The 57,671-nt window shown below is 70.8% G+C and carries 51 protein-coding genes (2 of these 51 running past the window's edge); 36 read left to right on the forward strand and 15 right to left on the reverse strand.

From position 1 onward, the window contains the following. The 3 genes from FCN18_RS01445 to FCN18_RS01460 all read left to right on the forward strand — a co-directional run. Positions 1-306: the 3' portion of a DUF5318 domain-containing protein gene (locus FCN18_RS01445; RefSeq protein WP_112265786.1), read on the forward strand. It extends 93 nt beyond the left edge of the window; the window shows 306 of its 399 coding nt (coding positions 94-399); its start codon lies beyond the left edge, outside the window; its stop codon occupies positions 304-306. Positions 307-830: 524 nt separating this feature from the next. After that, the gene (locus FCN18_RS01455) at positions 831-3,212 is read left to right on the forward strand and encodes a transglycosylase domain-containing protein (protein WP_137092873.1); all 2,382 of its coding nucleotides are present in this window, start codon (positions 831-833) and stop codon (positions 3,210-3,212) included. 113 nt (positions 3,213-3,325) lie between these two features. Continuing rightward, complete coding sequence (locus FCN18_RS01460) at positions 3,326-4,819, forward strand: glycosyltransferase family 87 protein (protein WP_137093318.1); 1,494 nt, start codon at positions 3,326-3,328, stop codon at positions 4,817-4,819. Here FCN18_RS01460 and FCN18_RS01465 read toward each other — a convergent pair. Both FCN18_RS01465 and FCN18_RS01470 read right to left on the reverse strand, forming a co-directional pair. Continuing rightward, the gene (locus FCN18_RS01465) at positions 4,708-6,084 is read right to left on the reverse strand and encodes a glycosyltransferase family 87 protein (protein ID WP_137092876.1); all 1,377 of its coding nucleotides are present in this window, start codon (positions 6,082-6,084) and stop codon (positions 4,708-4,710) included. The two genes, FCN18_RS01460 and FCN18_RS01465, sit on opposite strands and share 112 nt — an antisense overlap. Next, the gene (locus FCN18_RS01470) at positions 6,077-6,847 is read right to left on the reverse strand and encodes a deoxyribonuclease IV (protein WP_137092878.1); all 771 of its coding nucleotides are present in this window, start codon (positions 6,845-6,847) and stop codon (positions 6,077-6,079) included. The genes FCN18_RS01465 and FCN18_RS01470 overlap by 8 nt, the downstream gene beginning before the upstream one ends. Before the next feature lie 100 nt (positions 6,848-6,947). On the opposite strand from FCN18_RS01470, the gene FCN18_RS01475 reads away from it, so the two are divergent. The 12 genes from FCN18_RS01475 (at position 6,948) to dnaB (ending at position 16,696) form a co-directional block, all read left to right on the forward strand. After that, a complete protein-coding gene (locus tag FCN18_RS01475) occupies positions 6,948-7,814 on the forward strand; it encodes a hypothetical protein (RefSeq protein ID WP_137092880.1) in 867 nt (288 codons plus the stop codon). A gap of 58 nt (positions 7,815-7,872) precedes the next feature. After that, positions 7,873-8,757, forward strand: coding sequence for a hypothetical protein (locus FCN18_RS01480; RefSeq protein WP_228713558.1), 885 nt, complete (start codon positions 7,873-7,875; stop codon positions 8,755-8,757). A gap of 106 nt (positions 8,758-8,863) precedes the next feature. Then, positions 8,864-9,769: a hypothetical protein gene (locus FCN18_RS01485; RefSeq protein WP_228713559.1), complete on the forward strand. Its 906-nt coding sequence runs from the start codon at positions 8,864-8,866 to the stop codon at positions 9,767-9,769. Between the two features lie 80 nt (positions 9,770-9,849). Beyond that, complete coding sequence (rpsF, locus tag FCN18_RS01490; RefSeq protein ID WP_112265796.1) at positions 9,850-10,182, forward strand: 30S ribosomal protein S6; 333 nt, start codon at positions 9,850-9,852, stop codon at positions 10,180-10,182. A gap of 7 nt (positions 10,183-10,189) precedes the next feature. After that, complete coding sequence (locus FCN18_RS01495) at positions 10,190-10,675, forward strand: single-stranded DNA-binding protein (protein ID WP_112265798.1); 486 nt, start codon at positions 10,190-10,192, stop codon at positions 10,673-10,675. Positions 10,676-10,710: 35 nt separating this feature from the next. After that, entirely contained in the window at positions 10,711-10,959 is a 249-nt protein-coding gene (gene rpsR, locus FCN18_RS01500; protein ID WP_110334232.1) for a 30S ribosomal protein S18, read from the forward strand. 14 nt (positions 10,960-10,973) lie between these two features. Beyond that, the gene (gene rplI / locus FCN18_RS01505) at positions 10,974-11,429 is read left to right on the forward strand and encodes a 50S ribosomal protein L9 (protein ID WP_112265800.1); all 456 of its coding nucleotides are present in this window, start codon (positions 10,974-10,976) and stop codon (positions 11,427-11,429) included. A 241-nt stretch (positions 11,430-11,670) separates the two neighbouring features. Continuing rightward, the gene (locus FCN18_RS01510; RefSeq protein ID WP_170200490.1) at positions 11,671-12,030 is read left to right on the forward strand and encodes a hypothetical protein; all 360 of its coding nucleotides are present in this window, start codon (positions 11,671-11,673) and stop codon (positions 12,028-12,030) included. Continuing rightward, positions 12,027-12,626 carry a DUF3558 domain-containing protein gene (locus tag FCN18_RS01515; RefSeq protein WP_137092884.1) on the forward strand — a complete coding sequence of 200 codons (600 nt, stop codon included), beginning with the start codon at positions 12,027-12,029 and terminating at the stop codon, positions 12,624-12,626. The genes FCN18_RS01510 and FCN18_RS01515 overlap by 4 nt, the downstream gene beginning before the upstream one ends. Before the next feature lie 6 nt (positions 12,627-12,632). After that, on the forward strand, positions 12,633-14,030 hold the full coding sequence (locus FCN18_RS01520) for a PPE domain-containing protein (RefSeq protein ID WP_137092886.1): 1,398 nt from the start codon (positions 12,633-12,635) through the stop codon (positions 14,028-14,030). A 36-nt stretch (positions 14,031-14,066) separates the two neighbouring features. Further along, on the forward strand, positions 14,067-14,864 hold the full coding sequence (locus FCN18_RS01525) for an ESX secretion-associated protein EspG (RefSeq protein WP_137092888.1): 798 nt from the start codon (positions 14,067-14,069) through the stop codon (positions 14,862-14,864). Between the two features lie 446 nt (positions 14,865-15,310). Further along, on the forward strand, positions 15,311-16,696 hold the full coding sequence (dnaB, locus tag FCN18_RS01530) for a replicative DNA helicase (RefSeq protein ID WP_112265809.1): 1,386 nt from the start codon (positions 15,311-15,313) through the stop codon (positions 16,694-16,696). A 3-nt stretch (positions 16,697-16,699) separates the two neighbouring features. Here dnaB and FCN18_RS01535 read toward each other — a convergent pair whose 3' ends face one another. Continuing rightward, positions 16,700-17,071, reverse strand: a complete 372-nt coding sequence (locus FCN18_RS01535; protein ID WP_112265811.1) for a hypothetical protein — start codon at positions 17,069-17,071, stop codon at positions 16,700-16,702. A 160-nt stretch (positions 17,072-17,231) separates the two neighbouring features. Between FCN18_RS01535 and FCN18_RS01540 the strand changes: the two genes are divergently transcribed. Further along, the gene (locus FCN18_RS01540) at positions 17,232-18,020 is read left to right on the forward strand and encodes a dioxygenase family protein (protein WP_137092891.1); all 789 of its coding nucleotides are present in this window, start codon (positions 17,232-17,234) and stop codon (positions 18,018-18,020) included. A gap of 73 nt (positions 18,021-18,093) precedes the next feature. On the opposite strand, the gene FCN18_RS01545 is transcribed toward FCN18_RS01540, so the two are convergent. After that, positions 18,094-21,093 carry a hypothetical protein gene (locus tag FCN18_RS01545; RefSeq protein WP_206077785.1) on the reverse strand — a complete coding sequence of 1,000 codons (3,000 nt, stop codon included), beginning with the start codon at positions 21,091-21,093 and terminating at the stop codon, positions 18,094-18,096. A 201-nt stretch (positions 21,094-21,294) separates the two neighbouring features. Continuing rightward, a complete protein-coding gene (locus tag FCN18_RS01550; RefSeq protein ID WP_113641067.1) occupies positions 21,295-22,167 on the reverse strand; it encodes a hypothetical protein in 873 nt (290 codons plus the stop codon). A gap of 323 nt (positions 22,168-22,490) precedes the next feature. Here FCN18_RS01550 and FCN18_RS01555 point away from each other — a divergent pair, with 323 nt between their 5' ends. The 4 genes from FCN18_RS01555 (at position 22,491) to FCN18_RS01570 (ending at position 26,182) form a co-directional block, all read left to right on the forward strand. Then, the gene (locus FCN18_RS01555) at positions 22,491-23,657 is read left to right on the forward strand and encodes an AI-2E family transporter (RefSeq protein WP_112266723.1); all 1,167 of its coding nucleotides are present in this window, start codon (positions 22,491-22,493) and stop codon (positions 23,655-23,657) included. Beyond that, complete coding sequence (gene macS, locus FCN18_RS01560) at positions 23,654-24,802, forward strand: MacS family sensor histidine kinase (protein ID WP_112265815.1); 1,149 nt, start codon at positions 23,654-23,656, stop codon at positions 24,800-24,802. The genes FCN18_RS01555 and macS overlap by 4 nt, the downstream gene beginning before the upstream one ends. Then, positions 24,799-25,452 carry a response regulator gene (locus tag FCN18_RS01565; RefSeq protein WP_112265817.1) on the forward strand — a complete coding sequence of 218 codons (654 nt, stop codon included), beginning with the start codon at positions 24,799-24,801 and terminating at the stop codon, positions 25,450-25,452. The genes macS and FCN18_RS01565 overlap by 4 nt, the downstream gene beginning before the upstream one ends. A 67-nt stretch (positions 25,453-25,519) precedes the next feature. Continuing rightward, the gene (locus tag FCN18_RS01570) at positions 25,520-26,182 is read left to right on the forward strand and encodes a DUF1707 SHOCT-like domain-containing protein (protein WP_369973549.1); all 663 of its coding nucleotides are present in this window, start codon (positions 25,520-25,522) and stop codon (positions 26,180-26,182) included. A gap of 38 nt (positions 26,183-26,220) precedes the next feature. Here the strand turns inward: FCN18_RS01570 and ptsP are convergent, their stop codons facing one another. Both ptsP and FCN18_RS01580 read right to left on the reverse strand, forming a co-directional pair. After that, complete coding sequence (gene ptsP, locus FCN18_RS01575) at positions 26,221-27,855, reverse strand: phosphoenolpyruvate--protein phosphotransferase (protein ID WP_137092893.1); 1,635 nt, start codon at positions 27,853-27,855, stop codon at positions 26,221-26,223. A 48-nt stretch (positions 27,856-27,903) separates the two neighbouring features. Continuing rightward, positions 27,904-28,773 (reverse strand): ribokinase, encoded by an 870-nt coding sequence (locus tag FCN18_RS01580; protein WP_113641064.1) that lies wholly within the window; start codon positions 28,771-28,773, stop codon positions 27,904-27,906. Positions 28,774-29,284: 511 nt separating this feature from the next. Here FCN18_RS01580 and FCN18_RS01585 point away from each other — a divergent pair. Beyond that, a complete protein-coding gene (locus tag FCN18_RS01585) occupies positions 29,285-30,046 on the forward strand; it encodes a TetR/AcrR family transcriptional regulator (RefSeq protein ID WP_112265825.1) in 762 nt (253 codons plus the stop codon). On the opposite strand, the gene leuS is transcribed toward FCN18_RS01585, so the two are convergent. Together leuS and FCN18_RS01595 are read right to left on the reverse strand one after the other, a co-directional pair. Further along, the gene (leuS, locus tag FCN18_RS01590) at positions 30,030-32,879 is read right to left on the reverse strand and encodes a leucine--tRNA ligase (RefSeq protein WP_137092895.1); all 2,850 of its coding nucleotides are present in this window, start codon (positions 32,877-32,879) and stop codon (positions 30,030-30,032) included. The genes FCN18_RS01585 and leuS overlap by 17 nt on opposite strands. 180 nt (positions 32,880-33,059) lie before the next feature. Next, on the reverse strand, positions 33,060-34,160 hold the full coding sequence (locus FCN18_RS01595) for an esterase-like activity of phytase family protein (protein ID WP_137092897.1): 1,101 nt from the start codon (positions 34,158-34,160) through the stop codon (positions 33,060-33,062). A 65-nt stretch (positions 34,161-34,225) separates the two neighbouring features. On the opposite strand from FCN18_RS01595, the gene FCN18_RS01600 reads away from it, so the two are divergent. Then, positions 34,226-34,663: an SdpI family protein gene (locus tag FCN18_RS01600; protein ID WP_112265829.1), complete on the forward strand. Its 438-nt coding sequence runs from the start codon at positions 34,226-34,228 to the stop codon at positions 34,661-34,663. 14 nt (positions 34,664-34,677) lie between these two features. Here the strand turns inward: FCN18_RS01600 and FCN18_RS01605 are convergent, their stop codons facing one another. Further along, on the reverse strand, positions 34,678-35,298 hold the full coding sequence (locus FCN18_RS01605; RefSeq protein WP_255565649.1) for a YqgE/AlgH family protein: 621 nt from the start codon (positions 35,296-35,298) through the stop codon (positions 34,678-34,680). 51 nt (positions 35,299-35,349) lie between these two features. Here FCN18_RS01605 and FCN18_RS01610 point away from each other — a divergent pair, with 51 nt between their 5' ends. The 3 genes from FCN18_RS01610 to FCN18_RS01620 are packed head-to-tail and all read left to right on the forward strand — an operon-like array spanning position 35,350 to position 38,865. After that, positions 35,350-36,630, forward strand: a complete 1,281-nt coding sequence (locus tag FCN18_RS01610) for an MFS transporter (protein ID WP_228713561.1) — start codon at positions 35,350-35,352, stop codon at positions 36,628-36,630. A 15-nt stretch (positions 36,631-36,645) separates the two neighbouring features. Continuing rightward, positions 36,646-36,912 (forward strand): YbaB/EbfC family nucleoid-associated protein, encoded by a 267-nt coding sequence (locus tag FCN18_RS01615; protein ID WP_228713563.1) that lies wholly within the window; start codon positions 36,646-36,648, stop codon positions 36,910-36,912. 30 nt (positions 36,913-36,942) lie between these two features. Beyond that, positions 36,943-38,865, forward strand: a complete 1,923-nt coding sequence (locus FCN18_RS01620) for a TNT domain-containing protein (protein WP_137092899.1) — start codon at positions 36,943-36,945, stop codon at positions 38,863-38,865. A 58-nt stretch (positions 38,866-38,923) separates the two neighbouring features. Here the strand turns inward: FCN18_RS01620 and FCN18_RS01625 are convergent, their stop codons facing one another. Further along, a complete protein-coding gene (locus tag FCN18_RS01625; RefSeq protein WP_228713565.1) occupies positions 38,924-40,219 on the reverse strand; it encodes a sensor histidine kinase in 1,296 nt (431 codons plus the stop codon). Further along, complete coding sequence (locus tag FCN18_RS01630) at positions 40,216-41,661, reverse strand: CCA tRNA nucleotidyltransferase (RefSeq protein ID WP_369973547.1); 1,446 nt, start codon at positions 41,659-41,661, stop codon at positions 40,216-40,218. Before FCN18_RS01630 ends, FCN18_RS01625 begins: the two co-directional genes overlap by 4 nt. A gap of 101 nt (positions 41,662-41,762) precedes the next feature. Between FCN18_RS01630 and FCN18_RS01635 the strand changes: the two genes are divergently transcribed. The 9 genes from FCN18_RS01635 (at position 41,763) to FCN18_RS01675 (ending at position 52,496) form a co-directional block, all read left to right on the forward strand. Beyond that, positions 41,763-42,266, forward strand: a complete 504-nt coding sequence (locus FCN18_RS01635) for an NUDIX hydrolase (protein WP_112265839.1) — start codon at positions 41,763-41,765, stop codon at positions 42,264-42,266. An 18-nt stretch (positions 42,267-42,284) separates the two neighbouring features. Next, positions 42,285-44,369 (forward strand): DUF6049 family protein, encoded by a 2,085-nt coding sequence (locus FCN18_RS01640; RefSeq protein ID WP_137092901.1) that lies wholly within the window; start codon positions 42,285-42,287, stop codon positions 44,367-44,369. Between the two features lie 437 nt (positions 44,370-44,806). Next, complete coding sequence (murJ, locus tag FCN18_RS01645; RefSeq protein ID WP_112265841.1) at positions 44,807-46,660, forward strand: murein biosynthesis integral membrane protein MurJ; 1,854 nt, start codon at positions 44,807-44,809, stop codon at positions 46,658-46,660. 74 nt (positions 46,661-46,734) lie between these two features. After that, complete coding sequence (locus FCN18_RS01650; RefSeq protein ID WP_112265842.1) at positions 46,735-48,279, forward strand: protein kinase family protein; 1,545 nt, start codon at positions 46,735-46,737, stop codon at positions 48,277-48,279. A gap of 31 nt (positions 48,280-48,310) precedes the next feature. Further along, complete coding sequence (sigM, locus tag FCN18_RS01655; RefSeq protein ID WP_112265843.1) at positions 48,311-48,913, forward strand: RNA polymerase sigma factor SigM; 603 nt, start codon at positions 48,311-48,313, stop codon at positions 48,911-48,913. Next, on the forward strand, positions 48,910-49,641 hold the full coding sequence (locus FCN18_RS01660) for a hypothetical protein (protein WP_137092903.1): 732 nt from the start codon (positions 48,910-48,912) through the stop codon (positions 49,639-49,641). Before sigM ends, FCN18_RS01660 begins: the two co-directional genes overlap by 4 nt. Positions 49,642-49,788: 147 nt before the next feature. Then, complete coding sequence (trxB, locus tag FCN18_RS01665) at positions 49,789-50,784, forward strand: thioredoxin-disulfide reductase (protein WP_112265847.1); 996 nt, start codon at positions 49,789-49,791, stop codon at positions 50,782-50,784. Then, positions 50,756-51,136, forward strand: a complete 381-nt coding sequence (gene trxA, locus FCN18_RS01670) for a thioredoxin (protein WP_407675763.1) — start codon at positions 50,756-50,758, stop codon at positions 51,134-51,136. The genes trxB and trxA overlap by 29 nt, the downstream gene beginning before the upstream one ends. Before the next feature lie 214 nt (positions 51,137-51,350). Continuing rightward, positions 51,351-52,496, forward strand: a complete 1,146-nt coding sequence (locus tag FCN18_RS01675; protein ID WP_112265851.1) for an N-acetylmuramoyl-L-alanine amidase — start codon at positions 51,351-51,353, stop codon at positions 52,494-52,496. 208 nt (positions 52,497-52,704) lie between these two features. Here the strand turns inward: FCN18_RS01675 and FCN18_RS01680 are convergent, their stop codons facing one another. Beyond that, positions 52,705-53,343 carry a GNAT family N-acetyltransferase gene (locus FCN18_RS01680; protein ID WP_112265853.1) on the reverse strand — a complete coding sequence of 213 codons (639 nt, stop codon included), beginning with the start codon at positions 53,341-53,343 and terminating at the stop codon, positions 52,705-52,707. 172 nt (positions 53,344-53,515) lie between these two features. Between FCN18_RS01680 and FCN18_RS01685 the strand changes: the two genes are divergently transcribed. Further along, complete coding sequence (locus tag FCN18_RS01685) at positions 53,516-54,847, forward strand: aminotransferase-like domain-containing protein (protein ID WP_112265854.1); 1,332 nt, start codon at positions 53,516-53,518, stop codon at positions 54,845-54,847. Positions 54,848-54,885: 38 nt separating this feature from the next. Then, positions 54,886-55,836 carry a D-alanine--D-alanine ligase family protein gene (locus FCN18_RS01690; protein ID WP_137092905.1) on the forward strand — a complete coding sequence of 317 codons (951 nt, stop codon included), beginning with the start codon at positions 54,886-54,888 and terminating at the stop codon, positions 55,834-55,836. 34 nt (positions 55,837-55,870) lie between these two features. On the opposite strand, the gene FCN18_RS01695 is transcribed toward FCN18_RS01690, so the two are convergent. Further along, positions 55,871-56,875 (reverse strand): ParB/RepB/Spo0J family partition protein, encoded by a 1,005-nt coding sequence (locus FCN18_RS01695; protein ID WP_137092907.1) that lies wholly within the window; start codon positions 56,873-56,875, stop codon positions 55,871-55,873. Then, positions 56,872-57,671, reverse strand: partial view of a ParA family protein gene (locus FCN18_RS01700; RefSeq protein ID WP_112265860.1) — the 3' portion only. 100 nt of this gene lie beyond the right edge of the window; the window shows 800 of its 900 coding nt (coding positions 101-900); the start codon falls outside the window, past its right edge — the gene reads right to left on this strand; it ends in the stop codon at positions 56,872-56,874. The genes FCN18_RS01695 and FCN18_RS01700 overlap by 4 nt, the downstream gene beginning before the upstream one ends.

The following is a 57,671-nucleotide window of genomic DNA, read 5'->3' on the forward strand; positions in this document are numbered from 1 at the left end:
TGCGACGCCACTCCTTACCTGCTCAGGGCTGCCAAGTTCCATGGTCAGCCCAGCAAGTCCTCGTGCCCGGTGTGCCGCAAGGAGGCGCTCACGCTGGTCTCGTGGGTGTACGGCGACGAGCTCAAGCACGTCGCGGGTTCTGCCCGCGCACCTGAGGAACTCGAGCGGATGGCCAACCTTTTCGGCGAGTTCACCGTCTATGTTGTGGAAGTTTGCCGGTCGTGCGGCTGGAACCACCTGGTGCAGTCGTACGTCCTCGGTACTGGAACAACGCACCCACGCTCACGGAGGACCGCAGGTCAGTGACGGCAGACACGGGATCGATGGAAACAGAATCCCGCCGCGCACAGAGGGTCGGTCCGCAGAACGGCGTACCCCGACGCGCCGATCTGGGAGGGTCTTGAGTGAACGACCAGGGAAATCATCGCTGGCCGGGGGAGGAACCCGGCCGCGGTAGACACGGCAGGCACTCGTCCGGCGGCGACGGTAGCCCGCAGTGGCCCACCGGCGACGAGCCGGCGAGGCCCCCTCGGCAACCGAGGCAGCGCCCCCCGCAGCAGCCTCAGCGGCCGCAGCCGCAGTGGCCGGCCGGGGACGAGCAGGGCCAGGCGCCGCGCTGGCCCGGTGAGCCCGGTCGGCAGCCGCCCCGCCCGCAGGGCGGCAGGCCAGGTCCGGCGCAGCCCCCGCCCCCGCCCGGCCGCAGGCAGCCTGGCCCTCCCCCGCCCGGCGCACGCCCTCCCGGCGGTCCGCAGCAGGCAGGCAACCGGCAGCAGCCGCCGCGCCAGCCGCAACGTCCTCCACGACGGCCCCAGCCGGAGCAGCCGACCGGCATGGTCGCGCCCGTCGGCGTGCCCCACGAGGAGCAGCGCGAACCAGAGCTGATCACACACCGCGCGCACAACGGCACGGGCCGCGACGACCACGGCTACGACGATGACGGCTACGACTCCCGCGGCTGGTCCGATGAGGACGAAGCCCGCTTCCGGGAGGCCGGATTCGACGACGACGGCGAGGACGACGTCGACGCGAAGGGCAAGAAGGTACTGACGCCCGCCGAGCGCAAGAAGCGGCGATGGCGACGCATCCGCAGGTCCCTCTACGCCTTCGTCGGCATCTTCTTCGTCCTGCCCGCGATCGCGTTCGCCATCACGTATCTGCTGGTCGACGTGCCCTCTCCCGAGGAGGTCGCCGCGGATCAGGGCAAGGTCGTGACCTTCTTCTACGCCGACGGCAAGGAGATGGGCCGCGACATCCCCGCCGACGGCGGCAACCGCATCCACCTCAAGCCGCACCAGATCACGCCGACCGTCCGGCACGCCGTGTACGCGGCCGAGGACGCGACGTTCGAGACCAACTCGGGCTTCGACATCACCGGTATCGCGAGGGCGGCGTGGAACCAGCTCACCGGCGGCGTCGGCGGTGGGTCGACCATCAGTCAGCAGTACATCAAGATGGCGACCCAGAACGACGAATACTCCTACACGCGCAAATGGACCGAGCTCGTCAAGGCGTTCAAGATGAACAACGAGCAGTCCAAGGACCAGATCATCACGTCCTACCTGAACACCATCTACTTCGGACGTGGTGCGTACGGGATCGAGACCGCGGCGCAGGCCTTCTTCGGCAAGCACGCCGAGGAGCTCAACGCCTCCGAGTCGGCGCTGCTCGCCGGCCTGATCCAGCAGCCGGGGCGCTCCGAGAACCTGGAGGTCGCCCAGCAGCGTTGGAGCTACGTGATGGACCAGATGGTCGCCAACAAGTGGATCACGCAGGCCGAGCGGGACTCGGCGAAGTTCCCGACCCCGATCCCGCTCGAGCAGTCCAAGCCCGACGCGATCACCGGCCCGGACGCCTACATCGAGCAGCGGATCAAGGCCGAGCTCGAGGCCAAGGGCTACCCGGAGGAGAAGGTCCAGGCCGGGGGCTACAAGGTCTACACCACGATCGACAAGCGGGCGCAGGAAGTCGCCAAGCAGACCGTGAACGAGGTGATGGAGGGCCAGCCGGAGGAGCTGCGGCAGGCGCTCGTGGCCGTCGACCCCAAGACCGGCGGGGTGCTCGCGTACTACGGCGGGCCGAACGAACCGGGCGTCGACGAGATGGACTGGGCCAACCAGCAGCGCAACCCAGGGTCTTCGTTCAAGCCGTTCGACCTGGTGGCGCTGTTGCAGAGCGGCAAGGGCCTCGGCGAGGTCTACGACGGCAGCTCGCCGAGGACGTTCGGCAACAGCGTCATCCGCAACTCTGAGAACGTGCAATGTCCGCAATGTACGGTCGCCGAGGCGATGGAGCGCTCGATCAACACGGTGTTCTACGACATCGTGCTGAACGAGGTGGGCGTGCAGGCGGTCGTCGACGCCGCGCTCGCGGCGGGCATCCCCGAGGACGACGGCGGCAACCGGCCGACGATGGCCAACGCGGACGGCAACATCGCCATCGGCGGTGGTAGCACCGTGGTGACCCCCACCGACATGGCGGGCGCCTACGCCACGTTCGCGGCCAACGGCATCCAGCGCGACACCCACTTCGTCTCCAAGCTCACGACCGCGGACGGCGAGGTGCTCTTCGACGAGACCACGCCGGAGGCAACCCAGGGCGAGCCCGCGTTCTCCTCGGACCCCGAGGAGAGCAAGCAGATCGCGGGCAACGTGACGGAGTCGCTGGAGCCGGTGCTCTCCTACTCCGACCTGACCTGCGCGGGCGGCCGCGACTGCGCGGGCAAGACCGGTACCCACCAGTACGTGGACCCGGAGGGCAACAAGTCGGTCAATGAGAACGCCGAGGCGTGGATGGTCGGCTACACGCCGCAGATCTCCGCCTCGGTGTGGGTCGGCACGGGCTACAACAAGCCGATCCGCGATGCCGACGGCAGCCTCATCTACGGTTCGGGGCTTCCCGGCGAGCTGTGGAAGCAGTTCATGGACACCTACCTCGAGGGCATGCCGGAGGAAGAGTTCGAGGAGGTAGAGCCGATCGGCAAGGTCCCTACCGCGCCGGAGCCGGACGATTCGACGCCGACTCCGGAGTACACCCCGACCCCGACGCCGACGCCCACCCCCACGCCGACCCCGACTCCCACCCCCACGCCGACTCCGACCGAGGAGACAACTCCAACGGACGACACGGAGACGGAGACGGACGACCCGGGACCGGGCCTCCCGACGTGGCCGAACCCAGGGGACGACGACGGTCGGAATCCGAATAGCGGCTGACCGAAGGCGGCGGGCACCACGAGTGCCCGCCGCCTTCGTCATGCGCGGCACGTAACATGCGGCCCGTGCCCAGCGATAGTCAGGATTCGCCGTCGACACCGACGCCAGACTCGATGTCGCTGGACGCCGGGCAGCGCGTGTACCCGAGCCGGACCGAGCCGTTGGTCGCCACGGCCACCCGTCCGCTTGGCGGCCCGCTGGGCGAGCACGCCGCCGTGGGAAGGCACTGGTTCTGGTCGCCGCTGAGGGTCTGCCTGCTCCTCGCGGTGCTGGCGCTCACGCTGGGCTGGTTCGGCAAGGCCGCGTGCATCCAGCAGTTCGTCAACGACCAGGGCCAGGCCGAGCTCGACTGGCGATCGGGCAGGCCCTACGTCGCGATGTGCTACTCCGACGTCGTGCCGCTCTACACCGCGGAACGGCTGGACCGGGACGACACGTTCCCCTACGCCACGAGCTGGGTCGAGAACGAGGGCACTGACCGCGAGCAGGTGCGGTACATGGAGTACCCCGTGCTCACGGGGCTGTTCCAGTGGGTCAACGCAAAGCTCGCGCACGCCTGGGACGACGTCGCCGCGGCGGGCTGGCTGCCGGGGGCGCTCCCGGTGGCCGTGTACTTCAACATCACCGCGCTGTTCCTGGCGGCCGCCTGGCTGATCACCGTGTGGGCGGTGTCCCGAACGGCGCGCCGACGACCGTGGGACGCCGCGCTCGTCGCGGTGTCCCCACTCGTGATCGTCCACGCGTTCACCAACTTTGACACGATCGCGGCCGCGTTCGCCGCGACCGGTCTGCTCGCCTGGTCGAGACGAAAACCCGCGCTGGCCGGGCTGCTGCTCGGGATCGGCGCCGCGGCGAAGATGTACCCGCTGCTGTTGCTCGGCCCGTTGCTCGTGCTGTGCCTGCGCGCGGGCAAGCTGCGCGAGTGGACCACCACCGCGCTCGTCACGGCGGGCACGTGGCTGGTGGTGAACCTGCCGTTCATGCTGTTCCTGCGGCAGGGCTGGGAGGAGTTCTTCCGGCTCAACACCGAGCGCGGCATGGACCCGGACTCGATCTACAACGTCGTCTCCCACTTCACCGGCTGGGTGGGCTTCGACGGCCAGCTGGCCCACGGCCAGACACCGTCGTGGCTCAACACGGTGAGCGGTGCGCTGTTCCTGATCTGCTGCGCGGGGGTCGCGTACCTCGCGCTCACGGCACCGGTGCGGCCGCGGCTGGCCCAGCTGTGTTTCCTGGTGGTGGCGGCTTTCCTGCTCACCAACAAGGTGTGGAGCCCGCAGTACTCGCTGTGGCTCGTGCCGCTGGCCGTGCTGGCGATCCCGCGCTGGCGGCTGCTGCTCGGCTGGATGCTGATCGACGCGCTCGTGTGGGTGCCGAGGATGTTCTACTACCTGGGCACCGACAACAAGGGCCTGCCGGAGGACTGGTTCCTCGGCACGGTGGTGGTGCGCGACCTGGCGGTGATCCTGCTGGCCGTGCTGGTGATCAGGGAGATCTACCGGCCGTCGGAGGACCTCGTGCGCGCGGGCGGCGACGACCCGATGGGTGGCGTGCTCGACAGGGCACCCGACGTCGTGGTGGTGAGGAAGCCGGTGCGGTCCCGGTAGGGCACCGCCTCGGCGGCCGAGAACGCCACAAAGAGCCCGGCGAGCAGCGCGGCCCTTCCCCACACGCCGATCATCACGGCCTGCGCGGCGAACCCGTCGTAGATCGCGCCGCCGCCGTCGCCGAGGGCGCCGTACCAGCGGAAGATGCCGATACCCATGGCGAGGTCGGCCAGCAGGTAGGCGAACACCCAGCCCCACCGCACGCGCACGAGCGCGAACATCGGCAGCAGCCACAGCGTGTACTGCGGCGAGTGGACCTTGTGCAGCAGCAGGAAACCGCAGAGCGCCGCCGCGCACACGGGCAGCAACGGGTAGGCGCCCTCGGCGACCCAGCGCCGCCAGCCGAGCAGGCAGGCGAGCGCGAGCGACGCGAGCACGAGCAGTGGCGATGCGATGTCGGCGAAGGACTGGAACGCCTCGTCGTCGGCGAACAGCGGCCGCACGCCCCAGAACCACACCGAGTTCGTGGTCGCGTCGACGGCGCGCTGCCCCTGGAACTCGAACGACGCCCACCAGCCGTCGAATCCGGCTATCGCGAACGGGAGGTTGGCGGCGATCGCCGTGCCCGCCGAGATCGCGGCGACGCGCACCGCGCCCCGCACGTCCCGCCCGCGCTCGGTGAACACATAAAGCGCGAGCGGCACCACGAACAGCGCCGGGTACACCTTCACCGCGAACCCTGCTCCGAGCAGCACGGCGGCCCAGCCCGCGCGCCGCTCCAGCGTCCCGCGCCCCTGGTACAGCACGAAGAACGCGGCGACCGAGCACGCCACCGCCAGCAGATCCCAGTTGTGGAACGCGTACAGCACCAGCGGTGGGCCGACCGCCCACACCAGCGCCCGCCAGCCGGCGAGCCTGCCCAGGAGCCACGCCGTCACCAGCCCGAACGGCGCGAGCAGCAGCGCGGAGTACAGCAGGAACTCGGCGTCGTTGTCCGCGAACGCCGCGCCCGCCCACACGACCAGTCCCGTCAGCACCGGGTACTCCAGCGCGCCGCCGACGAGCGTGCCGTCCTGGAGGTCGCCGTGCACATAGGGGAACGTGTGCTGGTCGACGTCCCGGCCGATCCAGAGGAACTGGATGTCGGAGTAGCAGACGTCGAAGTAGTTGCGCTCCGAGTAGTTGGGCGTGCTACGCCCTGAGTCGTCGAACTCCGGCCCGGTGCAGCGGTACTTGTTGACCAGTCCCAGAGCCAGCGTGGCGCCGCACAGCAGCAGGATCACCACCAGCTGCGCGCGGCGCTCGGAGCGGGCGGCGCTAGGCAAGCCCGTGCAGGAACTCGATGTCGGCGGCCTGGCCTTCGGCGGGCGTCTCCACGATCACCGGGGTGCCTGCCGACTTGGCGACCTCGGCGAGCAGCGCGGGGTCGATCGTGCCGTCGCCGCCGACCACGTTGGCGTGCCGGTCGCGCTGGGAGCCGAACTCGTCGCGCGAGTTGTTGAGGTGCACCAGGTCGATGCGCCCGGTGATCGCCAGCACCCGCTCGACGGCGGTCTCCAGGTCCCAGCCCGCCGCGTAGGCATGGCACGTGTCGAGGCAGAAGCCTGCGCCGAACTCGCCGACCGCGTCCCACAGCCTTGCCAGCATGTCGAGGTCGCGAGCCATGGCGTTCTCGCCGCCCGCGGTGTTCTCGATCAGCAGCGGCACACCGAAGCCGCCCTGCTCGGCCTGCCGCTCGAAGAGCTTGCGCCAGTTGGCGATGCCCTCCTCGGGGTCCTCACCCCTGCGCACGTGCCCGCCGTGCACGACGAGCCCCTTCGCGCCGACCTCGGCGGCGCCGTCCGCATGCTGGGCCACCGTCTTGCGCGACGGGATCCGGATGCGGTTGTTCAGGGACGCCACGTTGAGCACGTACGGCGAGTGGATGTAGACGGTGACGCCGGCCGGGGCGAAGTCGTCTGCCTGCGGATGCCGCTGCGGCTTCTTCCAGCCCTGCGGATCCGAGAGGAAGAACTGCACGGCGTCCGCGTTCCGCTCGCGGGCCGCGGATAAAGGGTCGTCGTCACGGACGTGGGCGCCGATGAGCATTTCTCGAGGGTAACGATTCGCGGCGGCCTCCATCGAGTACCGTGATCGTGTCCTACGCATTTGACTGGGGTCACACACAGAGCGTGAAGGCGAGGAACTCATGGGGTCTGGGTTTCAGCGGCGCGTCGTCCGGCTCGGCGCGGTCGGTGTCACGCTGACCACAACCGCGCTGCTGCTCCTGCCCGGCACGGCTCTGGCCGAGGGCGAGGAGGGCTCAGTGGTGGTCGGGGAATGCGACGCCACGCTCAAGGGCGAGGACGGCCGGCCGCTCACGGTCGACCTCGGCGCCGCCGTGAACCAGCCGGGCCTGCTCGACATCGGCCTCGGCTCCGAGTCCGGCGCACTGCTCTCGCTGCCCGTGAAGGAAGCGCTCGACGGCCTCGGCCTGAGCGGCGCGGACGTGGTGGTGAACCCGCTCGGGCAGGTCTGCGACACCACGCAGACCACCGTGAACGCCCTGAGCGCACCCGTGCGGGAAGTCGTGCCGAACCCCGCTCCCGAGCAACCAGAGGAGCCCTCGCCGGAGGACCCGGAGGATCCGGAACAGCCCGGCCCTGGCGAGCCGGATCCCGGTGAGCCCGCGCCAGGCGACCCCGGGCAGCCCGCGCCGGGCGGCGGCGACGGCGGCGAGAACGGCCCCGGCGGCGCCACCGGCTCGGACGGCGGCAGCGGCACGTTCACGCCGTCCCCTGGCTACACCGTGCCGATCAACGCCTTCGCCCCGCTCGGCCCCATCGAGGTGCCCCCGGTGCCGTCGATCCCACCGCTCGCGCCGCCACTGGCCCCCGGCGCCCAGCCGGACGGCGGCAACGTGCCCGAGGTGAACACCACCAGGGACTCCGGCACCGCCCACGCGCTGCCCGCACCCGACTCGCCCGAGCGGCTCCCTCTGCTGCTCGCCGTGGTCGCCCTCGTGCTCGTGATCGCGGGACTCGCCCGCTCCTGGCTGCGCCGCAAGGCCGTCTGAGCCGCGTCACGTCCGCCCGACTGGTTCGTTGCTTATTAGAGCGAACCGGGAGGCAGGCATGCGTAGGAGCACCGGCAGGGTCGCCGCTATGGGGACCGCCGCTTTCGTGCTGGCAGGCACTGCGGCGCTGGCCGCGCCCGGAGTGGCGACGGCGGAGACCAAGACGGTGCCGTGCGGCAGCACGGTCACGGCGGCACCCGGCGACCACATCCGGGGCGTCACGCTGCTCGGGCTCACGCTCGACCTCGGAATCGTCACCGAGGGCATCAGCTCCCTGCTCAACGGCGTCTGCCGGGTCACCGTGAACGTCGTCGACACCGCGGTCGCCCCCGTGCCCGGCGTCGGCCAGCCCGCCGCGAGCGCCGTGAACGGGGCCGTCGAGGGCGTGACGGGCACCGCGAACGACGCGGTCGGCACGGTCACCGGAGCGCTGTCCAGCGCCGGCGGCACCGACCCGGCTCCGCAACACCCGCCGCATCAGCCGGCGCCGCAGCAGCCCGGCACCCGGCCCGCGCCCGCGGGCAGCCCCGGCGCCGCACCCGAGCGACAGGGCGGTATCCCCGCGCCCAACAGCCCCGTCCTGGGCGGTTCGGCACTGCCGGGCGCGGCCTGGCTCGGCTACAGCACCGCGTGGGCGCCCATGCGCGACTACACAGGGCTGCCGATGGCGACGCCCGGGCTGTTCTCGATGTCACCCGGCGTCCGCTACGGAGGGCAGATCCCTGGTTACTCGCCGCAGTTCGGCATCCTCGGCGAGGACAGCGGCAACGCCGCGGGCGGCGACGACGGCGTCCGCAACGCGGGCCAGGCAGACGCACTGCCTGTGGGTTCCGGAGGTATCGCCGACGCTCCCGCGCTGCCGATGCTGCTCGCCGTGCTGACGCTCTCGGGGGTCACCGCGGCGCTCGTGCGAACCTGGGTGCTGAGAAGGGCAACCACGTAGCGCGTTCTCGCGTATCTTCTCCGGTGACCTCTCGTTACCTATTTGACACGGTGCCAACTTCGGAGGGACAGCTCCTGTGCGGACCATGCCGACCGCTCTGTCACGGATGACTCGGAAGGTGCTCACCACCGCTGCCATCGCCGCCGCGATCACCGGTGGTTCGGTGCTGACCGCGGGCACCGCCTCGGCGGCCATCCCGTCGGCGGAATCGTGCACCGCCGCGGTGACCGGCCCGATCGGCGAAGTGGTGACCGTCAACGGGGCCGCGGTGAAGGACCTGGTCAAGCGCGGCGCGCAAGAGGCCAAGTCGATCATCGTCGTGCACGACCTCACGATCTGGCCCGATCACCTCGCCCGTGAGATCGCCAAGGAGACGCTCACCGTCGGCTCCGTGCCCGACGCGCAGGGCGGCAACGTCAGCGGCGCGGTGATCGGCACGGCCGTCCGCAACGCGTTGAAGGACGAGGCGGGCCTGGGGGCGCTGAACTCGACGAAGCAGAAGACCCTCGACACGATCGCCAACAAGGTCGCCGGAAACTGCGGGCTCTCGGTCTTCGCCTCCAACTACGTCGCCCCGACCACGAACCCGCCCGCCTCCCAGCCGGGCGCGGCACCCACGACCGCACCAGGCACGCCCGCAGGCAGCCCGGCGGCGGCCCCCGGCGTGCCGATGGGCAGCGGTGGTGCCGCCGTGCCGCCTCGCGACTACAGCGGCCTGCCGGTCGCGAGCGCGCCGAACGCGCCGAGCGCGGGCATCGCCGTGCCGCCCGGCCTGCGCTACCCGCCGTCGAGCGGGGTGCCCGGCTCGGCCGAGTTCGGCATCCTCGGCGCCGACACCGGCAACGGCGCCGACACCGGACAGGCCGACGTGCGCAACGCGGGCAACGCCGACGCGCTCGCCGCCCCCGCCTCCGCGAGCCAGGTGCAGCTGCCGATGCTGCTCGCGGTGGTCGCGCTGGCCGGCGTCACAGCCGCGCTGGTCAGGACCTGGGTGCTGCGCAGGGCCACCTGACCACCCCGTAGACTGACCGACTGGCAACCCTCCTGTCACGGATCGTCCGTGACCGCGAAGCCCATAGGAGGTGAGTGGTTGTGTCACGCCATTACGAGGTAATGGTCATCCTCGATCCCTCGCTCGACGAGCGTACGGTCGCGCCCACGCTGGACAACTTCCTCAACGTGATCCGCAACTCCGGCGGCAGCGTGGAGAAGGTCGACGTGTGGGGCCGCCGCAGGCTCTCCTACGAGATCAAGAAGCACGCCGAGGGCATCTACGCGATCCTCGACCTGCGTTCCGAGCCGGACGCGGTCAAGGAGCTGGACCGTCAGCTGTCGCTGCAGGAGACCGTGCTGCGCACCAAGGTCGTGCGTCGCGAACTGCCGCGGGGCACGAAGGCCGCCCAGAAGATCGCCGCGAAGGCCTGATGCGCTGATGGCCGGAGACACCGTCATCACAGTGGTCGGCAACCTCACCGCCGACCCGGAGCTCCGCTTCACGCCGTCCGGTGCGGCCGTCGCGAACTTCACGGTCGCGTCCACGCCGCGCACCTTCGACCGCCAGACCGGCGAGTGGAAGGACGGCGAGGCCCTGTTCCTGCGCTGCAACATCTGGCGGCAGGCGGCCGAGAACGTCGCCGAAACGCTGACCAGGGGCGCCAGGGTGATCGTCCAGGGCAGGCTCAAGCAGCGTTCGTTCGAGACCAAAGAGGGCGAGAAGCGGACCGTCGTCGAGCTCGAGGTCGACGAGATCGGCCCCTCGCTGCGCTACGCGACCGCCAAGGTCAACAAGGTCAGCCGCGGCAGTGGCGGCGGCGGTGGCGGCTTCGGCGGTGGCGGCTCGGGCGCACCCGCCGACGACCCGTGGGGTTCCGCGCCACCGGCAGGTGGCGGCGGCTTCTCCGACGAACCGCCCTTCTAGACATAACCACGAGAACAGTTCCCCAGGAGTAGACAGTGGCGAAGCCACCCGTTCGTAAGCCGAAGAAGAAGGTCTGCGTGTTCTGCAAGGCCGAGAAGCAGGGCCACCCGGAGCACATCGACTACAAGGACACCAACCTGCTGCGGAAGTACATCTCCGACCGCGGCAAGATCCGGGCCCGCCGGGTCACCGGCAACTGCAGCCAGCACCAGCGTGACATCGCCATCGCGGTCAAGAACTCCCGCGAGATGGCGCTGCTGCCCTACACGTCCACCGCTCGCTGAGAAGGGAGTCAGACATGGCGAAGATCATCCTGACGACCGACGTGGCGAACCTGGGCGGCCCCGGCGACATCGTCGAGGTCAAGGACGGCTACGCGCGCAACTACCTGCTGCCCCGCGGGTACGCCATCACGGCGACCAAGGGCGCGGAGAAGAACGTCCAGACCATCCGCAGGGCGCAGGAGAGCCGTCGCATCCGCGACCTCGACCACGCCAAGGAGGTCAAGGCGACACTGGAGGGCCTCGGCGCGGTCCAGCTCTCCGCCAAGGCCGCCGAGGGCTCGAAGAAGCTCTTCGGCTCGGTCACCACGGCCGACATCGTCGGTGCGATCAAGGCGGCGGGCGGCCCGCTGCTCGACAAGCGCACCATCGAGCTCGGCGAGCACATCAAGACTCTCGGCAAGCACTCGGTCAGCGCCCGGCTCCACCCGGACGTGACCGCCGACGTGCGCATCGAGGTCACGGCCAAGTAGCACGCCTGCTTCACTGATGGCGGGATCCCTTCTGGGGGTCCCGCCATCGGCGTTTCCGGGGGAACTCGTTCGCACTCGCGCACGTCTGAGTGAGCGGACGGGCGGGGTGCGCTTGACGAGCACTCGGCGCCCTGAGGAAACTTAATCTTCACTGAGGGTGAAGGGGGATCGGCGGGCGATGCTGGACGCGGTTGGTGGGGTCGGTCGCGCCGTGGGAGGCGCTGCCAGCAAGGTCGTGACCATGGCCGCTCCGAAGGTGGCGGGCGCTCCGGCGCCTGCGGCCGGAGGCGGCTACAAGTTCAAGGCGGACGAGCTCGAGAGCGTCATCCAGCGCTGGGAGGACCTGCGCGACGCGCTGAAGACCGACGAGCGTGACGCCGAGCGCATGGCCCACGTGCAGGGCCCCGGCCGCGAGTTCGCGAGCGGTGACTTCGCCAACCTCGCCAACCCCTCCGGCAGGGCGTTCCTCGAGGCCAACCAGCGCATGCAGAAGTACGTCACGCAGTACATCGATGCGCTGCGCAAGGCCAAGGAGAGCATCAGCACGCAGGAGGAGCAGGCGCAGTCCGATGTGGCCAGAGCGGGTGAGCAGTCCGCATGAGCATGCGTCAGCGAGCGGGTCTGGCACTCGCCGTGCTCGCGGCGGCCACCACGCTCGGTGCGTGCGGCGGAGGTGAGGAACCGGAGCAGAGTCCCACTCCGTCGCCGTCGGCTCCCTCCAGTCCGGCTCAGGCGGCGCCTCCGGTCAGCGAGCCGCTCGACGCCACGTCGCTGGTGTCGGACCCGTGTGCGGCGCTCTCGCCCGCGGACCTGTCCGAACTCGGATTCGCCGAGGGCCGTCAGGAAGCAGCCGCCGGTGCCGAGAACGCCACGGCGTGTGTGTGGGAGTACGCGGCGGAGAGCGGCAACCGCGTCGATCTGTCCGTGGTGACCGAGAACGAGAACGGCCTCTCCGCGATCTACGAGCAGCGCTCCCGCAACGACTACTTCGAGGAAACCGAGATCGCCGGTTACCCGGCCGTCCACACCGCGACGATCGACAACCGCACCGACGGCGGTTGCGGGCTCTGGGTCGGCGTCGACGAGAAGACCACGCTCTTCGTGCTCACCAACTTCGACTACGGGCCCGAGGTCAGCGACCCGTGCCCGGTCGCCGATCGAGTGGCGGAAGCCACCATCGCCACACTGAGGGGTTGATCCGACATGGTGCTCTTCCTTGTTCCGATAGTCGCGGGCGCCGCGACGTATGGCGCCGCGACGCAGAACGAAGCCGGCAGCTACTCGGGCGGCGACGGCAGCCGCACGATCGACGCGTACCAGATCTGGGAGCAGGTCACGACCGGCCCCGGCGCGGGCTCGATCAACGAGGGTCAGATCTCGGCCAACACACTGCAGCGCGTCTACCAGGACCGGGTCACGCAGATCGACGAGCTGAACCGGGTCATGGACCAGGCGTGGCAGGGCGAGGGCGCCGACGCGGCACGCTCCGGTGCGCATCCGCTCAAGGAGTGGATGCAGGACTCTGGCGACAAGCTCCAGGAGAGCGACCGGGCGCTCGGTGAGCAGAGCGCCGCGTTCGAGACCGTGTACTCGCGGGTGCAGCCGATCCCCAAAGAACCACCGGAAAGCGGCTTCCTCAACGACATCACGCCGTGGGAGACCGACACCGACCGCGCGATCAACGACTACAACACCAAGGCGCAGGCCAACGTCGACGCGTTCAACGAGTACTTCAAGGCCAGCTCCGCCAACGGCGAGAGGCTGCCGACGTACTCGGCGCTCGACGGTGAGGTCGGCGACGTCAACGTAGACGAGAACGGTGGCGGCGACGACGAGAGGAAGCCGGGAGACGGAACGGACAAGCCGGGTGGCTCCGGGGACGGCGACGGCACCGGTGGCGGTGGCAGCGGCGGAGGCGGCGACTACTCCGGCGGCGGCATCCCGGGCGGCATCGGCGGTCCCGGTGGTGGCGGTTCCTACGGGGGCGGCGGCAGCGGTGGCGGCGGTAGCTACGGCTCCGGTGGCGGCGGCACCGGCATTCCCGGCATAGGTGGCCCCGGCGGCTACGGTTCGGGTTCGGGTGGTCCCGGCTCGGGCTCGGGTGGCTACGGCTCCGGCGGCTACAACGTCCCGGAGTGGGACGACACCACCAGCTCCTCGGGATACTCCTCGCCGAAGGTGCCCTCCGCGGACTTCTCCACCAGCGGCTACACGCCGAGCGGCTTCGGCCCCGGCGGTGGCGGCGGTTCGGGTTCCGGCTCGTACAGCGGCGGCGGTGTCGGCGGGATCGGCGGTTTCGGCCCCGGCGCTGCGGCGGGTGGCGCCGGCGCGCCCGGTTCCGGCTCGACGACGGGCTCGGCGCCCGGTGCGGGCTCCGGCGCGGGCCGCATGGGCGGCGCGGCGATGGGTGCCGCGGCGGCAGCGGGCGCGGCGGGCCGTGGAGGCATGGGCGGCATGCCGATGGGCGCGATGGGCGGCGCGGGCCGCGGCGGCCAGGGCTCCGACGACGAGGAGCACCAGTCGAAGTTCCTCGTCGAGGAGGACGGCAACTCGCTGTTCGGCACCGACGAGCTCACCGCACCGCCGGTGATCGGCGAATAGGCCGCTGGGGTTGAACAAGAGAAGAGGGACACGACGGTGCTGGACCAGCAGGTGACCTTGACGACGGGCACGCTGCTCAACCTCATCCGCCGACGGGGGGCCGAGCCGCACACGGTGCTCGCAAGCACGCCGGTGTGGGAGGACGAAGGCGCTCGGCGGGCGGCCGACGAGCGGGCGAACCTGGAGTTGCAGGGGTACGGGCTGTACGGGCGGGGTGGTCTGCACAGCGGGCTGCAGGCCACCATCGAGGCGGTCGCTCGGCCGTCGCTCGAGTACTACGGCTGGATCAACGGCGGCCATGACGGCCAGCCGCTGAACTACACCCTGCTCGCCGGGTCCGCGGGTGGGGAGGCGTTCGTGCTCGCCCGCAACACCGACCACGAGGGCGTTGTGCTGGCCTCCATCCGGCCCGAGGAACTGCTGGACAATTTCGTCGCGCAGATCCCCCGGCTGGCGCCTGGTCGCGGCCAGGCGCTGCGCGTGCCCAAGAGCCAGGTGACCGGGGGCAGGCGCCGTTCGGACTCCTACGGGGACGGTTTCTCCGTCATGCAGAGCGCGGCGCCGAGCCCCGCGGGTGCCGAGGCCGACGAGTTGCGCCGGGTGCTGGGCCTGCCGAGGCTCGGCGGGGGCAGCCTGTACGTCGCGGCGCGGAGCCGCAGCGGACGGCGCGAGCGCGTCGAGCGGCCGCTGAACTACATCGACACGAGCGAGGGCCGCTGGCTGACCGAGGAGGTGCCCGGTTCCGGCGAGCCGTTGATCGCGTTCACGCCGGGCAGCCCGCAGGCCATCGTGGAGCGGCTCCGTCACCTCGGCGGCAGGCTGCCGGTCGGCTGAGTGACCCCCACGTGCCCACCCGTTCAGCCGAACGGGTGGGCACGTCGCGCTGCGTAGCTCCATCCACAGGGCTTGTGCGGACCTGGTGACAAGCACCATGTGCGACACGCCGAGTGAGGAGTTCGACGCGACACGCCGTCCCGGGCAAAACTTGTTTCTCCACACCTTGCACACAGGGATTGACCAGGGGTTTTCATGAAGTACCCACCGTTCATCCCCAGGTTGTACACAGGCTTTCGCGCGCTTGTGGCTCGTTGGGCGGCTCCGTCAACAGGTTGTCCACAGGAGCGTCCCCAGGCCGGATTGCACTCGTCCTTCCGAGCGATCTAGCGTTCTCCGGCGACCACGGGAACGCGCTGCGCGATGAACCCGCGAACCGGTCGCCGGATCCGATACACTCGAACAGATGTTCGAGTCCGACTCACACCGAGGAGGTGCCTGCACCGGTGGCGATCACCGACGACCGCAGCCCCGCTTTCGCCTCGTCCGGAAATGGCGGCGGGTTCGATCGTCAGCCGCCACAGGACGTCGCGGCGGAGCAGTCGGTACTCGGCGGCATGTTGCTGTCGAAGGACGCGATCGCCGATGTCGTCGAGGTGCTGCGCCCCGGTGACTTCTACCGGCCCGCGCACCAGGCCGTGTACGACTGCGTCCTCGACCTCTACGGCCGGGGCGAGCCCGCCGACCCGATCACGGTGTCGGCGGAGCTGGAGCGGCGCGGCGAGCTGAGCCGCGTCGGCGGCGCCCCGTACCTGCACACGCTGATCGCGACGGTGCCCACCGCGGCCAACGCCGGGTACTACGCGCAGATCGTGGCCGAGAAGGCGATCCTGCGTCGCCTGGTCGAGGCGGGCACACGGATCGTGCAGTACGGCTACGGCGCGGACGGCACCGACGGTGGCGACGTCAACGAGGTGGTCGACCGCGCGCAGGCCGCGATCTACGAGGTCACCGAGCGGCGGACCAGCGAGGACTACATCGCGCTGGAGGAGCTGCTCCAGCCGACCATGGACGAGATCGACGCGATCGCGTCCCGCGGCGGCACCGCGCAGGGCATCCCCACCGGATTCGCCGACTTCGACGAGGTGACCAACGGTCTGCACCCCGGCCAGATGATCATCGTGGCCGCGCGGCCCGGTGTCGGTAAGTCGACATTGGGCCTGGACTTCGCGCGGTCGTGCTCCATCCGGCACGGCATGACCAGCGTGATCTTCTCGCTGGAGATGAGCCGCACCGAGATCGTGATGCGCATGCTCTCCGCCGAGGCGCGGATCCGGCTCGCCGACATGCGTGGTGGCCGCATGTCCGACGACGACTGGACCCGGCTCGCCAGGCGGATGAGCGAGATCAGCGAGGCGCCGCTCTTCGTCGACGACTCGCCGAACCTGACGATGATGGAGATCCGCGCGAAGGCCAGGCGGCTCAAGCAGCGCAACGACCTCAAGCTGATCGTCGTCGACTACCTCCAGCTGATGACCTCGGGCAAGCGCGTCGAGTCCCGGCAGCAGGAGGTGTCGGAGTTCTCCCGTGCGCTCAAGCTGCTGGCCAAGGAGCTCGAGGTACCGGTGATCGCGATCAGCCAGCTGAACCGTGGCCCGGAGCAGCGAACCGACAAGCGCCCGATGCTCGCCGACCTGCGTGAGTCCGGCTCGCTGGAGCAGGACGCCGACATGGTGGTGCTCATCCACCGTCCGGACGCGTGGGAGCGCGACGACCCGAGGGCGGGCGAGGCCGACCTGATCCTTGCCAAGCACCGTGCCGGTCCGACCAGCACGATCAGCGTCGCCCACCAGCTGCACTACAGCCGCTTCGCCGACCTGGCGCAGGAGTAGCCCTCACGGGATCGCGAGGCCGGCGCCGCGCAGCGCCTCCTCCACCCGCAGCCGTTCCACGTCCCGCTCGATGCCCTCGGGCACCGCGTCCAGGCGCTGTGGCACGTCGACCGCACGGCACGCCTGCACCAGCAGCGCGTCGTAGGCCTGGTACGTCGCGCGTCTGCGCAGCATGGGTGCGTCGGGAGCCAGCCCCACGAGTGCGCGGTGCACGCGGCGCAGGTCGGCGGCCAGTCGCTCGACGGGCACGGCACTGGTCGCAGGCGGGCGCCTGCGGTTCCACTTCTCGATGAGCCGGGGGATGCGCAGCACCGCCCAGAACGTCGCGGACGGAAACAGCACGACGCCGAGATAGATCAGGATGTTCCCGACCATGTCTCATGGTAGGCACCGGCCCGGATCGGGAAGCGCACCTTTTCAGTCGGCTGTCCGCCCGTGCCTGCACCTGCTCGCGAGCGGCGACTGGACGAGACCCCTTCGCATCCGGCGGGAGTAGCGTAGACTGATAGTTGAACATTCAACGTTGGAGTTCGCGATGCCAGTTCACACCGACCGGATGCCGGTGCTCTACCTCAGCCACGGCGCACCCCCGCTCGCCGACGACGCGACGTGGACCAGGCAGCTCGCCGACTGGTCGGCAGACCTGCCGAAGCCCACGTCGATCCTCATCGTCTCCGCGCACTGGGAAGAGGCACCGCTCACGATCGGCGCCACCACCACCGTGCCGCTCGTCTACGACTTCTGGGGCTTCCCCGAGCACTACTACCGCGTCCAGTACCGGGCACCAGGCGCACCCGAGCTGGCAACGCGAGTGCGCAAGCTCCTGCACAGCACCGAAACGCCCGTGCATCACGCGCCGGACCGCGGCCTCGACCACGGCGCCTACGTGCCGCTCGTGGAGATGTTCCCCGGCGCCGACGTGCCCGTGCTCCAGGTGTCGATGCCCTCGCTCGACCCGGTCCAGCTCTACGACCTCGGCCGCAAGCTGGCTCCGCTGCGCGACGAGGGCGTGCTGATCATCGGCAGCGGGTTCTTCACCCACAACCTCCGGGCCATGCAGACGGTCGACGGGGTCAACGGGGCGCCACCGGCGTGGTCTGCCGAGTTCGACCACTGGGGCGCGCAGACGCTGGCCTCCGGCGACGTCGACGCCGTGCTCGACTTCCAGCACAAGGCACCGGCCGCGCAGCTCGCCCACCCCCGCACCGAGCACTTCGCACCGCTGTTCGTCTCGCTCGGGGCAGGCGAGGAGGGGAGCGCGGCGCGCACCGTGATCGACGGCTACTGGTACGGGCTCGCCAAGCGGTCCGTCCAACTCGGCTGAGGCAACGACAAAAGGCCGGGCCAGGGAGACCTCGTCGTCTCCCTGGCCCGGCCTGGTTTCAGCTAACCGCTCGTCAGCGGAGCGCGGCGCCGTCCAGCACGCCCGAGATGGTGCCCTGGACGGAGTCCAGCGACGCCAGGTCGGCCTGCGGGGTCAGCGAGCCCGCGTCCAGCGAGGGCAGGGCGGGCAGACCGGGCAGACCGGCCAGCTCGTTGACCTCCGGCAGCGCGGGCGCGCCCGGCAGCGCGGTCACGTCGGGCATGCCCTGGACCTCCGGCAGCAGACCGATGTCGGCACGCTCAGCGCGCGACAGCGGCGTCTCCATCGGCAGCTGGTTCAGCTGCGGCAGGTCGGTCGGCAGATCCGTCGGGAGGTCCGTCGGCAGCTCCGAGACGCTGGGCAGCGACCTCGGCAGCGTCGGCAGCCCCGTGGCGGGCAGCTCGTCGCCGGTGATCGGCAGGTTGATCTGCGGCTCCTCACCGGCCACCGAGATGTCCGTGGCGTTCTCGGTCGTCGACGTGGCCACCGCGACCAGCGCCAGCGGGATGTCGTAGACCTGCGCGAGCACGCCGATCGGCAGCTGGCCGTCGAAGCCCGAGAGCGCGTCCATCGTGCCTGCCGTCGTGGTCTCGCCACCCACCGTGCCGGTGGTGTCGTTGTCGGCGACGGCGTGCGCCACGCCACCGACCGAGCCCGCCACGCCGAACACCTGCGCGACCGCGGCCACCGGGACGTCGAAGATGTCGCCCGACAGCGCGCCACCGACACCGGAGGTCTCGATGTCGCCGCCCGAGGTCACCTCGGTCGTGTTCGCACCCTCGCCGGTCGCGACGGCGGTCAGGCTCGCGGCGGAGCCGAAGACCTGCGCGATCGGCAGCGCCTGAGCGCTCACCACGTCACCGGCGATGGAGCCACCGTCGCCGTTGGTGGTGGTGTCGCCACCGGCCTCCGACACGACGTCGTTGGTCGACTCGCCCGAGGCCACGCCGACCCAGCTCGCACCGAGGCCGAACACGGTCGCCGCGGCGCCGGCCGGAACCTGCACCACGTTGCCCGCGATGGAGCCGCCCTCACCCGTGGTGGTGGCGTCGCCGCCCGCCTTCGAGTCGAGGAGGTTGTCGCTCTCGCCACCGGCGTTGCCGATCCAGCTGCCGCCGATGCCGTGCACCTGGACGGGCAGCGACACCGGGACGAAGCCGATGTTGCCCGCGCCGGTGCCCTTCTTGCCGTTGGCCTTCACGTTGCCGCCGGCCTCGGAGATCGTGTCCGCCGAAGCCTCGCCGAAGCCGTTGCCGATCCAGGTGCCGCCGATGCCGAACACCTGCGCCGGGAGCGACACCGGGGTGGAGATGAGGTTCGCCGCGGCGAATCCGTAGTCGTCCTCCGTGTTGCCGCCGCCACCGGCCTTGACGACCTTGGTCTCCTCGGCGGTGCCGACGCCCTGGCCGATCCAGCTGCCGCCGACGCCGAAGACCTCGGCGGGCACGGCGAGCGGGACCTGAACGATGTTGCCGGAGCCGGCCGAGTCGTTGCCGCGGGTGCCGTTGTAGCCACCGGCGTCGACCGTCTTGTCCTCGGTCGCGTGGCCCGAGGCGTTGCCGATCCAGCTGCCGCCGATGCCGAAGGCCTCGACGGTGGAGGCGATCTGGCCAGCGGCGGTGTTGCCCGAGAGGAACGAGCCGTCACCGTTGGTCAGGTTCTCGTCACCGGCGAAGGCGCTCGTGGTGTTCTCGTGGCCCTTGGCGTGCGCGTTGCCGATCCAGGTGCCGCCGATGCCGAAGGCCTCGACGGGAAGCGCCACCGGCAGGTCGGCGATGTTGCCGGAACCGGCGGCGTTGCGGCCGCTCGTGTACGACGGCCCACCGGCCTGCATCTCCGCCTCGGAGCTGGTGTCCTCGGTGGTGGAGTTGCCGATCCATGCGGCTGCGGTGCCGGTGACCGACGCGAGCAGCGCGCCCTGCGGCTGCACGATGTTGCCGGCGAGGAACGAGTCGTCCCCGTCGGTGGAGATGTAGGCGGGCTTGCCGCCGCGGTCGCCGGGGATGTCACCCGCGGTGGCCTCGACCTCGGAGGAACCGGTGGCGTCGGCGTCGCCGCCCCACGACACGGCGTCGTTGGCGACGCGGACGGGCAGCGCGATCGGCGCGCCGACCACGTTGCCGGTGCCCGCGCCCTTGGCGCCGTGGGTCTCGATGTAGCCACCCGACTCGGCTTCGCTCTCGGCGTCGAAGTCGCTCTCGGCGTGCGCGAGGAACCAGCCGAGCGCGTTGCCCGACAGCTGCACCGGGGTCGCGAACTGCGGCGCGACGACGTTGCCGGCGAGACCGCCGTTGGTGCCGTCGGTCTCGATGTCGCCGGTGGTCTCCGCGCTCTGCGACGCGCTGCCCGACGTCTTGCCGCTGCCACCGAGGCCACCGGCATTACCGGAGATCTGGACCGGCAGGGCCCAGTCGAGGTTCACGACGTTGCCGGCGAGGCCGCCGCCCGCGCCGTTCGTGCTCACGTCGGTGTTGTGGGCGTAGGACTGCTCGGCGTCGGAGTGGACCTCCGCGTTGCCGAGGACGCCGACCGCGTTGCCGGTGATCTGGATCGGCAGGGCCAGGTTTCCGACGATCTTGTTGCCCATGAAGGGGTCGTCGGTCTGCTCGACGGCAGGGAGGGCGCGCTCCTCGGCACGCTGCGGAGCCATCGGAGCCTTCGCGGCGGCCTTGCCGAGCGTCGAGCCGGCCTCGGACACCTTGCTCACGGCCTTGTTCACCGGAGCGGTGGCGGGCGCGGCGACCTTCGCGGCGGGAGCCGCGGCCTTGCTGACGGGAGCAGCTGCCTTGTTCACCACGTCGGTGACCGGCTTGGTGCTGACCTCACCCTCGTGGCCCGGCAGGTTGACCTGCCCGAGCGGCGTGCCGACGGCGTTGTCCTTGATCTGATACGGAACGCTGAGGGTCAGGTCGAGCGGCCCTGCGGGGGCGTCGGGGTCGACCCTCTCGTTGGCAGAAGCGATGCCGGTGCCCAGCATCAGCAAACCACCGGTGACCAGCGCGGTCTGGATTCCGCGCTTCGCCCAGGTCTGCATAGTGAGGTGTTCTCCTTTTCCTTGGTTCCCTTACGGGGCTTGTGCTGCGCTCCGTCGTGGCGCGATTCGGATGGACCGACGGATGCGGGTACGCGGAAGAGACCGCGTGCCGCGGTGGAAAAGCGGGGAACACGAAGCTGACGCGCGAGCGGGCGCGGGAAACGGCCGCGGAGGGTGGCGTCAGCTACCCCGCGGCGAGAATCAGTCTGGCGTCACACCGGGCTGCGAGCCCGGCTGCGTCGGCAGGTGCACGACGCCGGCCCGGACGGAACCGGGCACGTTGTGGTCGAACGCGGCCACGCCGCCGGCGGGAATGCCGAGCAGCGGACCGTCGAAGTGAAGAGCGTGGGTGTGGCCCACGGGCGCAGGCGCCGCCGGGCTCACGGGAAGGGGCAGCGGTGCGGCCGGAGCGCGCTCGCGGTCCTGCTCGCCGGTGTCCGCAGGGTCGTCCGCGGGCGCCGAGCGGACGGGCGCCTTGCTCTCAGTGCGGTCCTTGCCCGCGACGTGCTCGTCGCCTTCGGCGATCGCGTCGCCCTCGACGTGCGTGGAGGGGCCTTCGACTGCGCGGCCGGGCTCGGCGGAGGAGCCGGTTTCGCCGTGCCCGTCGAGGCCCGGCAGCTCGGTGAGTCCAGGCAGCTCGACGAGCTCGCCGTCGCGGGGCTGGAGCGCGTTCCACACGTTCCTGCCGAGGTCCTGCCGCTCCTCTGGAACGGTGAGCATGCGGCCGACGCCCTCGAGCGTCTCGCCGACCGGCTCGGCGACGGCGCGCTGCCAGAGGTGCCGCACGGAGTGCTTGACCTCGGCGGCGATCCGGCCGTCGCCGAGCCTGGCCGGCTGCGGCGTGTCGTCCTGCGGCTCGGCGGCGGGCTTTGGCCCGGCGAGCGCGGCGCCGACGCCCTTGGCCGCACCGGCGACAGCGGGAGCATCGAGCTGGGGAACGTCCTCGGCGGCAGAAGCCGACGCGGTGGAGACGGCCCACGCGGCCGCGACGCCTCCCGCGACGAGCAGGGCACGCGACAGCCACCTGCGGACGCGACCCTCGCGTCCCGTGGTGGCGGCTGCCGTCGTGGCCACAGCTCTCCTGTCGGAAGGTGTTCTGAAGTGGGTGACACAGCGTGCTCGACCGAGCACTTGTTGGCTGCGTGCCATCGACATTGGCAAATGCCGGGGGCCGGATGCACGTCCAACACGACTTGATGGCCCAATCGTGTGAAGAACACTGTGTGTGTCCACACCTCACCACCGGTGATCAAGGCTGACCAACGTCGTTAACTCTCCGTTCGCGGCAAATGAGCCTCCAGTGTGGACAGTTGGCGGCCCGGATGCACCGATCACCGAACATCGGCGGCCGGGACCGATACGGTGGCCTGGTGAATGAGAAAACACCGAAGATTCCGGTGATTTCGGAAGATCCGGACGTCACCGGGTCGGTGCCGAAGGGCCTCCGGGTGTGCGCGGCACTCGCCTGGCGCTTCCTGGTCGTCATAGCCGCGCTGTACGTCGTCGTGGAGATCGTCGGCTACCTGTCGGTGGTCGTGATCCCGGTGTCGATCGCGCTGTTGCTCGCCGCGCTCCTCGCGCCCGCCGTGCGCAGGCTGGTGGCCGTGCGGGTGCCGCGCAGTCTCGCCACGGCACTCGTGCTCGTCGGCGGGCTCGGGCTCGTCGGCGGCCTGCTGACGTTCGTGATCATCCAGTTCACCGACGGTCTGCCCGCGCTGCAGCGACAGCTCACCGAGAGCCTGAACCAGATCGAGGACTGGCTCATCAACGGGCCGCTGCACCTGCGCGAGACGCAGATCGAGGACGCGATCAACAGCGCCATCGGCATGATCCAGGAGAACCAGGCCGCGCTGACGTCCAGTGCTCTCACGACGGCCAGCACGGTCGGCGAGTTCCTCACCGGCTTCCTGCTCACGCTCTTCGTGCTGATCTTCTTCCTGGTCGGTGGCGACCAGATCTGGGGCTTCCTCATGCGCGGCGTGCCCGCACACGTGCGCGACCGGGCCGACACCGCCGGGCGACGCGGCTTCGCCTCGCTCGTGAGCTATGTGCGTGCGACGGCCGCCGTCGCCGTGGTGGACGCGGTTGGTATCGGCATCGGGTTGTGGATCGTCGGCGTTCCGCTGGTGATCCCGCTGTCGACGCTGGTGTTCCTCGGCGCGTTCATCCCGATCATCGGCGCCGTCGTGACCGGCGCGGTCGCCGTGCTGGTGGCGCTCGTGACCAACGGCTTCGTCACAGCACTCGTGGTGCTGGCCATCGTGATCGGCGTGATGCAGCTGGAGAGCCACGTCCTGCAGCCACTGCTGCTCGGTCGCGCCGTGAAGCTGCACCCGCTCGCCGTGATCCTGGCGATCACCGTCGGCCTCGTCGCCGCGGGGATCCCGGGTGCGCTGTTGTCGGTGCCGCTGCTGGCCGTGCTCAACTCCGGCATCAAGTCGCTGCTGCACGAAAGCTCGCCCGATCCGGAGAGCGTGGACGTGCTCGCCGACAAGGAGGCGAAGGTCAACGCCGACGACGAGACCGAGGCCGAGGTAGCGGAACGGGAGCAGGAAAAGCAGTGAGCACGTCGCCCGCGCTGCGCGACCCCGCCACGCCACTGTGGTGGGGGACGATCGTGCTGCGCTGGGTGACGCTCGCCTTCGCCCTCGGCGCGCTGCTCGTCCACCACTCCGGCTACGACCGGCCCGGTCTCGCGTGGGCGGGGTTCGGGGTGATGGCGGCGTGGTCGCTGGTGACCACGCTGACCTTCGCGCGCGAGTCGCTGCGGCTGCGCTCGCTCGTGGTCGCCGACGTCGTGGTGACGTGCGGGGTGATGCTGACCTCGCAGCTGGTGCTCTCCGACCAGCAGTTCGCCGAGACGGCTCCCCTCGTCACCACGGTGTGGGCATCCGTGGCGCCGCTGACGGCGGGCGCCCGGTTCGGCGCCGTCGGCGGGGTGCTCGCCGGCCTCGTCATGGCCGTGTGCACCGGGCTCGCGCGGCTGGAGGTCGACCTCGACGTCGCCCGCGACGGGGTGCTGCTGACGGCGAGCGGCCTGTTGATCGGCATCACCGCCACCACGGCACGCCGCTCACAGGCCACGCTCGCGCAGGCCATGCGCACCGAGGCGGCGACGGCCGAACGGGAACGGCTCGCGCGCTCCATTCACGACAGCGTGCTGCAGGTGCTCGCGAGGGTGCGACGCAGAGGAGCCGAGCTCGGCGGCGAGGCGGCCGAGCTGGCGAGGCTCGCCGGGGAGCAGGAGATCGCGTTGCGCGCGCTGGTCACCACGGAACCGTCCGGGCCGGCGGACGGCGACGCCGATCTGCGCGCCGCACTTCAGCTGCTGGCCACGCCGAGGGTGCAGGTGTCCGGGCCCGCGGGCGAGGTGCGCCTGCCCGCCACGATCGTCACCGAGCTCGTGGCCGTTACCAAGGAGGCATTGTCCAATGTGGAACGGCACGCGGGACCGTCGGCGAAGGCATGGGTGCTGTTGGAGGACCTCGGCGAGGACATCGTGCTGACGATCAGGGACGACGGCCCCGGCATCCCGCCGGGCAGGCTCGAGCAGGCCGAGGCCGAGGGGCACCTCGGTGTCGCGACATCCATCAGAGGCAGAGTGAACGACCTGGGAGGCACGAGCACGCTGGAGACCGCGCCAGGGGCTGGAACCGAATGGGAGATTCGCCTGCCACGGCCGAGACAGCGGAGAAGGGGGAGCCGATGACGGTCTCGGTGATGATCGTCGACGACCATCCGATCTGGCGGGACGGCGTGGCCCGCGATCTGGCAGAGCACGGTTTCGACGTGCGGGCCACCGCCGCGGACGCCGACGCGGCGGTGCGGATCGCCCGAACGGTGCGGCCCGACGTGGTCCTCATGGACCTGAACCTCGGTGACACGTCCGGCGTGGTCGCCACGCGCTCGATCACGGGAGACCTGCCACAGACGCGGGTGCTCGTGCTCTCGGCGAGCGGTGAGCACAGTGACGTGCTGGAAGCGGTGAAGGCGGGTGCGTCGGGCTATCTGGTGAAGTCGGCCTCGGTGAGGGAGCTCGTGGAGGCCGTGCACCGCACCGCGGACGGCGACCCGGTGTTCACGGCCGGGCTCGCGGGCATGGTGCTGGGCGAGTACCGGCGCATGGCCGACGCGCCCGCGGCCGGTGAGCCGCCGCCCCGGCTCACCGAGCGGGAGACCGACGTGCTGCGCCTCGTGGCCAAGGGGCTCACCGCGAAACAGATCGCCGACCGGCTCGTGATCTCCCACCGGACCGTGGAGAACCACGTGCAGTCGACGCTGCGCAAGCTCCAGCTGCACAACCGCGTCGAGCTCGCACGCTACGCGATCGAGCACGGTCTGGACCGCGAGGAGGATTAGCGCGTCAGGGTTCGCTCCGGGGTTTTCCCCGATCCGCCGGGCGGTCCGGGGCCATAGCATCGAAGGCGTGGCTGAGGGCGAGAACATCCAGACGGAACAGGCGCCGGTCCTCGACGAGCAGGCGCGCCAGCGCAATCTGAGGGTCTCGGACGCGGAGCGCGAGCACGTCGTCGAGTTGCTTCAGCGCGCGATCGGGCGCGGCATGCTCGACCTCGACGAGTTCACCGAACGCACCGACATCGCGCTCGCCGCCCGGACCCGCGGCGAGCTGAACGCGGTGCTCATCGACCTGCCGGGGCTCGTGCACCGCGACGCGGTGGCGCCACCGACGGCCTCGATGGCGGCTCCCGCGTTCGTCCCCGCGGCGGACGGCGAGCGTCTGGAGCTGAAGGCACACGGCTCGTCGCTCGTGCGGCGCGGTCGCTGGCGGGTGCCGACCGAGGTCCTCGTGCGCAACAAGTACGGCGAGACGAAGCTCGACTTCAGCGAGGCCGACATCGCGGGCCCCGTGGTGCACCTGGAGCTGGACACCAAGTGGAGCTCGGTGACGGTGATCATCCCCGAGCAGGGCGCGGTGGACCTCAACGGCATCAGCGAGGTGAAGTGGTCGTCGATCGACGACAAGACCAACTCCACCGGCAAGGCCGGTGTGCCGAGGTTCGTGCTCACCGGCCGCGTCCACGGCGGCTCACTCACCACCCGCTACCCTCGCCGCGGCCTCTTCGGCTGACCCTTTCGCGGCGCACCTGGCTGCCCCGAGGAGCGCTGTCAGGCGTCCCTGGCGGCGGCGCGGGCGGCCTGAGCAGTGGGTGCGGCGACGGCGGCCTGGGCGGCACGCTCGCAGTCGGCCAGGGTCACCGCCGCGAGACTCGCGCCGACGGCCCGCACCGAACCCGTGTTCATCGAAAGGCTCGTGACACCCAGCCCAGCGAGCACCCTCGCCAGCAACGGATCGGCAGCGGCCTCACCGCACACGCCCGCCGGCCTGCCCGTGGCCTTCGCGGCCTCGCCGACGAGCGCCATGAGCCGCAGCAGACCTGGTTGCCACGGGTCGTTGAGCTTCGCCACGGCGCCGAGCTGACGGTCGGCGGCGAACGTGTACTGGGCGAGATCGTTGGTGCCCAGCGACACGAAGTCCACCGCGTCGAGCACCTCCCTGGCCGTGAGCGCCGCCGCAGGCACCTCGATCATCACGCCCGCCCTCGCGATACCCGCCGCACGGACGCGCTCGGCGAACCACGCGGCCTCCTCGGCCGTGGCCACCATCGGCGCCATCACGGAGACCTCGGCGCCGGAGTCGGCCGCCGCGCCCGCGATGGCCTCCAACTGCCGGTCGAGCACCCCGGTGCGGTCGAACGCGACACGTACACCCCGCACGCCGAGTGCCGGGTTGGGCTCCACCTCCGGGTCGAGGAAGGCCAGCGGCTTGTCGGCTCCCGCGTCGAGGGTGCGCACGATCACCGGCTTGCCCCGGAACGGCTCCAGCACGGCGGTGTAGGCGACGCGCTGCTGCTCCACCGAGGGCTCGTCGTCGGCGTCGAGGTAGCTGAACTCCGTGCGGAAGAGGCCGACTCCCTCGGCGCCGGCCTCGGCGGCGGCTCGCGCGTCAACGGGGCCGCCGACGTTGGCCAGCACCTTCACGCGATGCCCGTCGCTGGTCTCACCGACTCCGTTCCACTCGGCCGCTCCGGCCGCCGTGGCGGCCATGACGGGTGCGCTCGGGTCGACGGCCTCGATCGTGCCGGTGTCGCCGTCGACCGAGATCGCCTCGGCGTCGAACGCGAGCACGCCGCGCACGGCGACGACGGCTGGGATGCCGAGCGAGCGCGCGAGGATCGCGGTGTGGCTGGTGGGTCCGCCCTCCTCCGTCACCAGTGCGAGCACCTTGGCCGGGTCGAGGCCGGCGGTGTCGGCTGGCGCGAGGTCGCGCGCGACGAGCACGCTCGGCGTCGCCGGCTCGGGCACTCCGGGCGGGGCGATGCCGAGGATCTCCGCGATGATCCGGTCGCGCACGTCCTGGATGTCCCGTACCCGCTCGGCCATGCGGCCACCCGCGCTGGCGAGCGCCTGGGCGAAGTTGTTCGCGGCCTCGTAGACGGCCCGTGCGGCGGGGATGCGCTGGGCGGTGACGAGCTGCTCGGCCTGGCTCAGCAGGGCGGGGTCGGACGCCATCGCGGCGGTGGTGAGCAGGATCGCGGCCGCGTCACCGGTCGCCGTCTCCGCCATGGCCTCGAGCCTGGCCGTGACGGCCTGTGCCGCCGGCGCGACGAGGGCGGCCTCGGCGTACGGGTCGTCGGGGCCGGGGCTGCTGGCCGGCTCCTCGATCGACTCCGTGATCTTGACGACGGGGCCGCTCGCGCGGCCGGGGCTCACGCCCACCCCGGAGAGCTGTGCGTCAGACATGGTCTAGACCATAGCGGTACATGTTCCTCCAATGGACCGGTGCGAGGGTCACTGTAGTTCGCTCGCCCTTGGATACGAGGGCTGCGCACCGCGACGCGTGACCGACACCGCCGCGACCCGCACGGCGCGGCGCGCGGCGTCGGCGACGGAGGCTCCCTCGGCGAGCGCGGTGGCGAGCGCGCCAGCGAAGGCGTCTCCGGCGCCGGTGGTGTCCACGACGTCGACCTTCGGCGAGGCGACCTCGATGAGCCCGTCCGAGGTCACCACCACGGCGCCACGGGCGCCCATGGTGACCACGGCGGAGCGCGGGCCGAGTTCGAGCAGCCGGGGGAGCTCGGCCGACGCCGCACCCAGCAGCCACGCGGCCTCGTGCTCGTTGACCACCAGCACATCCAGCGCGGCGAGGGCGCGGTCGGCGACCTTCGCCACGGGCGAGAGGTTGAGCACCGTCAGCACCCCCTTGGCGGAGCCGGTGGCGATGGCGTGCTCGACGGTCGGCAGCGGGGTCTCCAGCGACGCCACCATCACGCGGACGCCGTCGAGCGCACCGTCGACGTCGGCGGGCTCCAGTGCGTGGTTGGCGCCGGGGGAGACGAGGATCGAGTTCTCGCCGTCGGGGGTCACGGTGATGTAGGCGACGCCGGTCGGCCGGTCGACGATGCGCACGAGCTCGGTCCGCACGCCCGCCCCACGCAGCGAGTCCAGCAGCAGCCTGCCGTTGCCGTCATCGCCGATCGCGCCGAGCAGTGCGACGTCGGCGCCGAGCCGGGCCGCGGCGACCGCCGTGTTGGCACCCTTGCCGCCGGGCAGCGTCTCGGTGTCGCCGCCGAGCACGGTCTCCCCGGCTCCCGGCCTGCGCTCTGTGGCGACGACGAGGTCGGCGTTGGCCGACCCGACGACGAGCACCTGTGCTTCCACGCCGCCAAGCCTGCCATGAGATCGCGCTCATCGACCTGTGACCTCGGCGCTTGAACAGACGTGAATTCCTTTGTAACTTTCGTGGCTGCTGATGCGACAATCAGGCGAGTGTTCGCACCGAGCTTCACCCGTTCAGGTGAGTTCGGGGCCGAGGCGTCATCGTCGGAGCCGCGTGAACTCTCCACAGACACCACCGCGTCCGCGCGGGGTGTTGTCCGACCCCGGTCCCCGGACCCAGTCGGGCATCGGGTCGCCGGCACCGGTCACGTAGCCCCCCGAGTGATCGGTGCCGGCGGCGCCCTGATCGGCAGGCCCGCACGGCCACCCGCCGCGATCGCGCGCGGCGGCCGAGAGCACGTGCCGGTCCGGCTGCGCTCGCCGTCGGCCACGAAGCCGCCGAGGACCTTCGGGTGGCGTTTCGTCGGCGATCACGAGGTCTCATCCCCGCGTAGCCCCTAAACTGCGCAGAGTCCGGACCACAAGGACAAAAGCCAGCTCAGCGGGGTGTGTCATGAACAGGCCGGTACGCCGGGGCCGCGAACGCGCGGCAACCGACCGGGAGATCCGGGAGACGGCGAGGGCACTGCTCGTCGAGCGCGGCCCCGAGGCCGTCACCCTGCGGGCCATCGCCAGGGAGCTCGGCATCACCGCCCCCGCGCTGTACCGCTACTACGGCTCCCGCGACGACCTCATCGAGCACCTGCGCATGGACGTGATCTCCGATCTCGGTGACGAGCTGGCCTCCGAGATCGCCGACCTGCGCGACGGCGGCACCCAGCAGCTGTTCGCGATCTGCAAGGGCTTCCGGCGCTGGGCGCTCACCCACACCAAGGAGTTCACGCTGGTCTTCGCGTCACCGACCGGCGACGTCGGCTCCGCGCCCAGCAGCGTCGCCACGCTGAAGCAGGTGACCGAGCCGTTCGGGCGGGTGTTCCTGCTCGCGGCCGGGGAGGTGCTGGCCGAGGCCGACGTCGCACTGCCTGCCGACGAAGTGGTGCCGGCCGAACTGCGCGAGGACCTCGCCGCCTACCGGGACTCCCTGCTCGCCGTGATGGCCGGCTCCGGCGTGAGCGTGCCGTCCGAACGGCTCACGCTCGGCACCACATACCTCATGATGCAGTTCTGGGCCCGGCTCTACGGGCACGTCACGCTCGAGGTGTTCGGCAACTACCCGATCCCGGTGTCCAAGCCGGACGCGCTCTTCGACGCGCTGCTCGCGGACCTCGCCCGCGAGATCGGCCTGGACACCGGGCCCGTCACAGAACGACGTTGACGAGCCTGCCCGGCACCACGATCACCTTGCGCGGCTCACCACCGGCAAGCAGCGCGACGATCTTCTCGTCGGCGAGTGCCGCGGCCTGGACGTCGTCCTTGCCAGCGTCGGCGGCGACCGTCACGCGGGAACGGACCTTGCCGTTCACCTGGATCGGATACTCCACCGTGTCTTCCACCAGGTACTTCTCGTCGGCCTGGGGGAACGGCCCGTAAACCAGCGTGTCCGGGTGGCCGAGGCGGTGCCACAGCTCCTCGGCGATGTGCGGGCACAGCGGCGCCAGCATCAGCACCAGCGGCTCGGCCAGCGCGCGCGGCGTGGCCTGCGTGGCCCCGTAGACCTTGGTGACGTAGTTGTTGAGCTCGATGAGCTTCGCGCCTGCGGTGTTGAACCGCAGCTCGGCGTAGTCCTCGCGGACCCCTGCGATGGTCTTGTGCAGGCGCCGGAGGTCGTCGTCGGTGAGCTCGGCGTCGCTGACGCGGAGCGCGCCGGTCTCCTCGTCCACCACCAGCCGCCACAGCCGCTGCAGGAAGCGCTGCGCGCCCACGACGTCCTTTGTCGCCCACGGCCGCGAGATCTCCAGCGGGCCCATCGACATCTCGTAGAACCGGAACGTGTCGGCGCCGTAGTTCTCGGCCATCGCGTCCGGCGTGACGATGTTCTTGAGGCTCTTGCCCATCTTGCCGTATTCCTGGCGGACCTCTTCGCCGTTGTAGAAGAACCTGCCGTCCGTCTCCTCGACCTCGTCGGCAGGCACGTAGAAGCCGCGGGAGTCCACGTAGGCGTAGGCCTGGATGTAGCCCTGGTTGAACAGCTTGCGGTACGGCTCCTTCGACGACACGTGGCCGAGGTCGAACAGCACCTTGTGCCAGAAACGCGCGTACAGCAGATGCAGCACGGCGTGCTCGACGCCGCCGACGTACAGGTCCAGCCCGCCGGGGTCGTTGACGCCGTGCTCGGCTGGCCTCGGCCCCATCCAGTACTTCTCGTTCTCGGGGTCGACGAACCGCTCGGTGTTGGTCGGGTCGATGTAGCGCAGCTGGTACCAGCACGAACCGGCCCACTGCGGCATGACGTTGGTGTCGCGGCGGTACTTCTTCGGCCCGTCGCCCAGGTCCAGCGTCACCTCGACCCAGTCGGTGGCCTTGGCCAGCGGGGGCTGCGGCTCGGAGTCGGCGTCCTCGGGGTCGAACGTCTTGGGCGAGTAGTCCTCGACATCGGGCAGCTCAAGGGGCAGCTGGTCCTCGGGCAGCGCGATCGGCAGGCCGTCCTCGTCGTAGACGATCGGGAACGGCTCGCCCCAGTAGCGCTGCCGGGCGAACAGCCAGTCGCGCAGCTTGTACTGCACGGTGCCCTCGCCGTGGCCGTGCTCCTCCAGCCACGCGATGATCGCCTTCTTGGCGTCCTCGACGCCCATCCCGTTCAGGCTCAGGTCCTCGTTGGTGGAGTTGATCGCGGGGCCCTCGCCCGTGAACGCCTCGCCGTCGAAGCCCTCACTCGGCTGCACCGTGCGGATGATCCCGAGCCCGAACTTCGTCGCGAAGTCCCAGTCGCGCTGGTCCTGGCCGGGCACGGCCATGATCGCGCCGGTGCCGTAGCCCATCAGCACGTAGTCGGCGATGAACACCGGGATCCGCTCGCCGTTGACCGGGTTGACCGCGAAGGAGCCGGTGAAGACGCCCGTCTTCTCCTTGTTCTCCTGCCGGTCCAGCTCGGACTTGCGAGACGCCTCGCGCCGGTAGTCGGCCACGGCCTCCCCTGGCGTCGCGGCGCCACCGGTCCAGCGCTCGTCGGTGCCCTCCGGCCACTCGTTCGCCGTCAGCCGCTCGACCAGCGGGTGCTCGGGAGCCAGCACCATGTACGTGGCGCCGAACAGCGTGTCCGGCCGGGTCGTGAAGACCTCGATGTGCGCGTCACCCGCGGCGAAGCGCACGTTCGCGCCGCGCGAACGGCCGATCCAGTTGCGCTGCATCGTCTTGATCTGCTCGGGCCAGTCGAGCAGCTCCAGGTCGTCGACCAGCCGGTCGGCGTAGGAGGTGATCCGCATCATCCACTGGCGCAGGTTCTTGCGGAACACCGGGAAGTTCCCGCGCTCGCTGCGACCGTCCGGCGTGACCTCCTCGTTGGCCACCACGGTGCCGAGGCCGGGAGCCCAGTTCACCGGAGCGTCTGAGATGTAGACCAGGCGGTGGGAATCGATGACCTCGCGCCGCTCGACCCGGCTCAGCTCGCTCCACGGGCGGCCGTCCGGCGTCGCGCGCGTGCCGTCCTCGTACTCCTTCTCCAGGTCGGCGATCGGGCGCGCCCTGTCCTGCTTCTCGTCGTAGTACGAGTTGAAGATCTGCAGGAAGATCCACTGCGTCCAGCGGTAGTACTCGACGTCGGTGGTGGCGATGGATCGCCGCTCGTCGTGGCCGAGGCCCAGCGCACGCAGCTGGCGGCGCATGTTCGCGATGTTGGCCTCGGTGGTGGTGCGCGGATGGGTGCCCGTCTGCACCGCGTACTGCTCGGCGGGCAGCCCGAAGGCGTCGTAGCCCAGCGTGTGCAGCACGTTGCGGCCGATCATGCGGTTGAACCTGGCGAACGTGTCCACGCCGATGTAGCCCAGCGGGTGCCCGACGTGCAGGCCACCACCGGAGGGGTACGGGAACATGTCCTGCACGAACAACTTGTCCGAGGGCAGCTGCTTGTCCTGCTCGGCGAGCGGACCGACCGGGTTGGGCGCGTGGTACGTCCCGTGGTCGGCCCAGTAGTCCTGCCAGCGCCGCTCGATCTGCCCGGCCAGCGCCGCGGTGTAGCGGTGGGCCGGAGTCGTCTCGGTGCCGTCTGTCATCGCCGAACCTTCCCGTGCTTTGTTACCTGCTCCAGAAACAACGCGACCCCTCAGCCACCAGGGCGTGAGGGGTTCGCCGCACCGGCCGGAGCCTCCGGTCAGTGCGGCCGGCTAAGGAGCAGGCTGGCCGAATGCACGGCTTTATGGTAGCTACCCCCGCCAGCGCGTTTTCCGAAGGCCCTACCTCATGGCGAGTGCGATGACCTGCGTCACCTGGCCGGCGGAGAAGTTGTCGTCGCTCACGAGCAGCAGGCTGCGCTCCCCGGTGGCGAGCCTCGGGCCCCAGGTCATGCCCTCGACGTTGTCGACGTGCTCCAGCGGCAGGTCCGCCAGGTCGGCCACCAGCCGCTTGCGCACGGGCTTGACCTTCTTCGCCTCGGCGAGCGAGTCCACGCTCAGCACGTTCGTGGCCCCGCTGGTGTCGATCTCGAAGATCCGGACGCGGTTGCCGGCCCCGCTCACGTAGGCACGCTCCAGCACGAGGAACCGAGTGGGGTCCGCCTGATCGGACGCGAGGATCGAGACGACGCCGTTGTTGGCCGAGCCGCCGGCGGCGGGCGGCGCGAAGATCGGCTCCTGCTCGTAGGCGTACTGCGCGAGCACCGGACCTCGCCTGCCCTGGACGGTGATCCGCGAGAGGGCGCCGTGCTCGGGGGTCGCCTCGGGCCCGTCCTGCAGCAGGGGGCCCTCGAGCGCGGTGACCACGAGCGAACCGAGGCCCGCGAACGTCATGCCCTCCAGCACCTGGTTCCGCCGCGGCCCGGCCGTCTCGGTCATGCGCTCGTTGTCCGGGATCGGCAGGTCGCGCACGTACGCGCCGGTGCGCGTGGCCTCGCGCACGGAGGGGTCGGACAGGACCGTCGCGCTGCGCTCGCCCTCCTGGCTCCAGTAGTAGCCGCCACGCCACGGGTCGACGCGCAGCTCCTCAGGATCGACCGAATCCGCCGGGTACGGCGTGCCGTCCCGTCCGGTGAACGGGTGCGTGCCGGTGAAGGTCACCTCGCCGAGTCCGTCGGCGCTCACGTCAATGTCGGCCGTGTAGAAGCGGGCGGGCTGCAGCTGCGAGCGGTCGTCGCTGACGAGGACGTACCCGCCGGTGCGCGGGTCGCGGTCGATGCCGGAGAGCCCACCGACGGTCGTGCCCTCGAACGGCATCGCGTTCGGCACGGTGGTGACGCCCAGCAGGCGGACGTCGGGGGTGTGCGCCGAGGCGCCGGGAACGGTGACGAGCGTGAGCGACAGCGCGCCGAGCAGGCCGGTCGCGAGGAAGGCGCGGGACATGGCCTTCAGCACACCGCATCAGGGTGTCGACAAGGTGACCTGGAATGGAACGTATTCTCGGGTCTGTGTTCGTGGTCGCGTTGATTCCCGTGGTGCTCGGCGTTCTGGTCGGCTGGGGTGGTTTCCTCGGCCTGCGGGAGAAATTGCCCCGCGACCGCGGCGCCGGAGTGCGCACAGCGGCCACGCTGCGCAGCGACGAGGCCTTCCGCGTCGCCAACAAGGTCGCGGGCCTGCCGACCATCGCCGCCGGCGCGGTGGGCGTGCTCTCCGGCGCGGCCGGGCTGGTGATGCCCAACGCGGTCGGCGTGATCATCGCGGCGGTGGTGGGCCTGATCGGCATGTTCGTGCTCGTGGCAGGTGGCGGCGTCCTCGGTCACCGGGCGGCCGCCGCGGTCCCCGCGCCGCAGGAGGCCCCCGCGGGCTGTGCGGGCTGCGCGTGCGGTGCCGGTGGCTGCTCCGCGCTGAGCGGCGCCGGACCCGACCCGGCCACCTCGGCCTCCTAGGGGCCGGGAAGACTTCAGTTCCGTTGCAGATCCCCAGGATGGGTAGCCAGTAGCGCGGTCGGCAGGCCCTGTCTGCGCAGCACCTGACCCCACAGGTCCCGTTTCGGCGTCGCGAGCACGTCGCCGGGCAGGGCGGGCACGATCAGCCAGTCGCCCCGGTCTATCTCGCCGGCCAGCTGCCCCGAGTCCCAGCCCGCGTAGCCGGCGAACACCCGTAGCCCACGCACTTTCGGCACGAGCGCGTCGGGGTCGGCGTCGAGGTCGACGAGCGCGACGGGCCCCCGCACCGCGATCACCCCGGGCACGCTCGCCGCGCTCTCGCCCGTGCGCAGAGCTGCGAGGCACAGCGCCGTCTTCTTCTCGACCGGCCCGCCGACGAAGACCGCCTGCGGTTCGACCACGTGCTCACCCCAGCTCGGCAGCACCTCGTCGACGGGGACATCGCTGGGCCGGTTGAGCACGACCCCGAGGGTGCCCTCGTCGCGGTGGTCGATCACGAAGACCACGGTCCGGCGAAAGTTGGGGTCGAACATCGTGGGGGCAGCGACCAGGAGTGTGCCTGGCTCAACCTCGGCGTCCGCTCGCACCCGTCCATGATCCCACCCGCACCGAGGGCCGGAGTCACGGTGCTCGATCAACTCACGACCTCACGCCGACGCCATGGAACGGGCCTAAGCTGAGAACTTGTGACAGCGGGAGCGCAGACCAGGGCAACGCTTGCCGTGCCCCGTGCGCTGCTGGCCATCCCCGAGTTCCGGAAGCTGCTCTACCTGCGGTTCTCCATGCACTGGGGCGACGGAGCCTTCCAGGCCGGCCTCGCCGGGGCGGTGCTGTTCAACCCCGAGCGCGCCGCCGACGCGGCCACCATCGCGGGCGGTTTCGCCGCGCTGCTGCTGCCGTACTCGGTGGTCGGCCCGTTCGCGGGCGCACTGCTCGACCGCTGGGACCGGCGGCGCGTGCTCGTCGTGGCCAACCTCCTGCGCGGGTTCGCCGTCGTCGCCGCTGCCGCGGCCGTCGGCGCCGGGGTTGACGGCCTGCCCCTGTTCTCGCTGGCACTGCTCGTGATGGGCGTCTCGCGCTTCGCGGGTGCCGGGCTGTCGGCGTCGCTGCCGCACGTGGTGCCCGCCGAACGGATCGTCACCGCCAACGCCTTCTCGGCCACCGTGGGCGCCGCCATCGCCGTGCTCGGCGGCGCGTGCGCGATCGGCCTTCGGTCGATCTTCGGGGCAGGCGACACCGGCTCGGCGTGGACCACGTCGTTCGCGGTGCTCGGTTCCGCGCTGGGCGCGGTGCTCGCGACGCGGTTCGCCAGGGGCAGCCTCGGCCCGGACAGCGTGGACGAGCCGGCGAACGCGTTCGCCGCCGTCGCCGCGGGCCTCGCCTCGGGAGTGAAGGCGGCCGCGCGCACGCCGAGCGTGCGAGCCGGGCTCATCGCACTGCTGGCCCACCGCGCGGCGTTCGGCATCTCGCTGCTGCTCACCGTGCTGCTGATGCGCTACTCCTTCACCGACGTCGGCCCGCTCAAGGCGGGGTTGCCGGGGCTCGGCCAGGTCGCGCTGATGGGCGGCGCGGGGATCCTGCTCGCCGGGCTGCTCACCCCGAAGCTCGTGACGCGGTTCGGCAGGCGCAGAGCGGTGGTGTGCGGGCTCGGGGTGGCCGCGGCGGCACAGGCGGTGCTCGGGCTGCCGCTCGTGCTGCCCACGGTGCTGCTGGCCGCGTTCGTGATCACGGCAGGCGGTCAGGTCATCAAGCTGTGCGTGGACGCCGCCGTGCAGCGCGACGTCGGCGACGAGGCACGCGGCCGGGTCTTCGCCCTCTACGACACCCTGTTCAACACCATGCAGGTGGCCGCCGTGTCGTTCGCGGCCGCGTTCGCGCCGCTCGACGGGTACTCACCGGGCCTGCTCGTGGTCGCGATCGTGCTCTACCTCGTCGGTATCGCCGGATATCTCGTCGCCACCCGTTAGGGTGAGCCTGTGACCATGGCTGGTAACACAGCGTCGGCGACCGTCACATCGCGAGACGGGCTCGTCCGCGCCACCGTCGACTCCACCGGAACACTGACCGGGCTCGAGTTCGCGCCCACCGCGTTCGACGGCAACGATCCGGCTTCACTCGCCAGGACCGTGCTCGACGTTGTCCGCCAAGGCGCTGCGCGGGCACAGCAGCACGAACCCCCGGCGGCCACTCCGCCGCCCGTGCCACCGAGGCCGACACCCAGGCGCAATCGGCACGCCCGCCAGGTTTAATTAAGGTGAGGTGACCGAGGGGGGAACGTCGTGCGCTACCGAGTCGAGGTGGCCGACCGGCCAGACGCGCTGTACGCGTTGTGGAACGGCCAGATTTTCCGAGCACAGCGATCGACGGCGGACGAGAGCGTCCTGCTGATCGCCCGGCCGGGCGAAGCGCCCGAGGGCTTCGACACCGAGTGGAACGGCTCGCCGGCGAAGGTCGTGCCCGCGGCCGAGGCCAACGCGACGTTCGGCATCCACACCTACTGCATGTACGACGACGAGCCCTACCGCGTCGAGCCGCGGTCGGGCGACGGTGAGCTGACACTGCGCTGGGCCGGCCGGGACGAGCGGGTCGCCGCCGAACTGGGGCTCACCGACTTCACCACCACGACCGACGACCCGGAGAGCCTGACCGTCCTCTGGCAGGAGCGGCACGACTTCACCGAGGACGGCGCACCGCGCAGCGAGCCGGGCAGCGGCGACACGCAGGCGCTGCTGCGCGCGATCGGCCGCACGATCCTGGGCTTCCTGCCGTCCGGCTGGCAGCGGGTCGGCGCACGGTTCCGCCAGGTCGGCGACTACTCCGAGCTGGAGGTGCGGGCCGTCGCCGGCGACGTCGCGGTGTCGCTGTCGGCGCCGCCCGAGCTGGGCCAGCTGTTCGCGCAGCTGCGCTCCGCGATGTACGCGCCCGACACGGGCACCTGGTTCCAGGGCACGTTCACACTCGACTCCGGATCGAACTTCGACTTCGACTACGACGCCGAAGCCGAACCCGAGTGGCGGCTCGCGCCGGAGGGGCGCACCACGGCCCGCAGCTACGAGGCCGAGCTGGGCTACTACCCACGCAAGCACGTGCCGGCGTGGCTCGCCGCGAAGGCCGGACTGCCGCTCGACGTGAGCTTCCGGCTCGCGAGGGTGGTCGACAGCCACGCCGAGGGCGAGAAGCCCGTGGTCAACCGTCCGCCCGTGCCGCAGGACGAGGTGCCGCGCATCCTCGGCTATCTCTACCGGGCACCGGTCGCGACGGGACGGCCCGGCGCCCTTCCCGACATCTTCGTCCCGGGCGGGGCGCCGAACGTGCCGGACGCGTTCCACACCGACGGCGTGTGGATCTGGCCCGCCGCCGTGCCGCACTACCTGCGGAAATACGGCGTCCCACCCGAAGGCGAGCTGCTCGACCACATCCGCGCGCAGGACTACCGCACGCCCTACGTGCCCCAGCGCGTGCGGGCCACGGCGGAGGCCGAGGTCACCGGGCGGCCCCACCCGCCGCAGACCACCGAGGACCTCGCCGAGGCAGACGCCGTCACGAAGGTGGAGCGCGGGGCCGAGCCGAGGCCGGGGCTGCGCGCCTCCGAGGTGCTGCGCGTGCTGCGCACCCGGCTCGCCGAGTACGGCGTCGCCGAGAGCGCGTACCGGATCGGCGAGACCGCCGAGGGCGCGTGGTGCCTGCACCGCACGCCGCACGGCTGGGAGGTCGCCCCGTACGCCGACGGCGAGCCCGTCGAGCCGAGGTACTTCCCGCGCGTGCAGGCGGCGGCCGAGGCATTGCTCGGCGCGGTGCTGCTGCTGCCCGGCCGGGCCAGGCAGGGCGTGCCGGACGACGCCGAGGCGCACGAGCCGCCCGCGCACGCGACCGACTGGCCGATCCTGCCGCTGCGCGGGGAGCCGCCGCTGAACTACTACCGGAACAAGCGCCTGGTCACGCTGCCCGTCGGCACCATGGTGCGACGCTACGGCAACGAGGGCGGCAACCTCGTGCACCCGCAGGGCACCCCGTTCCCGACGACGTCGCTGGCGTTCGAGCGGGAGTACGACGTGCACGGCTACGAGGTGCGCAGGCCGATCCGCGTGCTCACCGGCGTGACCCGGCCGTGGGGTCCGCTGCCCGGCGGAGCCATCGCCTACCTGCTGCCCCGTGCGATCGGGCACCACGTCGAAACGGGCGCCCTCGAACGACGGACGTAACGCACCCCAAGGCCACCTTTGGTGCGCTCAACGCAACAAAGGTGGCCTTGGGGGCACGTCAGCGGGGGACCCAGAGGGTGACTCGCGTGCCTTTGCCGGGGGACGACTCGATCTTGGCGGTACCGCCGACCTCGGCCAGTCGGGCCACGATCGACTCGCTGATGCCGAACCCGGGTGGGCGGGACTCGGGACTGAACCCTGTGCCGTGGTCGCGGATGATCGTCGCGATGCCGCCGTCGCGCTGCTCGACGCGCACCAGCGCCGTGTCGGCGCCCGAGTGCTTGAGTGCGTTGCGCAGCGCCTCCCGCACGGCGTCGCGGACGGCGATCTGACGTACCTCAGAGAGCGTTTCGCCGTCTGGCTCCGCCGCCACGAGCTGTGCTCGCAGGCCGTCGCGTGCCATGTCCGCCGCGAGCGCGGCCAGCTTCTCGGCGAGCCTGCCGCCCTCGCCGCCGCTCTCCGACTCCAGGTGTCTGCGCAGCTCGATCGCCTCCGCGCGAGCCATCCGGCGCAGGTCCTCGGCGTCGCCATCGCCCGGTAGCGCCATGGCCTCCAGCGCCTGCAACACCGTGTCGTGCAGGCGCCGCTGCTGTGCCGCCCGCTCTGCGAGCCTGCCGGTGCGGATGCCGTAGGCGAGCGCGAGCCGCGTGCCGAGGCCCAGTAGCACGAGCGCGCCCGTCGCCGTCAGCAGCACGCCGAGGGTGGTGCCGAACTGCGAGAGGCCGGCGTCGAGGTCGAAGCCGTCACCCGCGAGCCACGACATCGCCGCCCGCAGCGGGATGCCGAGTACCGCGAGCGCGGCGCCGAAGCCGACCCCGAGGGCGAGGGTCAGCAGCGCGACGGCACCGAGGAGGTGCTTGCCGGGCACCTCGGCCGCGCTCTCCAGCGCCTCCGGAGGCACGGTCGCACCGACCACGAGGTTCGCCGCCAGCGCGAACCCGACGTCGACCGCGAGCAGCAACCCCGCGGGACGCTCTCGGAAGGGAGCCCCACGCAGCAGCCAGTAGGCACCGAAGAGGTTGAGCGCCACCGAGCACGCCGCCACCACCGCCACGGGCGCGAGGCCCGCACTGCCGTGGCCGACGAACGCCACCAAGGCACCCGGCACCGCGAGCAGCCGGTACGCGAGCGGTACCAGCGCGACGTAGCGGGCCGCGCGTAGGAGCAGCCCGTCGCGGTATCCGGTGTCGACCGGTCCGGCCAGTTGCCGAAGGCGGCGCGTGCCGCGCACCGGGGCGGGGTCGGCGAGCTCGTCGGAGAGCCCGGTGGTGGAGCTGGCCAGCACGGGCGCGCCCCCACGCAGCAGCGCCCCGAGGAAGCTGGTGCGCCGTCTCGCGGGCTCTCCCGCCGTCATCCCGCCGGCTCGATCCCCTGCTCGGCGGCCCATCGGCGCAGCTCGGCGACCGCCTCGTCGTGGTCGAGCGGGCCCCGGTCGAGCCGCAGCTCCTTGAGGTGCCGCCACGCCCTGCCGACGAGCGGACCCGGCGGGATCCCGAGCAGCTTCATGATCTCGTTGCCGTCGAGGTCCGGCCGCACCGCCTTGAGGTCCTCCTCTTCGGCGATGCGCGCGATCCGCGCCTCCAGCTCGTCGTACGACCGCTGCAGCGCGGCGGCCTTCCGACGGTTGCGGGTGGTGCAGTCGGCCCGCACGAGCTTGTGCAACCTGGGCAGCAGCTCACCGGCGTCGGTGACGTAGCGGCGCACGGCCGAGTCGGTCCACTCGCCCTTGCCGTAGCCGTGGAACCGCAGGTGGAGGTACACGAGCTGGGAGACGTCGTTGACGATCTCCTTGGAGTAGCGCAGCGCTCGCAAGCGTTTGCGGGCCAGCTTCGCGCCGACGACCTCGTGGTGGTGGAAGCTCACGCCCCCGCCCGGCTCGAAGCGACGTGTGTCCGGCTTGCCGATGTCGTGCAGCAGCGCGGCGAGCCGGAGCACCAGGTCGGGTCCCGATGTCGGCTCGTGCCGCGTCTCGAGGTCCACGGCCTGCTCCAGCACGGTCAGCGAATGCTCGTAGACGTCCTTGTGCTGGTGGTGCTCGTCGATCGCGAGCCGCATGCCGGGCACCTCGGGCAGCACGTGGTCGGCCAGCCCCGTGTCGACCATCAGCTCGATGCCCCGCCTCGGCGCGGCGCCCGTGAGCAGCTTCGACAGCTCCGCCTGCACGCGCTCGGCCGTGATCCTGGCGATCTCACCGGACATCTCGGTCATCGCCGTGACGACCCTCGGCGAGGGCTCGAACCCGAGCTGCGCCACGAACCGGGCGGCCCGCAGCATCCGAAGCGGGTCGTCGGCGAAGGACTCCTCCGGCGTCGCGGGGGTGTCGAGCCTCTTGCGGGCCAGCGCCTCGAGGCCGTCGTGCGGGTCGATGAACGTCTTTGTCGACAACTCGATCGCCATCGCGTTGACCGTGAAGTCACGGCGCACGAGGTCGCCCTCGATGGTGTCACCGAAGGAGACCTCCGGCTTGCGCCCGACCCGGTCGTACACGTCCGCCCTGAACGTGGTGATCTCCAGCGTCGAACCCCTGCGCGAGGCGCCGACCGTGCCGAACTCGATGCCCGTGTCCCACACTGCGTCGGCCCAGCCGGAGAGGATCGCCTGTATCCGGTCGGGGCGGGCGTCGGTGGTGAAGTCGAGATCGGGGGACAGCCTGCCGAGCAGCGCGTCACGCACGCTGCCGCCGACGAGATAGAGGCGGTGCCCCGCCTTGTCGAAGCGGGCGGCGAGCTCCTCGGCGACCGGGGAGATGCGCATCAGCTCGGTCACCGCATCCCGCTTCGCGGTGGTGTGGTTCACGCCGATCCCACCCCCGACACGGTTCCCTTACAACACAAGCGGATCAACACGGACACGAGAAGCCAGCGTACCGGCGGCACCATTTGCTCTAGCATCGCAGCATGCCTGGATCGGCCGGTCGCTCCGGTGGCGCAAAACCGGGACGACGGTCCCGGCGTCGTCGTGGTAGGCGGCTGACCACCGTGAACGAGACCTCGGCCGGGGGGCTGGTCGTCGATCCCGAACGGGAGCACGCCGTGCTCATCGGCAGGCTCGACCGGCAGGGCAGGCTGCTGTGGTCGCTGCCGAAAGGGCACATCGAGGACGGCGAGACCACCGAGGAGACCGCCGTGCGCGAGGTGAAGGAGGAGACCGGCATCACCGCGCACGTGCTGCGGCCCCTCGGCACGATCGACTACTGGTTCGTGGCCGAGCGCAGGCGGGTCCACAAGACCGTGCATCATTTCCTCCTCGAAGCCGGCGGTGGCGAGCTGTCCGACGAGGACGTGGAGGTCACCGAGGTGGCGTGGGTCCCGCTGCCCGAGCTGGAGAGCAGGCTCGCCTACGCCGACGAGCGCAAACTCGTGCGCAAGGCACGCGAGATGTTCCAGCAAGCACCGGAGTGAGTAGGGCGTGAGCAAGCAGTGAACAAGCTCAGCGCGTTCGCGCTGGCACTGGCGTTGTGCATCGCGCAGGGCCTGCTCGGCGTGACGGGCTCGGCCGCGCAGCCGCTCGACACGCCCAACCGGCTCCGGCTCGACCTCGAGCAGCTGTCCCCGCGCATCGTCACCCCGCAGGAAGACACGCTCGTCGTGACGGGCAACGTCACCAACGTCGGCGACCGCCCGATCACCGAGATCGTCGCCCGCCTCCAGCTCGGCGCCCCGCAGACCAGCGACGACGAGCTGGAGCAGACGCTCACGGAGGCCCCGCCGACCGACTCCGGCGCCTCCGAATGGGAGAGCGTCGCCGACACGCTGCAGCCCGGGGACACCGCCCGCGTCACCCTGACCGTGCCGATCGACCAGCTGCCGCTGTCGGCGCCCGGCGTATACCCGCTGCTGGTGAACGTCAACGGCACCCCTGCTTACGGCGGCGCCGCGCGCCTCGCCTCGGTGAGCACGCTGCTGCCCGTGATCGACCCGCCGAGCGAGGCCGCTCCCGCGTCGGTGTCGATGCTGTGGCCGATCACCTCCAGCAAGCCGCAGGTGGTCTCGTCGCCGCACGGCGGTCCGCTGGTGCTGGCCGACGACATCCTCGCGGCCGAGCTCAAGCCAGGCGGCAGGCTCGACGCACTCGTGGCGGCCGCCGCGTCGCAGCGCGACAACCCCGCCGTTTTCGGTTCCCTCTGCTTCGCGATCGACCCCGAGCTGCTCGACACGGTCGAGCTGATGTCGAGGGGTTACCAGGTACGCACGCCGTCCGGAGAGCTGCCGGGCTCGGGCAGGGAAGCCGCCGCCGAGTGGCTGGAGAAGCTGCGTGACCTCGTCGCCGCGCATTGCGTCATCCAGCTGCCCTACGCCGACGCCGACCTCACCGCCGTCTCCAGGGTCAACACGGCCACCGACCTGGTCGGCACCGCACTGAACGGCACGTCGATCCTGCAGAAGCTCGGTGTGCAGCCCAAGCCCGGCCTGGTGTGGCCGGGCAGTGCGCTCGACGAGCCCGCGCTGCGCCGGGTCGCCGACGCGGGCGTGACGACGCTGATCACCGACCCGCTCCAGCAGGCCAGCCGACACCCTGGCGTGCGCTCGCTGCCCTACGACTCGCTCACCTCGGTCGCCCTCGGCGGGGCCCGCAGCACGGCAACGAGCGCGCAGACGCCGGCCGACCAGCCGAACATCGCGACGCAGAACGGCATCGCGGCGCTCGCCTTCCACGCGGGCCTCGGCGAGGAGCCGGAGGGACCCGTGCTGGTGGCGCCGCCCCGGCGCTGGGACGCGCCCGTCGGCGAGCTCGCCGCCTTCCTCGACTCCTTCGCGGGACTGCAGGCGGCGGGGATGGTCGAGCCGACCTCGCTCGACGAGGTGCTCGCGGGTCCGCCCGAGGACGGTGCGGCCGCGGACGGCGACACGGGCACTCTCGACAGTGCGTTCTCCGTGCCAGGCGACGTGATCGCAGAGCTGTCCGAGCTCGAGAGCGTCGCCGCCGACCTGCAGGGCGCGATGTCGGTGGACCCGACGCGGCAGGTGCAACCCGCCGCGATCATCCAGCCGTTGCACAACGCCGTGCTCAGGGCCACGTCCACGGCCTGGCAGAGCAGTTCGAGCCTGGGCAAGGCCGCGGCGAGGGCGGCGACCGCGCAGCTCACCACGCTGCGCAGGCAGGTCACGGTGACCACGCTGTCGCAGTCGGTGTCTCTCGCATCCGGGTCCAGCCCCCTGCCGGTGACGCTCAGCAACTCGCTGCCGGTCGCAATCACCGTGCGGATCCGGCTGGAGAACAACGCGGGCCTGCGCCCCGCTCACATGCCGGACTCGCTGCTCTCGGCCAACAGCAAGATCCCGCAGTACATCCCGGCCGAGGCGCTGCGCTCGGGCCGCTTCAACCTGGACGTCTCGCTCACCACTCCAGGCGGCACGGAGCTGGGGACACCCGCGCGGCTCGACTTCTCCTCCAGCGAGCTCGGCGTGGTCACGGTCGTGCTCACGGCCACAGCTGCCGGAGCACTCGTGCTGCTCTCCGGCAGGCGCATCTACCGTCGGTTGAAGGCGAGGAAGGGCACCTAGAGCCGATAGGACCTGAGATTAGTCCCGGCTCCGGATTACCCTGAATCGACCAAGCTTGACCGCCGACGGATTGGGACGTGTTGGACAGAGAGCCGGGCCTGCCGCCTGAGCACGCCGGGAGGCCTCCACGTCCCGATGCGCCGCCGCCGCGAGCGGGGCGCAGGCCGCCTCCTGCCGACCCTCAGCGTCAGCGGCAGCCACCGCCTGATCGGCGCAGGCAGCCCCCGCCGGACCCACGCGAGAACGGCCGGGCGCCGCGGCACCCCGGTCAGGGCCAGCAGCAGGGGAGGCTGCCGGCCCAGCCGCCGCCACCTCCAACCCCTCCAACACCTCCGCCGAGGACGCGGCAGGTCCGCCAGCCGCCGCCTCCGCAACCCCCGCCGCCGCAGGGGCCGCCGCGCAGGGGCCGCCCGGCCGAACAGCAGCGCCGTCAGCCGGTGCGGCCGTGGCGCCAGGAGGCCGACCGGACCCGGCGCGTCGCCCCGCCGCCGCAGCAGGGCGAGTCGACGATGTACATCCCGCGCGAGCGCGGGATGCCTCCCGGGGTGCGCTGGCCCGCGGCCGACCCGGACGTGCTGAGGCCGTACGACGAGCTCGCGACGCGGATGATGCCGCGAATCGTCGACGGTCTCCGGCACACGGAGATCGGCGAGCGGCTGCCCGCCGTCCAGCTGGAGCGGCCGAAGGAGGAGGAGCAGGCCAAGGCTCCGTCGCTGGCGAGGGCCAGCGGCCGGATGGCCATCGCCACGCTCACCAGCCGCATCACCGGCTTCGCGTGGAAGGTCATGCTCGCGTGGGTCGCCACGCTCGGCGTGCTCTACGACTCCTTCACCGTCGCCAACACGCTGCCGTTGATCATCAACGAGCTGCTGCTCGGCGGCGTGCTGACCAGCGTCGTCGTGCCGCTGCTCGTGCGCTCACAGGACGACAAGGACGGCGGCGAGGCCTACACCCAGCGGCTGCTGACGATGGCGGTGACGATCCTCGGCATCGGCACCGTGGTCTCCGTCGCGCTCGCCCCGTGGCTGACGTCGCTGCTCATGGACGACACCGGCGACGCGAATCCGCAGCTCGCGACGTGGTTCGCCTACCTGCTGCTGCCGGGCCTGCTCTTCTACGGGCTCTTCGCGGTGCTCTCGGCGGTCCTCAACGCCAAGCAGATCTTCGGCCCCGCCCAATGGGCCCCGGTGATCAACAACCTGGTCATCTTCGCCACGATCGCCGCGTTCGCGCTGGTACCGGGCGACCCGACGATCATCCCGACCCAGATGAGCGACCCGAAGGTGCTCGTCCTCGGCGTCGGCGTGCTGACCGCGATGGTGGCGCAGGCGCTGTTCCTGCTGCCGGCGCTGCGCCGCTCGGGCTTCCGCTTCAGGTGGCGCTGGGGCATCGACGAGCGGCTCAAGGAGTTCGGCGGGCTCGCGCTGTGGATCCTCGGCTACGTCGCGGTGAGCCAGATCGGCATGGTCGTCAACACGCGGGTGCTGACGGCCGGCGCCGCCGGTGGTGCCTCGATCTACTCCAACGCGTGGCTGCTGTTCCAGCTGCCCTACGGCGTGATCGGCGTCTCGCTGCTCACGGCGTTGATGCCGAAGATGAGCCGGGCCGCGGCCGACAACGACTTCCGCAGGTTGATCGGCGACCTCTCCTACGGCTCGCGGCTCACCACGCTGATGCTGCTGCCGGTGTCGGCCGTGATGGCCGTGGCAGGCACCTCGATCGGTGTCGCGCTGTTCGCGCTGGGCAAGGGCTCGGTGGAGGACGCCGAGCGCCTCGGCCAGGCGCTGGCCGTCTCGGCGTTCGGGCTGCTGCCGTACGCGCTGGTGATGCTGCAGATGCGCGTGTTCTACGCGATGAAGGACTCGCGCACGCCCACGTTGATCATGGTCGTGATGACCGCGGTGAAGATCCCGCTGCTGTACCTGGCCTCGGCGGTGCTGCACCCGGTCAACGTCGTGCTCGGCGTGATGATGGTGAACTCGCTCGTGTTCGTCGTCGGCGCCGTGCTCGGCCAGGTGTGGCTGTGGGTCAAGCTCGGCAACCTGCGCAGCAAGCGCGTGCTCGGCGTCATCCTCTTCACGGTGGTGGCGAGCGGGCTCGGCGCGCTCGCCGCGGTGGTCGTCGGCTGGCTCGTGCCGGATGCGCTCGGCCCCGTGCTCGGCGCCTGGGTGAAGCTGATCCTGCAGGGCGTGGTCGGCATCGGTGTCTCGTTCGGGGTGCTGATCGCACTCAAGGTTGACGAGCTCACCCCGGTGACCCGCAGAATCACCCGAATGGTCCGGCGCGCGTAAACTGCCTCTCGCTGCGTGTGTTCACGTACCCTCGTGAGAAACGTGTCGTCGAGGAAGGCAGGGGGTCCGGCCCGGTGGGCACGAGTACGCGGGGTGGATCGCTGGCGCCCGGCGGCGTCGTCGGCGATGGCCGCTACCGGCTGCTCGCTCAGTTCGGAATCGACGAACGCGCGGGCGCTCACCTGTGGCGGGCCAGGGACGGCCAGCTGCGCCGGGACGTCGCCCTCACCATGCTCGTTGGCGACCCCGCCGACGCGGAGGCCGCGCGGCTGGGCAGGCGCACGCTCGAGCGGGCGGCCCACGCGGCCAAGTTCAACCACCCCGGCGTGGCCAGGGTGCTCGACGTGCTCAGCCTCGGCAACGGCATCTCCTCCAGCGAGGGCCTGCTCGGCATCGTCGTGGCCGAGTGGACCAAGGGCACCGACCTCATCGACCTCGTCGCGGAGCGGCCCGTCGAACCGGGCACCGCGGCCCGCATGGTGCAGGCACTCGCCGAGTCGGTCGAACTGGCCCACCAGTCCGGTCTCGTGCTCGGCCTCGACCATCCGCAGCGGCTCCGGTTGACCCCCGACGGCAGGCTGCGGCTCGCGTTCCCCGGCCCGCTGCCGGACGCGACGCTGCGCGACGACGTGAAGGCGCTCGGCGCCGTGTTGTACCTGCTGCTCACCGGCCGCTGGGCGCTGCCGGGCGGCCCGCCCGCCGTGCCGGCGGCGCCGCGCTCGCCGACGGGCCGGGTCGTGCCGGCCCGCTCGCTGGAGCCGAGGGTGCCCCAGGAGCTGTCGGCCCTCGCCGTGCGCACGATCGAGGACGGCGGTCACGGCGGCATCCGCACCAGCGCGGCCATCCTGCGCGTGCTCGACGAGGCCGCGGAGGCAGCCGAACGCACCCAGTACATCGCCAAGGACCCGAACGTCGATCCCGACGGCGGCGTCTGGACCACCAAGAAGCCGGTCAAGGACGCGGCCAGGCGGCGCAAGCTCGCACTCGGCGTGACGGTGCTCGTGGTCGCCGCGGTCGGCATCCTGGCCTGGCTGGGCATGATGGCGATCAGCTTCTTCCAGGACGACCCCGAGTCGAGCGGGCCGCCGGTCAACCTCGCCGATCCGACGCCCACCCAGCAGCAGAACCCACCGAACCAGCAACCGCAGAACCCGCCCGCTCCGCAGCCGGGTGCGAACGGCGAGCCCGTCGCGCCCAACGAGGTCACGGTCTACAACCCGGAGGGCGAGGGCGACAGCGTCGAGGACGCCGGGCTGGCGATCGACGGCGACCCGGCCACGGTCTGGCGCACGGACGAGTACCGCCAGCAGTTCCCGACGTTCAAAGCCGGCGTCGGTCTCGTCGCCACGTTCGACTCGCCGTTGCAGCTGGCGAAGGTGAAGGTCACCGCAGACAGCCCCGGAACCGACGTCGAGATCAGGATCGCCGACGACGCGGACCCCGCGCTGGACGACACCAGGGTGGTCGGCTCGGGCACGCTCGAGGGCACCGATACCGAGATCCAGTTGCAGGAGCCGACTTCCGCCCGGTACGTGATCGTCTGGATCACCTCGCTCTCCGGCGAGGCGCCGCGGTTCGCCTCGGAACTGGGCGAACTGACGTTCCTGCCTGCCGGGTGACTGATCCACCCGCCTTAGTAGTCTCTTCCGAGTGACCGCAGCAGCGCCCACTGATGCCGATCTCATCGCGGCACACGCAGCAGGAGACCCGCACGCGTTCAACGAGATAGTGCGGCGGCACCGGGATCGTATGTGGGCGGTCGCACTGCGCACGGTCCGTGATCCCGAGGAGGCCGCGGACGCCCTTCAGGAGGCATTCATCTCGGCGTTCCGCGCGGCGGCGAACTTCCGCGCCGAGTCGCAGGTGACCACCTGGCTGCACCGGATCGTCGTCAACGCGTGCCTCGACCGGGTGCGCAGACGTCAGGCGAGGCCCACGGTCCCGCTGCCGGAGCAGGGACACAACGAGCCCGCGGTGCCGCGCGACTCGATGGCCGACCGCGAGACCCGACTCGTGATCAAGGAGGCGCTCGACCAGCTCCCCGAAGAGCAGCGGGTACCGATCGTGCTGGTCGACGTGGAGGGCTACTCGGTGGCCGAGACCGCGAAGATGCTGGGTATCGCGGAGGGAACGGTCAAGAGCAGATGTGCGCGGGGGCGCGGCAAACTGGCGAAACTTCTCGGTCATCTGCGGAACCCCGAGCCGGAGGGTGACGTCCCAACTCACGAAAGCAAACACGGGGAGGGACGATGACAGACGAAACTAGGGGGTTGGGTGGGGCCGTCGGCCCCCCGTGGTCTGTCGACGTGCTCGCCGATCTGCATGCCGGCGTGCTTAGCGAAAGCGAAGCCGCCGAGCTGTGGCCGAGGGTGAACGCCGACCCCGAGGCGCGCACGATCATCGAGGCGCTCGACGCGACCAGCGCCGACCTCGCCGATCTCAGCGCAGCGCCGGTGCCGCCCATGCCCGCCGAGGTCGCCGCCAGAATCGACGCCGCCCTCGCGCAGGAACAGCAAGCCCGCGGTGGCTCGAACGTCGTCAGCATCGACGCGGCCCGCAAGCGCCGGAACCGCCGCGCCGGCTGGGGCGCCGGGTTCCTCGCCGCGGCGGCCGCCGTCGTCGCCGCGGTCGTGATCGTCGCCCCTGACGCGTCGCGGGAGGAGACCCCAGGAGTCGCCGCGCCCACGCCGGGCGTCGCGGTCGACAGCGGCCAGATCAACGCCGCCATCGGCAAGGTCGAGGGCGTCCGCGACTTCGGCCCGCTGGAGAACGAGCAGCGGCTCGACGCCTGCCTCGAGGCGAACGGAATCGACCCGGTCAAGCAGCCGGTCGGGATCACCCCGGGGACCATCGACGGCCGGGACGCCGTGTTCGTGCTCTACACCACGGGCGAGCTCGCCCAGTTCCGCCTCGTGGCGCTCGCGCCCGACTGCGGTCCGGCCAACCCGGGCCTGCTGAAGGACGAGATCATCGGCCGGTAGTACCCAGGACCTGCCAGAACGGGCCGCCCATTCCACGTGCCGGGAGGGGCGGCCCGTTTGGCAGCGGCCCACGTCACGTCGGGAACACCCGCACCTACGATCGTGTTGAGCCTGGTACGCAGGTTGTCGTCGAAGCGGAGGTCACGGGTGGCTGGAGAGGACGTTCGGAACCTGATCATCGTGGGGTCGGGTCCCGCTGGGTACACCGCTGCCGTCTACGCGGCACGCGCTCAGCTGGAGCCCCTGGTGTTCGAGGGTTCCCAGTTCGGCGGTGCGCTCATGACCACGACGGAGGTCGAGAACTACCCGGGGTTCCGGTCGGGTATCCAGGGCCCCGAGCTCATGGAGGAGATGCGCGAGCAGGCGAAGGTCTTCGGCGCTGATCTGCGGTCCGAGGACGTCGAGGAGCTGGAGCTCACCGGCGACGTGAAGTACGTGACCGCGAACGGCAAGCGGTACGCGGCTCGCGCCGTGATTCTCGCGATGGGCGCCGCGGCGCGGTATCTGGGGGTTCCCGGCGAGCAGGAGCTGCTCGGCCGCGGCGTGTCGTCGTGCGCGACGTGTGACGGCTTCTTCTTCCGCGAGCACGACATCGCGGTGGTCGGCGGCGGCGACTCGGCCATGGAGGAGGCGACCTTCCTCACCAAGTTCGCGCGCAGCGTCACCATCGTCCACCGGCGCGAGGAGTTCCGCGCCTCCAAGATCATGCTCGAGCGCGCCAAGGCGAACGAGAAGATCCGCTGGAAGCTGAACTCGCAGGTCACCGAGGTCGTCGGAGACGGGAAGGTGGCCGGGCTCAAGCTCAAGGACACCGTCACCGGCGAGGAGTCCGAGCTCGACGTGACCGGGTTCTTCGTCGCGATCGGGCACGACCCGCGCAGTGAGCTCGTGCGGGGGCAGGTCGACCTCGACGACGAGGGCTACGTGCTCACCAAGGGCCGCAGCTCCTACACCAACATCGACGGCGTGTTCGCCGCGGGCGACCTGGTGGACCACACCTACCGCCAGGCGATCACCGCGGCAGGCAGTGGCTGCACCGCCGCCATCGACGCAGAGCGCTGGCTGGCCGAGCACTCCGGGGTCAGCGAGGCTCACGAGGCAGCCGAACTCGTGGGTGGCGGCTACGCGACCCGGGCCAACTGACGTCAACCGAAAAGGACAGGGAGAGAACATGACCGACACCGTCAAGGTGACCGACGCCAGCTTCGCCGACGACGTGCTCACCAGCGACAAGCCCGTGCTCGTCGACTTCTGGGCGACCTGGTGCGGGCCGTGCAAGATGGTCGCGCCCGTGCTCGAGGAGATCGCCACCGAGCACAAGGACAAGCTCAGCATCGCCAAGCTCGACATCGACGAGAACCCGAACACGGCTCGGGACTACCAGGTCATGTCCATCCCGACGCTGATCCTCTTCCAGGGCGGCAAGCCGGTGAAGCAGATCGTCGGGGCCAAGCCGAAGGCAGCGCTGCTGTCCGACCTGGCCGACGTGCTCTGACACTTCTCGTCGCGACTCGCGGGACCCGGGCGGCGCGTCAGTTCGCGCACCCGGGTTCCCGTGTGTCCTGGATGCGCCACGCCGGAACGCACTCACCGGCCCTACGCGCTCACTGAGAGTTCACAAGGCACAATAGAGGCCCAGGGCCGCCGGGCCCTGATTCACATCGCACAGCATCGAGCGCACTTGGTGCCCAAGGAAGAGCGAGGAGTGCATGCGGGTACTCCGCCGCGGCGACACCGGACCGGAGGTCGCCGAGATCAGGTCCATGCTCAGCAGCCTGGACCTGCTCCCTCCCGGTGACGGGTCGCCCACCCATGCGGCCTTCGACACCGTCGTCGAGCAGGCCGTGCGCGCTTTCCAACAGCGCAGGGGCCTGATCACCGACGGCATCGTCGGTCCGGCGACGTACCGGGCGCTGCGGGGTTCGAGCTATCACCTCGGCAGCAGGCCGCTCGCCTACCTCGTCTCGTCGCCGGTGCACGGGGACGATGTCTTCGCGCTGCAGGAGCGGCTCACCGAGCTCGGCTACGACGCGGGCCGCCCCGACGGCGGCTTCGGCCCGCAGACCGAACGGGCGCTGCGGAACTTCCAGCGCGACTACGGGCTCACCGTGGACGGCATCTGCGGTCCGGCGACCGTGCGGGCGTTGCGGCAGCTGTCGCCGCGCGCGCGTGGTGGCCGGCCGGTGTTCCTGCGCGAACAGGAGCAGGTGCGCAGGGCGGGCCCGAGGCTGCGCGGCAAACGGATCGTCATCGATCCCGGCCACGGTGGGGCCGACCACGGCGTCGTCGTCGACGACATCCGCGAGTCCGACATCGCCTGGGATCTGGCTCGGCGGCTCGAAGGCCGCATGAAGGCCACCGGCATGGAGGCGCTGATCTCCCGTGGCCCCGCGCACAGCCCGTCCGAGCTGGAGCGCGCGCAGTTCGCCAACGACGCGGGCGCCGACCTCTTTCTCTCCCTGCACTGTGACGGCAACCGTTCCCCGTACGCGCAGGGTGTCGCGAGCTTCCATTTCGGAACCGGCAACGGCACCACGTCCACGGTGGGCGAGCTGCTGGCCGGCTACATCCAGCGCGAGCTGGCCGCGCGCACGGGCCTGCGCGACTGCCGCACGCACCCCAAGACGTGGGACATCTTCACCCGCACCCGCTGCCCCGCGGTCCGAGTCGAGATCGGCTACCTGACCAACCACGACGACCGGCGCAGGCTCTCCGATCCCGCGTTCCGCGACGTGGTGGCCGAGGGGATCCTGATCGCGGTGAAGCGGCTCTACCTGCTCGGTGAGAACGACCAGCCGACCGGCACGTTCACCTTCGCCGACGTCCTCGCCCACGAACTGGCGAAGGCGGAGTAACCCTTGCCATCGATGCAGTGAAGGCCACCTTCACTGCGTGGAACAGGCACAGCGGCGCACAGCGTCTCCGTTTGGGTGGTAGGGGAGCCGGGCGGGCGCAGGCATGGTGGCCTTCACTGCATTCAGGAGTCCACGGCGGCACCGCGCATGTGCACAAGTCCCCCTGGGTGTGGATAAGTGGCCTAGTTGTGCACAGAACTGTGGACAACTAGGCGCGTGTGGTGCTCGGCGTGGCCGTGGTGACGGTGACCTGACCGAGCAGCTTCTCCAGCGCGGCCTCGACGTCTTCCTTCCACGAGATCGCCGAGCGCAGCTCGAGACGCAGCCTCGGCCACCGCGGGTGGGGACGCACGGTCTTGAAGCCGACGCTCTGCAGGAACGCGGCAGGCACCACGCACGCGTGCTCCTCGGTGCCCGCTTCGGGGTCGGCGTCACCGAACGCCTCAATCGCCCGCACACCGCGTCGCGTGAGGTCCTTGGCCACCGACTGCACGAGGACCCGTCCGAGGCCGCCACCGCGGAACTCAGGGGCGACGTGGAAGGCCGTGAGCAGCACGGCGTCCGGGCTCGCCGGGGAGGTAGGGAACGCGTTGGCCCTCGGCACGGCGCTCGGCGGCGCGTAGAGCACGAAGCCGACGGGGAGGTCGCCGCTGTGGATGATCCGGCCGCAGGAACCCCATTCGAGCAGCACGCCCGACACCCAGGCTTCCTTCTCGACCTCGGTCTCCCCGAACTCTTCGGCCTGCTCCTTGAGGTGCGGGGCCAGCTCCCAGTAGACGCACCGGCGGCAGTGCAAAGGCAACTGCTCCAGGTTGTCCAGCGTGACGCCCACGACACGTCGCGACACCAAACCTCCCCGGGATGTGCGTCTGTCGAAAGCAGTGCAAAGCATATGCCGATGTGACACAGGGCAGAAACCCGGGAGGGCCCGAACCCCGTGACGTTACACTCGTTGAGATCTACCTGCAGGTAGATCGCCCCAACTGCCGAGCGCTCTTCGAAGCAGACGGAAGTATGCCATGACTGCCTCCCAGCCACCGGAGCACAGACCGGGGTCCGAGCCGGGCCGCCACAACCTCGATCCGCACCTCGACCGTTACGCCGCGCGCACCGCGGGCATGACGGCGTCGGAGATCCGAGCGTTGTTCGCGGTGGCCAGCAGGCCCGAGGTCGTGTCGCTGGCCGGCGGGATGCCGAACCTCGCCGCGCTGCCGCTGGAGTCGCTGTCCGGGCAGATGGCCGAGCTCATCACCGAGGAGGGCCTGGTCGCCCTGCAGTACGGCTCCGCGCACGGCGTGCCCACGCTGCGGGAGCAGATCTGCGAGGTCATGGCCATGGAGGGCATCACCGGCCACCCCGACGACATCGTCGTCACGGTGGGCTCGCAGATGGGCCTGGACATGGTGACCCGCCTCTTCTGCGACCCCGGCGACGTCGTGCTCGCCGAGGGGCCTTCCTACGTCGGCGCGCTCGGGTCGTTCGCGGCCTACCAGGCGCAGGTCGTGCACGTCGAGATGGACGACAACGGCCTGGTGCCGGACACGTTGCGCGCCGCGTTGGCCACCGCCAAGCGGGAGGGCAAGCGCGTCAAGTTCCTCTACACGATCCCCAACTTCCACAACCCCGCCGGCGTGACGCTGGCCGTCGAGCGCAGGGCGGAGATCCTGGAGATCTGCGCCGAGCACGACGTGCTCGTGGTTGAGGACAACCCGTACGGGCTGCTCGCCTTCGACGGGCAGACCTACCCGGCGCTGCGGTCGATGGATCCCGACAACGTCGTGTACCTGGGCTCGTTCTCGAAGACGTTCGCCTCCGGCCTGCGCGTCGGCTGGGTGCTCGCGCCGCATGCGGTCCGCGAGAAGCTCGTGCTGGCCGCTGAGTCGGCGACCCTGTGCCCGCCGACGTTGAACCAGCTGGTGGTGTCGCGCTACCTCGCGACCCACGACTGGAAGGGCCAGATCAAGACCTTCCGCGAGAACTACCGGGAGCGCCGTGACGCGATGCTGTCGGCGTTGGAGCAGCACATGCCTCCCGGATGCACGTGGACGCAGCCGGACGGCGGCTTCTACGTGTGGGTGACGGTGCCCGAGGGCGTCGACACCAAGGCGATGTTGCCGCGCGCGGTCACGGCGCGCGTCGCGTACGCGTCGGGCACTGGTTTCTACGCCGACGGCTTCGGCAGCAGGCAGATGCGCCTGTCGTACTGCTACCCCACGCCAGAGCGGATCCGCGAGGGCGTGCGCAGGCTCGCCGGTGTGCTCGAGTCCGAAATGGAGCTGGCCCGCACGTTCGGTAGCGTCACCACGCGCGCCGTGTCGGGGCCGCAGTTCCCCGGGCCGGACACGGTCTGAGCACCAGTTTTTCACCTGATCAGTTGAGGAGTTCCTGGGTGGCCGAGCCTACTGTCGCCGTGCTCGCGGGCGGTCTTTCACACGAGCGGGACGTCTCGTTGCGCTCCGGTCGCCGCCTGTCGGTCGCTCTGCGTGAGCAAGGTCTGTCGGTCGACGAGTGGGACACCGACGCCAGTCTCGTGGCTCGGCTCCGGGACGAGCGGCCCGACGCCGCGGTCGTGGCACTGCACGGGGGAGAGGGCGAGAACGGCTCCATCCAGACCGTGCTGGAGATGCTGGGCGTGCCGTTCGTCGGCACCAGTTCGTGGGCGTGCCGTCGCGCGTTCGACAAGCCGATCGCGAAGGCGCTCGTCGCCCAGTCCGACTTCACCACGCCCGAGTGGGTCGTGCTGCCGCACAGCACCTTCCGCGAACTCGGCGCGCAGGCGGTGCTGGACGCCATGGTGGAGCGGCTCGGGTTGCCGCTGATCCTCAAGCCGGACCAGGGCGGCTCGGCGCTCGGCACGCAGGTCGTGCGCGACGCGGCGGAGCTGCCCGCCGCCATGGTCGGCTGCTTCGCCTATGGCGACACGGTGCTCGCGGAGCGGTTCATCAACGGCGTCGAAGTGGCGGTCACCGTCGTCGAACGCGACGGCGGCCCACAGGCGCTGCCTGCCGTCGAGATCGTTCCGGAGAGCGGCGTGTACGACTACACAGCCCGCTACACCGCCGGGCTCACCGACTTCTTCTCGCCTGCGCGGCTGACCCCGGAGACCGAGAAGGCGGTCGGCGAGCTGGCGGTGGGTGCGCACCGGTTGCTCGGGTTGCGGGACATCTCCCGGACCGACGCCGTGGTGGCCGCCGACGGCACCGTCCACTTCCTCGAGGTGAACCTGTCACCGGGGCTGACCGAGACCTCCACCGTTCCGATGGCGATGGAGGCGGCCGGCACGTCCCTCGGGGCGGTTTTCGCCGATCTCGTGTCCCGCGCCGTTCAGCGCGGGAGCTGACGAGAAATCATCACCGTGACGAAATGACCCGGTGTCACGGGTTGCCGGTTTCACGTGTCTGATTTGACCGGTTTGGGTCCATGAGGGCAACGATCCGCTCGAGATCGTCCACCGACCCGAACTCGACGACGATGCGTCCCTTTCGCCGCCCGAGGTCGACCTTCACGCGGGTATCGAACGTGTCGGACAAGCGCTCGGCCAGATCCTGCAAACCAGGAGCCTGCATCGGCTTGCGTGCGGGCGCCTTCTCCTTCTTCTTGGCCGCACCCTTGGAGAGGGTCACCGCCTCCTCGGTGGCCCGGACCGACAGGCCCTCAGCGACGATGCGTGCCGCCAGCTCCTCCTGACCGTCGGGGTCCTCCAGCGACAGCAGCGCGCGGGCGTGGCCCGCCGACAGCACCCCGGCCGCCACGCGACGCTGGACGGGGAGGGGGAGCCGCAGCAGCCGGATCGTGTTGGTGATGACGGGCCGGCTGCGGCCGATGCGCGACGCGAGCTCCTCGTGCGTCACCTCGAACTCGTCGAGCAGCTGCTGGTATGCCGCCGCCTCTTCGAGCGGGTTGAGCTGGACGCGGTGGATGTTCTCCAGCAGCGCGTCGCGCAGCATCGCCTCGTCGGCGGTCTGCCGCACGATCGCCGGGATGACCTCCAGCCCTGCCTGCTGGGACGCGCGCAGGCGGCGCTCGCCCATGACGAGCTCGTACTCGTCACCGGGCAGTTGGCGCACGACGATCGGCTGCATGAGGCCGAACTCGCGGATCGAGTGCTCCAGCTCCGCGAGCGCCTCCTCGTCGAAGACCTGACGAGGCTGCTTCGGGTTGGCCTTGATCGCCTCGACAGGCACCTCACGGTAAACCGCGCCGGCGACCTCGCCGCCGACCGGCTTGACCGAGCCGTTCGCCGCGAACCAGCCCTTGTCGCCGTCAGCGGCAACCGGCTCGGCCGGCATCTCGGCGGTGGCCGCTCCTTCCGAGCTGACCGGCCCGGTCGGAATCAGGGCCGCCAGGCCACGGCCGAGCCCACCCCTGCGCTCGCTCATCTCTGCTCCCTCACTCCACGCTCGGCGACTTCCCGTGCAGCGTCCAGATAGCTCATCGCGCCCCGAGAGCCGGGGTCGTAAGCCAGCACCGTCTGCCCGTACCCGGGGGCCTCGGAGACCTTCACGCTGCGCGGGATGATCGTCTTGAGTACGACGTCACCGAAGTGATTCCGGACCTCCTGGGTCACCTGGTCCGCGAGCTTGGTGCGGCCGTCGTACATCGTCAGCAGAATGGTCGACACCTTGAGCGCTGGATTGAGGTGCTGCTGGACGAGCTCGATGTTGCTGAGGAGCTGGCCGAGCCCCTCCAGTGCGTAGTACTCGCACTGGATCGGGATCAGCACCTCGTGCGCCGCGCTCAGTGCGTTCACCGTGAGGAGCCCGAGCGAGGGCGGGCAGTCGATGAAGACGTAGTCGATGCCGAGCTCGTCGAGCGCTTCGCTCGTGAGGGCTTCCTTGAGGCGAGACTCCCTCGACGCCATCGACACGAGTTCGATCTCGGCACCGGCCAGGTCGATGGTCGCGGGCACGCAGAAGAGGTTGGGGGACTGCTGGCTGACCTGTGTCGCGTCGGCCAGGGAAACCTCGCCGATGAGCATCTCGTACACGGACGGCGTGCCGGACCGGTGGTCAACGTCGAGCGCCGTGCTCGCGTTCCCCTGCGGGTCCAGATCGATGACGAGCGTCTTCACGCCGTGCAGCGCGAGCCCGGCGGCGAGGTTCACCGTACTGGTGGTCTTGCCGACGCCGCCCTTCTGGTTGGCGACGGTGAGTACACGGCGCCGCGTGGGCCGGG

Origin of the sequence: Prauserella endophytica (assembly GCF_005146945.1) — a bacterium.
Taxonomy (GTDB): domain Bacteria; phylum Actinomycetota; class Actinomycetes; order Mycobacteriales; family Pseudonocardiaceae; genus Prauserella_A; species Prauserella_A endophytica.

Coding starts and splice junctions, on each gene's coding strand:
- FCN18_RS01535 (WP_112265811.1), bottom strand. CDS start 17,071: ATGGTCGGGAACATCCTGATCTATCTCGGCGTCGTGCTGTTTCCGTCC.
- FCN18_RS01485 (WP_228713559.1), top strand. CDS start 8,864: ATGACTCGGAAGGTGCTCACCACCGCTGCCATCGCCGCCGCGATCACC.
- FCN18_RS01585 (WP_112265825.1), top strand. CDS start 29,285: ATGAACAGGCCGGTACGCCGGGGCCGCGAACGCGCGGCAACCGACCGG.
- FCN18_RS01540 (WP_137092891.1), top strand. CDS start 17,232: ATGCCAGTTCACACCGACCGGATGCCGGTGCTCTACCTCAGCCACGGC.
- FCN18_RS01475 (WP_137092880.1), top strand. CDS start 6,948: ATGGGGTCTGGGTTTCAGCGGCGCGTCGTCCGGCTCGGCGCGGTCGGT.
- FCN18_RS01595 (WP_137092897.1), bottom strand. CDS start 34,160: ATGTCCCGCGCCTTCCTCGCGACCGGCCTGCTCGGCGCGCTGTCGCTC.
- FCN18_RS01615 (WP_228713563.1), top strand. CDS start 36,646: ATGGCTGGTAACACAGCGTCGGCGACCGTCACATCGCGAGACGGGCTC.
- leuS (WP_137092895.1), bottom strand. CDS start 32,879: ATGACAGACGGCACCGAGACGACTCCGGCCCACCGCTACACCGCGGCG.
- FCN18_RS01510 (WP_170200490.1), top strand. CDS start 11,671: ATGGCCGCTCCGAAGGTGGCGGGCGCTCCGGCGCCTGCGGCCGGAGGC.
- FCN18_RS01495 (WP_112265798.1), top strand. CDS start 10,190: ATGGCCGGAGACACCGTCATCACAGTGGTCGGCAACCTCACCGCCGAC.
- FCN18_RS01480 (WP_228713558.1), top strand. CDS start 7,873: ATGCGTAGGAGCACCGGCAGGGTCGCCGCTATGGGGACCGCCGCTTTC.
- FCN18_RS01565 (WP_112265817.1), top strand. CDS start 24,799: ATGACGGTCTCGGTGATGATCGTCGACGACCATCCGATCTGGCGGGAC.
- FCN18_RS01685 (WP_112265854.1), top strand. CDS start 53,516: ATGACTGCCTCCCAGCCACCGGAGCACAGACCGGGGTCCGAGCCGGGC.
- ptsP (WP_137092893.1), bottom strand. CDS start 27,855: ATGTCTGACGCACAGCTCTCCGGGGTGGGCGTGAGCCCCGGCCGCGCG.
- FCN18_RS01625 (WP_228713565.1), bottom strand. CDS start 40,219: ATGACGGCGGGAGAGCCCGCGAGACGGCGCACCAGCTTCCTCGGGGCG.
- rplI (WP_112265800.1), top strand. CDS start 10,974: ATGGCGAAGATCATCCTGACGACCGACGTGGCGAACCTGGGCGGCCCC.
- FCN18_RS01470 (WP_137092878.1), bottom strand. CDS start 6,847: ATGCTCATCGGCGCCCACGTCCGTGACGACGACCCTTTATCCGCGGCC.
- FCN18_RS01545 (WP_206077785.1), bottom strand. CDS start 21,093: ATGCAGACCTGGGCGAAGCGCGGAATCCAGACCGCGCTGGTCACCGGT.
- FCN18_RS01455 (WP_137092873.1), top strand. CDS start 831: ATGGTCGCGCCCGTCGGCGTGCCCCACGAGGAGCAGCGCGAACCAGAG.
- FCN18_RS01515 (WP_137092884.1), top strand. CDS start 12,027: ATGAGCATGCGTCAGCGAGCGGGTCTGGCACTCGCCGTGCTCGCGGCG.
- FCN18_RS01635 (WP_112265839.1), top strand. CDS start 41,763: ATGCCTGGATCGGCCGGTCGCTCCGGTGGCGCAAAACCGGGACGACGG.
- FCN18_RS01520 (WP_137092886.1), top strand. CDS start 12,633: ATGGTGCTCTTCCTTGTTCCGATAGTCGCGGGCGCCGCGACGTATGGC.
- FCN18_RS01675 (WP_112265851.1), top strand. CDS start 51,351: ATGCGGGTACTCCGCCGCGGCGACACCGGACCGGAGGTCGCCGAGATC.
- FCN18_RS01660 (WP_137092903.1), top strand. CDS start 48,910: ATGACAGACGAAACTAGGGGGTTGGGTGGGGCCGTCGGCCCCCCGTGG.
- FCN18_RS01695 (WP_137092907.1), bottom strand. CDS start 56,875: ATGAGCGAGCGCAGGGGTGGGCTCGGCCGTGGCCTGGCGGCCCTGATT.
- FCN18_RS01460 (WP_137093318.1), top strand. CDS start 3,326: ATGTCGCTGGACGCCGGGCAGCGCGTGTACCCGAGCCGGACCGAGCCG.